The 53,187-nt window shown below is 38.3% G+C and carries 52 protein-coding genes, 1 tRNA gene and 2 pseudogenes (1 of these 55 cut by a window edge); 9 read left to right on the forward strand and 46 right to left on the reverse strand.

What is annotated here, in order from left to right; genetic code table 11:
* Together RL70_RS08220 and RL70_RS08225 are read right to left on the reverse strand one after the other, a co-directional pair.
* Positions 1-897, reverse strand: partial view of a serine hydrolase gene (locus RL70_RS08220; RefSeq protein ID WP_039042938.1) — the 5' portion only. Its footprint begins 138 nt before the window's first position; 897 of the gene's 1,035 nt are visible here — the first part of the coding sequence; the start codon lies at positions 895-897; its stop codon lies off the left edge, out of view.
* A 214-nt stretch (positions 898-1,111) separates the two neighbouring features.
* On the reverse strand, positions 1,112-2,032 hold the full coding sequence (locus RL70_RS08225) for an HNH endonuclease (protein WP_039042939.1): 921 nt from the start codon (positions 2,030-2,032) through the stop codon (positions 1,112-1,114).
* A 238-nt stretch (positions 2,033-2,270) separates the two neighbouring features.
* Here RL70_RS08225 and RL70_RS17280 point away from each other — a divergent pair, with 238 nt between their 5' ends.
* Positions 2,271-2,720, forward strand: a complete 450-nt coding sequence (locus RL70_RS17280; protein ID WP_052245860.1) for a hypothetical protein — start codon at positions 2,271-2,273, stop codon at positions 2,718-2,720.
* Between the two features lie 261 nt (positions 2,721-2,981).
* The gene (locus RL70_RS08235) at positions 2,982-3,932 is read left to right on the forward strand and encodes a polysaccharide deacetylase family protein (protein ID WP_082003369.1); all 951 of its coding nucleotides are present in this window, start codon (positions 2,982-2,984) and stop codon (positions 3,930-3,932) included.
* Between the two features lie 122 nt (positions 3,933-4,054).
* Here RL70_RS08235 and RL70_RS08240 read toward each other — a convergent pair whose 3' ends face one another.
* Entirely contained in the window at positions 4,055-4,705 is a 651-nt protein-coding gene (locus tag RL70_RS08240) for a hypothetical protein (protein WP_052245861.1), read from the reverse strand.
* Between the two features lie 65 nt (positions 4,706-4,770).
* Positions 4,771-5,703, reverse strand: coding sequence for an HD-GYP domain-containing protein (locus RL70_RS08245; RefSeq protein ID WP_052245862.1), 933 nt, complete (start codon positions 5,701-5,703; stop codon positions 4,771-4,773).
* Positions 5,704-6,018: 315 nt separating this feature from the next.
* On the opposite strand from RL70_RS08245, the gene RL70_RS08250 reads away from it, so the two are divergent.
* Positions 6,019-6,738, forward strand: a complete 720-nt coding sequence (locus RL70_RS08250; RefSeq protein ID WP_039042941.1) for a toast rack family protein — start codon at positions 6,019-6,021, stop codon at positions 6,736-6,738.
* 298 nt (positions 6,739-7,036) lie between these two features.
* On the opposite strand, the gene RL70_RS17285 is transcribed toward RL70_RS08250, so the two are convergent.
* From RL70_RS17285 to RL70_RS08300, 10 genes are all read right to left on the reverse strand, one after another.
* The gene (locus tag RL70_RS17285) at positions 7,037-7,543 is read right to left on the reverse strand and encodes an antirestriction protein ArdA (protein WP_052245863.1); all 507 of its coding nucleotides are present in this window, start codon (positions 7,541-7,543) and stop codon (positions 7,037-7,039) included.
* A gap of 649 nt (positions 7,544-8,192) precedes the next feature.
* Positions 8,193-10,043 (reverse strand): asparagine synthase (glutamine-hydrolyzing), encoded by a 1,851-nt coding sequence (asnB, locus tag RL70_RS08260; protein WP_039042942.1) that lies wholly within the window; start codon positions 10,041-10,043, stop codon positions 8,193-8,195.
* Positions 10,044-10,099: 56 nt separating this feature from the next.
* Positions 10,100-11,416: a type I glutamate--ammonia ligase gene (glnA, locus tag RL70_RS08265; RefSeq protein WP_039042943.1), complete on the reverse strand. Its 1,317-nt coding sequence runs from the start codon at positions 11,414-11,416 to the stop codon at positions 10,100-10,102.
* A gap of 21 nt (positions 11,417-11,437) precedes the next feature.
* On the reverse strand, positions 11,438-12,313 hold the full coding sequence (dapF, locus tag RL70_RS08270; RefSeq protein WP_039042990.1) for a diaminopimelate epimerase: 876 nt from the start codon (positions 12,311-12,313) through the stop codon (positions 11,438-11,440).
* 1 nt (position 12,314) lies between these two features.
* On the reverse strand, positions 12,315-13,586 hold the full coding sequence (locus tag RL70_RS08275; protein ID WP_369795215.1) for an LL-diaminopimelate aminotransferase: 1,272 nt from the start codon (positions 13,584-13,586) through the stop codon (positions 12,315-12,317).
* Positions 13,587-13,998: 412 nt separating this feature from the next.
* Complete coding sequence (locus RL70_RS08280) at positions 13,999-14,787, reverse strand: AraC family transcriptional regulator (RefSeq protein WP_039042945.1); 789 nt, start codon at positions 14,785-14,787, stop codon at positions 13,999-14,001.
* Positions 14,788-15,500: 713 nt separating this feature from the next.
* Positions 15,501-15,950, reverse strand: coding sequence for an SRPBCC family protein (locus tag RL70_RS08285; RefSeq protein ID WP_039042991.1), 450 nt, complete (start codon positions 15,948-15,950; stop codon positions 15,501-15,503).
* Positions 15,951-16,491: 541 nt separating this feature from the next.
* Complete coding sequence (locus tag RL70_RS08290; RefSeq protein WP_039042946.1) at positions 16,492-17,277, reverse strand: ABC transporter permease subunit; 786 nt, start codon at positions 17,275-17,277, stop codon at positions 16,492-16,494.
* Positions 17,270-18,166, reverse strand: coding sequence for an ABC transporter ATP-binding protein (locus RL70_RS08295; protein ID WP_039042947.1), 897 nt, complete (start codon positions 18,164-18,166; stop codon positions 17,270-17,272). Before RL70_RS08295 ends, RL70_RS08290 begins: the two co-directional genes overlap by 8 nt.
* The gene (locus tag RL70_RS08300; protein WP_039042948.1) at positions 18,157-19,086 is read right to left on the reverse strand and encodes an ABC transporter ATP-binding protein; all 930 of its coding nucleotides are present in this window, start codon (positions 19,084-19,086) and stop codon (positions 18,157-18,159) included. The genes RL70_RS08295 and RL70_RS08300 overlap by 10 nt, the downstream gene beginning before the upstream one ends.
* A gap of 371 nt (positions 19,087-19,457) precedes the next feature.
* On the opposite strand from RL70_RS08300, the gene RL70_RS08305 reads away from it, so the two are divergent.
* A complete protein-coding gene (locus RL70_RS08305) occupies positions 19,458-20,084 on the forward strand; it encodes a TetR/AcrR family transcriptional regulator (RefSeq protein WP_039042949.1) in 627 nt (208 codons plus the stop codon).
* An 88-nt stretch (positions 20,085-20,172) separates the two neighbouring features.
* Here the strand turns inward: RL70_RS08305 and RL70_RS08310 are convergent, their stop codons facing one another.
* From RL70_RS08310 to RL70_RS08350, 9 genes and pseudogenes are all read right to left on the reverse strand, one after another.
* A complete protein-coding gene (locus RL70_RS08310) occupies positions 20,173-21,318 on the reverse strand; it encodes a YhgE/Pip domain-containing protein (RefSeq protein WP_039042950.1) in 1,146 nt (381 codons plus the stop codon).
* A 338-nt stretch (positions 21,319-21,656) separates the two neighbouring features.
* Complete coding sequence (locus RL70_RS08315; protein ID WP_039042951.1) at positions 21,657-21,962, reverse strand: hypothetical protein; 306 nt, start codon at positions 21,960-21,962, stop codon at positions 21,657-21,659.
* 143 nt (positions 21,963-22,105) lie between these two features.
* Positions 22,106-22,441 carry an ASCH domain-containing protein gene (locus RL70_RS08320; RefSeq protein WP_231567256.1) on the reverse strand — a complete coding sequence of 112 codons (336 nt, stop codon included), beginning with the start codon at positions 22,439-22,441 and terminating at the stop codon, positions 22,106-22,108.
* Between the two features lie 112 nt (positions 22,442-22,553).
* On the reverse strand, positions 22,554-23,360 hold the full coding sequence (locus RL70_RS08325) for a cupin domain-containing protein (protein ID WP_039042953.1): 807 nt from the start codon (positions 23,358-23,360) through the stop codon (positions 22,554-22,556).
* Positions 23,361-23,510: 150 nt separating this feature from the next.
* A pseudogene (locus RL70_RS08330) lies at positions 23,511-24,057 on the reverse strand (N-acetyltransferase family protein).
* 107 nt (positions 24,058-24,164) lie between these two features.
* The gene (locus tag RL70_RS08335; RefSeq protein ID WP_197054100.1) at positions 24,165-24,896 is read right to left on the reverse strand and encodes a class I SAM-dependent methyltransferase; all 732 of its coding nucleotides are present in this window, start codon (positions 24,894-24,896) and stop codon (positions 24,165-24,167) included.
* A gap of 64 nt (positions 24,897-24,960) precedes the next feature.
* Positions 24,961-25,677 carry a hypothetical protein gene (locus RL70_RS08340; protein WP_039042955.1) on the reverse strand — a complete coding sequence of 239 codons (717 nt, stop codon included), beginning with the start codon at positions 25,675-25,677 and terminating at the stop codon, positions 24,961-24,963.
* Between the two features lie 131 nt (positions 25,678-25,808).
* On the reverse strand, positions 25,809-26,096 hold the full coding sequence (locus RL70_RS08345; protein WP_039042956.1) for a hypothetical protein: 288 nt from the start codon (positions 26,094-26,096) through the stop codon (positions 25,809-25,811).
* A 238-nt stretch (positions 26,097-26,334) separates the two neighbouring features.
* Positions 26,335-27,138 carry an RDD family protein gene (locus tag RL70_RS08350; protein WP_039042957.1) on the reverse strand — a complete coding sequence of 268 codons (804 nt, stop codon included), beginning with the start codon at positions 27,136-27,138 and terminating at the stop codon, positions 26,335-26,337.
* Positions 27,139-27,253: 115 nt separating this feature from the next.
* Here RL70_RS08350 and RL70_RS08355 point away from each other — a divergent pair, with 115 nt between their 5' ends.
* The gene (locus RL70_RS08355; RefSeq protein ID WP_039042958.1) at positions 27,254-28,234 is read left to right on the forward strand and encodes a stage II sporulation protein M; all 981 of its coding nucleotides are present in this window, start codon (positions 27,254-27,256) and stop codon (positions 28,232-28,234) included.
* Here RL70_RS08355 and RL70_RS08360 read toward each other — a convergent pair.
* The 6 genes from RL70_RS08360 to RL70_RS08385 form a co-directional block, all read right to left on the reverse strand.
* Positions 28,212-29,573, reverse strand: a complete 1,362-nt coding sequence (locus RL70_RS08360) for a DUF58 domain-containing protein (protein WP_039042959.1) — start codon at positions 29,571-29,573, stop codon at positions 28,212-28,214. The genes RL70_RS08355 and RL70_RS08360 overlap by 23 nt on opposite strands.
* Positions 29,524-30,453 carry a MoxR family ATPase gene (locus tag RL70_RS08365; RefSeq protein ID WP_039042960.1) on the reverse strand — a complete coding sequence of 310 codons (930 nt, stop codon included), beginning with the start codon at positions 30,451-30,453 and terminating at the stop codon, positions 29,524-29,526. The genes RL70_RS08360 and RL70_RS08365 overlap by 50 nt, the downstream gene beginning before the upstream one ends.
* On the reverse strand, positions 30,450-31,577 hold the full coding sequence (locus RL70_RS08370; RefSeq protein WP_052245864.1) for a DUF4350 domain-containing protein: 1,128 nt from the start codon (positions 31,575-31,577) through the stop codon (positions 30,450-30,452). The genes RL70_RS08365 and RL70_RS08370 overlap by 4 nt, the downstream gene beginning before the upstream one ends.
* A 32-nt stretch (positions 31,578-31,609) precedes the next feature.
* Positions 31,610-32,239: a DUF4129 domain-containing protein gene (locus RL70_RS08375; protein ID WP_039042961.1), complete on the reverse strand. Its 630-nt coding sequence runs from the start codon at positions 32,237-32,239 to the stop codon at positions 31,610-31,612.
* 21 nt (positions 32,240-32,260) lie between these two features.
* Entirely contained in the window at positions 32,261-33,169 is a 909-nt protein-coding gene (locus RL70_RS08380; RefSeq protein ID WP_039042962.1) for a hypothetical protein, read from the reverse strand.
* A gap of 382 nt (positions 33,170-33,551) precedes the next feature.
* Entirely contained in the window at positions 33,552-34,397 is an 846-nt protein-coding gene (locus RL70_RS08385) for a pyridoxamine kinase (RefSeq protein ID WP_039042963.1), read from the reverse strand.
* A 204-nt stretch (positions 34,398-34,601) separates the two neighbouring features.
* On the opposite strand from RL70_RS08385, the gene RL70_RS08390 reads away from it, so the two are divergent.
* A complete protein-coding gene (locus tag RL70_RS08390; protein ID WP_039042964.1) occupies positions 34,602-35,153 on the forward strand; it encodes an ECF transporter S component in 552 nt (183 codons plus the stop codon).
* A gap of 1,531 nt (positions 35,154-36,684) precedes the next feature.
* Here the strand turns inward: RL70_RS08390 and RL70_RS08395 are convergent.
* Positions 36,685-37,338: a hypothetical protein gene (locus RL70_RS08395; protein ID WP_039042965.1), complete on the reverse strand. Its 654-nt coding sequence runs from the start codon at positions 37,336-37,338 to the stop codon at positions 36,685-36,687.
* Between the two features lie 215 nt (positions 37,339-37,553).
* Between RL70_RS08395 and RL70_RS08400 the strand changes: the two genes are divergently transcribed.
* Entirely contained in the window at positions 37,554-38,252 is a 699-nt protein-coding gene (locus tag RL70_RS08400; protein ID WP_039042966.1) for a pseudouridine synthase, read from the forward strand.
* Positions 38,253-38,570: 318 nt separating this feature from the next.
* Here RL70_RS08400 and RL70_RS08405 read toward each other — a convergent pair whose 3' ends face one another.
* The 4 genes and pseudogenes from RL70_RS08405 to RL70_RS08415 all read right to left on the reverse strand — a co-directional run bounded on the left by RL70_RS08405 (position 38,571) and on the right by RL70_RS08415 (position 42,207).
* Positions 38,571-39,332 (reverse strand): hypothetical protein, encoded by a 762-nt coding sequence (locus RL70_RS08405; RefSeq protein WP_052245865.1) that lies wholly within the window; start codon positions 39,330-39,332, stop codon positions 38,571-38,573.
* Positions 39,333-39,823: 491 nt separating this feature from the next.
* A complete protein-coding gene (locus tag RL70_RS08410; RefSeq protein ID WP_039042967.1) occupies positions 39,824-41,350 on the reverse strand; it encodes an SIR2 family protein in 1,527 nt (508 codons plus the stop codon).
* 179 nt (positions 41,351-41,529) lie between these two features.
* Positions 41,530-41,891: pseudogene (locus RL70_RS18395) on the reverse strand (DNA/RNA helicase domain-containing protein).
* Positions 41,892-41,907: 16 nt separating this feature from the next.
* On the reverse strand, positions 41,908-42,207 hold the full coding sequence (locus tag RL70_RS08415) for a hypothetical protein (RefSeq protein WP_039042968.1): 300 nt from the start codon (positions 42,205-42,207) through the stop codon (positions 41,908-41,910).
* Positions 42,208-42,468: 261 nt separating this feature from the next.
* On the opposite strand from RL70_RS08415, the gene RL70_RS08420 reads away from it, so the two are divergent.
* The gene (locus tag RL70_RS08420) at positions 42,469-42,705 is read left to right on the forward strand and encodes a hypothetical protein (RefSeq protein ID WP_039042969.1); all 237 of its coding nucleotides are present in this window, start codon (positions 42,469-42,471) and stop codon (positions 42,703-42,705) included.
* A 314-nt stretch (positions 42,706-43,019) separates the two neighbouring features.
* On the opposite strand, the gene RL70_RS08425 is transcribed toward RL70_RS08420, so the two are convergent.
* The 12 genes from RL70_RS08425 to RL70_RS08480 form a co-directional block, all read right to left on the reverse strand.
* A tRNA-Arg gene (locus RL70_RS08425) sits at positions 43,020-43,093 on the reverse strand.
* 76 nt (positions 43,094-43,169) lie between these two features.
* Positions 43,170-43,673 carry a metallophosphoesterase gene (locus RL70_RS08430; protein ID WP_039042970.1) on the reverse strand — a complete coding sequence of 168 codons (504 nt, stop codon included), beginning with the start codon at positions 43,671-43,673 and terminating at the stop codon, positions 43,170-43,172.
* Positions 43,670-44,284, reverse strand: coding sequence for an XTP/dITP diphosphatase (locus RL70_RS08435; protein ID WP_039042971.1), 615 nt, complete (start codon positions 44,282-44,284; stop codon positions 43,670-43,672). Before RL70_RS08435 ends, RL70_RS08430 begins: the two co-directional genes overlap by 4 nt.
* On the reverse strand, positions 44,281-45,039 hold the full coding sequence (rph, locus tag RL70_RS08440; protein ID WP_039042972.1) for a ribonuclease PH: 759 nt from the start codon (positions 45,037-45,039) through the stop codon (positions 44,281-44,283). Before rph ends, RL70_RS08435 begins: the two co-directional genes overlap by 4 nt.
* A gap of 111 nt (positions 45,040-45,150) precedes the next feature.
* Entirely contained in the window at positions 45,151-45,957 is an 807-nt protein-coding gene (gene murI / locus RL70_RS08445) for a glutamate racemase (protein WP_039042973.1), read from the reverse strand.
* Between the two features lies 1 nt (position 45,958).
* The gene (locus tag RL70_RS08450; protein ID WP_125103293.1) at positions 45,959-46,366 is read right to left on the reverse strand and encodes a MarR family winged helix-turn-helix transcriptional regulator; all 408 of its coding nucleotides are present in this window, start codon (positions 46,364-46,366) and stop codon (positions 45,959-45,961) included.
* A gap of 217 nt (positions 46,367-46,583) precedes the next feature.
* Positions 46,584-46,973: an RDD family protein gene (locus RL70_RS08455; protein ID WP_039042975.1), complete on the reverse strand. Its 390-nt coding sequence runs from the start codon at positions 46,971-46,973 to the stop codon at positions 46,584-46,586.
* 160 nt (positions 46,974-47,133) lie between these two features.
* Positions 47,134-47,355, reverse strand: coding sequence for a helix-turn-helix transcriptional regulator (locus RL70_RS08460; protein WP_025783277.1), 222 nt, complete (start codon positions 47,353-47,355; stop codon positions 47,134-47,136).
* A gap of 65 nt (positions 47,356-47,420) precedes the next feature.
* Entirely contained in the window at positions 47,421-47,876 is a 456-nt protein-coding gene (locus RL70_RS08465; protein WP_039042976.1) for a thioesterase family protein, read from the reverse strand.
* Between the two features lie 411 nt (positions 47,877-48,287).
* A complete protein-coding gene (gene sdhB, locus RL70_RS08470; protein ID WP_039042977.1) occupies positions 48,288-49,088 on the reverse strand; it encodes a succinate dehydrogenase iron-sulfur subunit in 801 nt (266 codons plus the stop codon).
* 55 nt (positions 49,089-49,143) lie between these two features.
* Positions 49,144-50,892 carry a succinate dehydrogenase flavoprotein subunit gene (gene sdhA / locus RL70_RS08475; RefSeq protein ID WP_039042978.1) on the reverse strand — a complete coding sequence of 583 codons (1,749 nt, stop codon included), beginning with the start codon at positions 50,890-50,892 and terminating at the stop codon, positions 49,144-49,146.
* Between the two features lie 43 nt (positions 50,893-50,935).
* Positions 50,936-51,544, reverse strand: coding sequence for a succinate dehydrogenase cytochrome b558 subunit (locus RL70_RS08480; protein ID WP_039042979.1), 609 nt, complete (start codon positions 51,542-51,544; stop codon positions 50,936-50,938).
* Positions 51,545-51,774: 230 nt separating this feature from the next.
* Here RL70_RS08480 and RL70_RS08485 point away from each other — a divergent pair, with 230 nt between their 5' ends.
* Positions 51,775-52,191, forward strand: coding sequence for a YslB family protein (locus RL70_RS08485; RefSeq protein ID WP_039042980.1), 417 nt, complete (start codon positions 51,775-51,777; stop codon positions 52,189-52,191).
* Positions 52,192-53,187 lie beyond the last annotated feature (996 nt).

The raw sequence follows: 53,187 nt of genomic DNA on the forward strand, positions 1-53,187 counted from the left end.
CATTTGGATATATTTGACGACGTTAAGTAGTGTGTCTACTGCCATGTAGCCGCCATATCCGTAATAGATCAGCCTGTCTTCATTTACTACTTCACGTGGTTTCAGTAGATTCGCGGTCACTTCTTCTGACAGCAACTCGTTCGTTTTCAGTGCTTGCCAGAACTTAGCCATGTCTGAAACAGTTGTGTAAGCCCCGCCATCTGGTCCACCTTTAGCTGGTAGTGAGTAGATGTTAGTTTTCCAAGAGCCATCTTCATGTTCAATGTAACCAAGCGCTGTTCGTGCAGGCAATCGATCCATCTCGAAGTATCCTGAGTCTTGCATGTCTGCTTTTAGGAAGATCCGATCTTCTACAAATTCAGTAAAGCTGATCTTAGCTACGTGCTCGATGATGAGTCCTAGTAAAATGTAGCCTGAATTGTTGTACTGAAACGGGCTACCAGGTTCTGCTTGCATTGGTTCATGTTGAAAAAGCGGCAGGAAGTCCTTTGGTGAACGCACGTTATAAGCTGGACGACTTTCCCACAGTTCTTCGTAATCTTCCATGACGTCTTCATTGAAATAGTCAGGTATCCCCGATGTATGCGTCAGTAGCTGGTGAATCGTAATCTCGCTGTTGAAATGAGGAGATTCAAGATCGACGCAATCGATTAGTTTCGAGTCGAACGTTACCTTCCCTTCTTCAACAAGCATGCAAATTGCGGTTGCTGTGAAGATCTTGCAGCCGGAAGCAATTGAAAAACGTGTGTTAAGCTGATTCTCTACTTTGTCTGACCAGTTTGAGTATCCGTGGCTACCTGTGATGATGTTATCCCCTTTCCGACCATAAAAGGCACCGGAAAAAGAGAGTTCCTTTTGCTTTTCATCCAAATACGTTGAAATGTTTTCTGTATTCATAGTGATTCCTCCTGGATTCCTTATTTTTTGTTGTATTGCTCGTTAAAAGGAACCCAATTATGTTGTTCATACCATATAACGAATCATATGAATTCACTCCCTGCCGATTAACGTTACTGCCATTTTACAAGAGACGAATAATCGTTTCAATTATATTCTGAATATTAATCTCACTGTTTCATTACTCATATGCTTCAGCTATTTCGAACAAAGGTTATTCCTTAAATAGATGCTTCTTATGCCACTTCAAATAAGGTTTATTCTTCTCGGTTCTATTCACTCGCAACTTTGCATGAAGACCATACTTGTTGTAATCCTCTTCAGGGATGCTTGCTGATATATGAATCTTCCCTTGTCCATCAAATGAAATAAGACCATTGTTATACAAAGCATTATGGTTGCGACAAAGTAAGATTCCGTTGTTGGGATCAATACGCTCATTGTTGGTGCTGTCTTTCCATGGTTTTGCGTAGCTTGCCTGAAGCAGTTCGGGCAACTCGATGTCGCAAAGTGCGCATTTATCGTTCCAAAGTGGCATGAGTTCGTTTCGGAATCGCTGGTGGCCAAGTCGGACTTTCGTTTTTGCTTCTGCTTCGGTTTCAGCGAGGATTGGAGTGAGGAAATCGTGCTCCGTTTTTCGCACGGTTCCCATTACGAATTCCAATTGCTCTTCATCGATTTCGTAAATGTTCAAGTCGCTTATGAGCTCGACAAGTTTAATGGTGAGTTCATCGTTGCACGGATATAGATAGCCCTGATTCCCATTGGCGTTTTCCTGAAACGGTGAATACTTTACAGGCAGAAGTGGGAGAATCTCATCGAAAACATTTATGATTGTCAATGGCTTATCAAATTCATAGTAATCTGCCTCTACTAGATAGCCTTTATCGTTTTCATTGCCTGGTAGATGAATTGGGGTTGGCTTTCGTTCTTCCCTGTATCCGGTTTTCGCTATACTGATTGCGACAATATCCCCTTTTACGTAATGGAAAATACGATCACCCTCATTGACTTCTTTCATCCGTTCCCAGAAATGCTGGACATTTCCGGCACTGTCTTGTTGCAAGGACCAGAGAATTCCTAATTCTTTCTCTTCGTGATAAGTACGTCCTTGCATCACTATGTAACTTTGCATATGGTGTCACTCCTTTACGAACTGGTGCATGTTCAACTACTTTAATCATAGCTGTTAATGAAGGAAGTTGCATCTTTAGGCGTTGAGATTCCCATGCAACTTTACGTTTGAATTTGGTGTAGGAAATTTCCGAACTGTGGTATTCTGGTTCTAATACAAATCGGATACACTCGGGTGAATACTAATGGATTTTATAGGAAATAAGTGAGTTAACCAGCAAAAAGGGAGGAGGAAGAACATGGACAAGGAATTAATCAACACGTTGAAATACGTCTTGGATGACGCTCTCCAGCCTATACATCATCGTTTAGATAGGATGGATCAACGCTTTGATGGGTTGGATCACCGTCTTGATGGAATGGATCATCGTCTCGATGGGATGGATAACAAGTTTGATGGGATGAATAAGAAGTTTGATGGAATGGATAACAAGTTTGATGGGTTGGACCAACGTATTGGTGGTTTGGAAGTCGAGCTAAAAGAGTTTCGTTCAGAAACGAATACTGCTCTTCAACTTATTCAAAGTGGACAGCGGGGCACGCGTGAAGAAATGACGCAGCGTTTTAATGAGACCCGTGAAGGATTCCAAAGAATAGAAGCAGATTTTAAGTTCGTGAATCATAAGACCGCGGATCATGAATTAAAATTTAATCGTCTAGAAAATGAATCGAAAGAAAATCGTCAATAACGTTTTTCAAGGATCCATTTTAATTCAATGTGTTAAGGCCGAATCTGTCAATATGAACAGATTCGGTCTTTTCGTATTCTCTGTATACCATACAATCTAGAAAAACTCGTCAAAATGACTCAAAAGGCAAAACCATCATTGTAGACGATGAACATTTATTCAAAAAAGCCTTGGAATACGACTGTACTTTCTGTTTCAGTATTAATAATCAAACTACGGGCATACCAGAATAGATTGACTACAACTTCTATACTGGAGGTTATTATGAAACAATTTGTTCTATTGGTGTTTGTAATAATAGTTTGCTTAGCTATCATAATTGTTGGCAATGAAAAAAATCCCGCTTTAAAAGAAACCATGATGGCGACAGACGCTGGAACTGATGTTTCTACAAAAGCAATCCAATCCTATGCAAAGGAGTATGAAATAAAGCCTATCGATGCGAAGATTGACCGGGTGTGGAAGGCCATTCCAGGATACAACGGTTTGACTGTCGACATCGAGAAGTCCTATCAAAAAATGTTAGATAACAACAATTTCAATACTGAACATCTCGTCTTTAAAGAGGTTTCCCCAAAAGTTCATCTAGAGGATCTTCCCCCTTCACCTATTTACAAAGGCAATCCTGAAAAGCCGCTAGTCGCGTTATTAATCAATGTTGCATGGGGCGAGGAGCATATTCCAAATATGTTAAAAACGTTTAAAGAGTCTAATGTAAAGGCTACTTTTTTCTTTGATGGCAGTTGGGTGAAACAGAACCCCGACATTTTAACAATGATTAGTCTTGAGGGACATGAGATCGGTAATCACGCTTATAGTCATCCTGATCTCGCTAATCGTTCCCGTGAAGAAACATGGATTGAATTAGAGAAAACAAATGAGGTCATTGAAGCGACATTGGGCGTAAAACCGAAGTGGTTTGCACCGCCAAGCGGGAGTTTTAATCAGGTGACTATTGACGTTGCACATGAACTGAAGATGAACACCATCCTTTGGACGACGGACACGGTCGACTGGAAAAAACCAGATACGTCTGAGATGGTCTCTCGAGTTTTATCAGATATTGAAAATGGCTCCATGGTACTTATGCATCCCACAAAACCAACTTCCGAGGGGCTAGCTGCAATAATTGAAGGAATAAAAAAGAAAGGAATTCATTTAGGTACGGTTAGTGATTTAATGAGTGAAAAACGGGGGGATTCATACAAATAGTACCTATGAACACAATTTTCGTGATTGGTGAGAAACTGCTTATGAGTGCTGTAATTAACCGTGTAATAGTCTAACGCCTATTAATTATTAATGGAGTTTTTGAAAGTCCAATCATTAAATGATTAATGGGCGTCATTCATATATAGATTGTAAAGAATTCGAGCACCGTCCATACAGTCAGCGTAGAGCTTTCTGACTTCCGAATCGGTACATAATTTGATGTAACTTTCATCTTCCAAAATTCGAATTACCGGTTTCATTTCATAATAATATTGAGGGTCCGGATTGTCAGTATGCAGTAATCCTTTGTACGTTTCCAAAAGAATGACATAGGTGTGTTCGAGTAATCGATAGTCACATTTCAATTTTTCTTGTGTGTAAAATCGTTTAATCTCAAGTGCGAACGATTTGCTGTCTTGAAAGTAAATTGGCGTAGCAGGTGAATAATAATAGTTCTGATTGTTGTACTGACGTTTTTCGATATGCAGTCTGTGCCACTGGGACACTTCTTTATAGTTTGCACCCAGTACTTTGTACATGCTCGATACGGTGCTGAAAGGCTGATTAGAGACATAATTAAAAATTGCAGCATTCTCTTCAATATCATCTATTGTCGTAATTGAACACCAACATATGTAGTTATTGTCCACCGTTCCGAGGATGCATACTTGTTGATCAGCACTAATATAAACGTCAAATGAAATTTCTCTATCACTAATATCGTAGTTAGGCAGGACTGCATTTTGTAGTGATATCATATTATGTGTTTTCATACTCATTCTCCAGTTTGTATGGGATGACTCCGATTTAATTAATCGTTCTCTTATACTTTCGGAGGTTACTTCCATCTATTTTGCTTTTTCTCCAGCACAGCAAGGAATGCATCCACAGCTTTCGGATTGAACTGTGTTCCCCTACCCGCCACTAGTTCTTGAATAGCATCTTTGGTGGGTAATGCTTTTTTGTAAGCACGTTCCGTTGTCATTGCGTCAAACGAATCTACAACGCTAACAATCGATGCTTCCAGTGATATCTCGTCACCCTTCAGTCCAAAGGGATACCCTTTACCGTCATACCGTTCGTGATGTTGTTCTACAATGAAGGCTGATTTCCTTAGCATGTCCACTTTGTGATTACGCATCATTTTAGCACCCTCAATTGTATGAGCTTTCATAATATCCCATTCTTCAGCTGTCAATGACCCTGGCTTGTTAAGTATTTCTAAAGGCACCGTGAGTTTACCAATGTCATGAAAATAAGCTCCCCATCTTAGTGTCTGCAAAAGATTCTTCGGCATATCGAGTTCCGTCCATACTTCAATAGAGTAGTTCTTGATTCGATTGCAGTGCATATATGTATAGCCGTCCAGTTTTTCAATTGCATCCGCTTCTTCTTGTAAAACTTGTGTTTCAAAAAAGTCAGGTTCGAAAATTTCAACTGTGGTTTTAATAAGTATTTCCGCATCCGACAAAGCGTGAAATAAAATAATTTTTTCATACTGTGATGCGTCAATGGTTTCTCCCAGTTGAAAATCACGACGTATTCCTTCATATAATATTTCAACAGTTCCATTTAAAAGCGTATATTTTTCAACTACTCCAACATCTGTATCTAAGTTAAATTGAACCCATAAATTTTCTCCTTTGTGTAACGAATACAACGCATTGGATAATCCTTCCCATTGCCCGAGTAAGATCACATCCGCATACCCCAGATGAAGTTCGGGATACCCTTTTTCATCATAATTTCTGTACGATCGATTGTTCGACATGTTTTATCCCCCCAGGAAATAGTCCGTACGATGTTCAACTATCACTACACTGCAAGTATAACAAAGCTTTAAAAAGCTGCATAACTATCCATTAACAATGATAAAATCACTTCTAACTGAATCATGCAACTTTTTATACTTTCAGATACTTTCTATCAGTATAATATGAAATAATAGATTCTGATTCCGAGAGTCCTGATTCCCATAATGATATCTACAATTTGCCTTTCCCTGCTAGTAATTGTGAGTTTACAGAATTGACTGTAAAATCGAACAGAAGATAAAAATTGAATCTACTTAAAAGGAGTATGAACTATGAAGAAATCGTTATTGGCTGTGTTAATCGCAGGATTGGTAATTACCCTATGCATACTTGGATATAAGTGGTTCTTTGTCACTTCGACAGAAAAAGAAGTCACGATACCAAAAAATAATGCAAAGTCATTATCAGTGAACATCAATTTTGACGCAGGTAATTTAGAGATTCAAGGTGGTTCCACAAACTGGTTAGACGCTAGTTTTGATTACAAAAACAAAAAGTCTCTTCCTAAGGTAAAGTTTGATAAAAAAGGAGACAAGGGTGTTCTAACAATCAAAGCAGAATCCAAAGTTTTCACAGTCAATAGAAGCAATCAAAATAATCATTGGGACATTCAACTCAACAATGATATTCCTATTGACTTGGATGTTGACATGGGAGTTTCTAAGGCGACATTGAACTTAAATGAAATTCAACTGAACAAATTGACAATCGATGGCGGCGTCAGTGATTCAACAATAGACTTAGGGGGCGAATGGCAGAATAATCTTCAGGGGAATATTGATATAGGTGTTGGAAAGATGACACTACGTATGCCAAAACAGACCGGCATTAAACTGAGTATAGATAAGGGACTTGGAAAACTTGAAATGAAAGATTTTATCGCACAAGGTAATAACGTATATATAAACGAGGCGTATGAAAATAGTGAAACAAGTATCGAATTAGACATCGATATAGGTGTAGGAAATTTGAAGGTGGACCTTGTAGATTAAATGACCTACGCGTTTTTTAAAGTGTAGATAAATCCCCAATATAAGGTTTTAAATCTAATAAAAGTACATGAGTTATTGCCTGTATATCACAAGCAATCTTCACAACTCTATGTTGTCTTTATGTTTTTCTTACTGTTTCTTATTACATAAAAAAATGGTGATTTGAAAGGATAAACCTGACAAACCACCATCTATTTATTAGGGCATATTTTTACTGAACAATCTTGATTCTTGCTTTTGATTGTTTATTAGTCATGTTATAAGTCCACTATTCTGCGTGTGTGTTGGTGTAGAATCTTCAATATGTAATGTAATAACCAATATCGGATAAGTCTATGTATTCACCCGTACTTAACCAATTGGCTGCGAGTTTTTCCATATCAACGAAATCCACGACTTCTTTAGGAATTTCATAGGAGAGAAAACCTTCGTCATTAAGATAGTGTCCAAGTTCATTCAAACTATGACAATTGAAAGCCATATACTTGCCATCTTGATGTACTTGTATGACCTGTTCCAATTCCAGTCTTTTAGTTTTGGCTATCAGGGCGATGATTTGTCTTTCTGATTCTGCAACCCTTTCAAGATACTGCATTATACGGTTTAACTCATAGATGTCATCGTATTCACCAACCTCAATAGGAAAGGAACTTTCATAATCATGAATGAGTATTCCCTTATTAATCCCCAGCACTGCATTCAGATGAGCATCAATCGTTTCTTTTTCTGTTGGAAGCGAAATCCATTCCCCCACTAAATTACCTGCCTTATTCTCTGCAAGATTGACCGTGTACAGATTCAGCATTTTTTTCAAATCCTTTCTTTTTGGACTGGGTTGCTGTCCGTGCATGCCATAAAACTAGTAGAATGAATAAATATTGAAACATAGTGTAAACAAAATGTAATCAAATTGTAAACAACGTAATCAATATACCATTTCAATATTTATATACATAGATGTAATATTTGGTAATTTATTTAGCTTGATTTTTCAAAAAATTATTAAACCTCATATTTTAAACCCGAACGAAAAGCTAATTGGGTTACTACAAATCCGATATCCTGATAACATCCCTGAAGCTAGACCAAGGACTCCGATCCAGGATAAACTCACCATCATTCGTACTCTTTGACAAGGTGAGACTCAACAGGACGAATATTGATCGTTAGTATGTGAGTAGAATTATGTTCTAACGCATTGTTCAATAAGCAAAAAACACGTCAATCCCCTATTTTTGAAGGGTTTGAGGTGTTTTTTATAATGCTTGTGTAAAACCTTTAGAATGTGAAATTTCAGTCGAAAGTCTGTTCAACAGAACGCATTGGAACAGATCATCTTTTAAAAAAATTATGCTGAAAAACACCTACACTCTATTTAGAAGTCTCTAGTCTGCCGTCGTGTTATTATTCGGTAAAACTTGCATATATGTGTGTGAGTAATGCACCCCGGAAGACTAGTTATCAATGATATTTATGCTGTAATTTTCTAGCCACATATTTATTTGGGCTAGGTGGGCAATGAGTTGGGGGCCAGTCATAAGTTGCCCGAACCAAGGATCTTTAAACGAGGAGCCGTCTGAATCGAGGATGTCTTTGACTTTTTGTTTTGATACGAGTTCTAGTAGTGGGGATGTCTTATTGTCTAGGATGTTATTCAACTTAGTTTTAACGAGTTGCATATAGATTTGATGATGTGTTTTTGGATATGGACTTTTTTTCCGATAAAGAATTTCATTTGGCAGTACTCCGTCTAAAGCCTTTCGTAATATCCCTTTTTCTTGACCGTTCAACATTTTCATTTCCCATGGTATGTTCCAGGCATATTCAACGATGCGGTGATCAGCGAATGGAACCCTTACTTCTAAACTCGATCCCATACTCATGCGATCTTTTCGCTCTAGAAGCGTAGACATAAACCAAATCATATTTAAATATGACATTTCCCGGCGTCGCATTTCTATTTGGGTTTCTCCTCCTAGATGAGGCACTTCCCTTATCGTTTCGTTATAACGGTCCCTCACATACCCTTCTAAATCGAGCTTCTTTTGCCAATGTGGAAGCAACAGCTGCTGTCTTTCCGATTGGGAGCGTATCCACGGAAACCCCTTTCCATTTAGCGATTCTTCTTTATAGAACCATGGATATCCGCCAAAGATTTCATCTGCACACTCACCAGATAAAGCAACGGTATAATCTTGTTTTATCTGTTCGCAAAACCATAACAATGAGGAGTCTACATCCGCCATGCCAGGCAAATCTCTCATCATTACAGCGTCTTCCAACAAATTTGCGAGCTGATCATTTTTTATAATAGCCGAGTGATGAATAGACCCCAAATATTGTTGCATTTTTTGTATCCATGGCTCATCTTGATCAGGCTGAAAGGAGCTCGCTTTGAAATGTTGATTGTTTTGCTCATAGTCAATGGAGTACGTCCGAAGGGTATCGCGTCCCTCTTTTTTAAAGAATTCCGAAGCAAATGAACTAATCGCACTCGAATCTATTCCTCCAGATAGGAAGGTACAAACAGGTACATCTGCAACTAACTGGCGCTCAACGGCATCCTTAACAAGGATTTTTACTTGTTCGGCCGTCTCTTCTAACGAATGATGATGCTTTCTGCTCTCTACATTCCAATAACGCCAAATTTTCATTCCATTTCGATTAAAAGTCAGTGCATGGGCTGGTCGAAGTTCATGAATGCCCCGAAAAACACCATGACCGGGCGTTCGAGAAGGCCCTAACCCAAACACTTCCTGCAAACCATCCCGGTCCACCTCCGTTTTCACTTTAGGATGTGCCAGTATGGCTTTAATCTCCGAACCAAACAAGAGCGATCCATTTTCTTCACGGTAAAACAGAGGTTTGACACCTAGGCGATCTCTTACCATAAAAAGCTGCTCCCGGTGTTGATCCCAAACAGCAAAAGCAAAAATTCCATTTAGATGCTTTACGCAATCTTCTCTCCACTCGATATATGCCGTTAATAACACTTCCGTATCGGAATAAGACTGAAAAGAGTGCCCCCTCTTCAATAATTCCTTTCTTATTTCTTCTGTATTATAGAGCTCACCATTATATACGATCGTAAAAGTATGATTGTTTTTTTCTATTACCATCGGCTGTTTACCTCCAGCAGGGTCGACAACTACAAGCCGTCTGTGACCAAGTAACAGATGACGCGAACTCCATATATTCGAAGCATCCGGACCTCGTTTCGCCAATGTATTTGTCATCTTTTCCACAATGGAACCTTGCTGTGTCAAATCTTGATGCCAATCAATCCAACCCGTTATTCCACACATATGCGTTTACTCCTTCTCGTTAAATTTTTCCACCATTCTTCTATTCATTCGTACTACTACAAGTAGTGATCGCGTTCCCATGAGTGAACTTGTATCCTATACCTATCGCATTCGATTTGTTTTGCTTCAATGAACCGGTTCAACAAATGTCTACCTAGTGCGTGAGTCATCACTTCATCCGCTTTTAAATTGTTGAGTGCCTCATCTAAATTAGCCGGTAAATCAATGATTCCACACTTTTCGCGATGCTCTTTTGACATCACATAGATATTTTGGTTGATTGTTTCAGGAGGTGTTAACTCATTTTTTATACCATCCAATCCCGCAGCTAATAGGACAGCCATAGCCAAATATGGATTTGCGGCAGGATCCACACTACGAACTTCTACACGCGTACTCATTCCACGTGATGCAGGAATTCTAATTAGTGCACTTCTGTTTCTTGCTGACCAAGCCACATAACATGGAGCCTCATACCCAGGAACTAGCCTTTTGTAGGAATTAACCGTAGGATTTGTTATTGCAGTAAAAGCCTGTGCATGCTTCAGAATTCCTGCCACAAAATTTCTTGCAGTATCACTTATTTCTAGCGAACCGTCTGCATCATAAAAAGTATTTTGGTCTTTTTTGAATAAGCTCAAGTTACAATGCATTCCAGATCCGTTTATGCCAAATACCGGTTTAGGCATAAATGTTGCGTGCAACCCATGTTTACGGGCAACGGTTCTCACTACAAGTTTAAAGGTTTGAATATCATCACAGGCTTTTAAGGCACTTTGGTATTTAAAGTCAATTTCATGTTGGCCAGGTGCTACTTCATGGTGGGAAGCCTCAATCTCATACCCCATTTCTTCCAGTTCAGACACGATATCACGACGGCAGGCTTCTCCTAAGTCAATTGGTGAAACATCAAAATAACCGCCATGATCATTCAATTCCAGTGATGGGCCACACTTGTCATTCAGTTTAAATAGGAAGAATTCCGGTTCCGGTCCAACATTAAAATCCGTAAACCCAAGTTCTTTCATTTCGGTCAAAATTCTTTTTAGATTACTGCGAGGATCACCTGCAAATGGCGTTCCATCTGGATGATGAATATCACAGATGAGACGTGCAACTTTCCCTTTTTCCGCTGTCCAAGGTAAGACAATAAATGTATCTAAATCCGGGTATAAATACATATCAGATTCTTCGATACTTACAAACCCTTCAATTGATGAGCCATCAAACATCATTTTGTTATCGAGTGCTTTTGGCAACTGACTGATTGGGATCTCAACATTTTTAATCGTTCCGAATAAGTCCGTAAATTGTAGGCGAATGTACCTTACAGATTGCTCCTTTGCCAACTCTATAATAGATTGACTGTTCATAGTTATAACCCCCGTTTTTCTTTACTCTTCGTTTTCATTGATCATCGAACTGAACTTATTGGTGTAAGTCATCAATTCTCCGTGGCAAATATATGTTGCTTCTCCTCTTTTCCACACGCGGCCATGTTCATCCCATCTTACTGTCAAGTCTCCTCCGGGGAGGTGAACTGTTATCGGAAGATCCCTATCCAACATACCGTTTAATGTAGCAGCCACTACTGCAGCACAAGCGCCTGTTCCGCAAGCCATCGTCATGCCGGATCCCCGTTCCCACACTCGATACTCAATTTCTTGGCTGTTTTTCACAGTAACAAAGCCGACATTTGTTCGTTCTGGAAACAAATCTGAGCATTCAACTATGGGCCCTATTTTTTCTAACGGTACTTTTTTCACATCATCTGCAAATATGATGGCATGGGGATTACCCATGGATACACAAGTCAGGTGATAGACATCCTCTTCAAAAGAATGTGGATCGTTTACAGCTACCGTGCATGGATCACCTTGCATCGGTATTTTATTTTTAAGTAATTCGGGCTCCCCCATATCGACAGTTACATACTGCACCTGCTTTTTTTGATCCGCCTCCACCTCAACACTCATTACACCACCCAACGTTTCAATGGTAAAAGAAGATGTTGTCGCGTACTTTTGATCATATAGAAGCTTTGCTACACATCGTAAACCGTTGCCGCAATTCTTCCCTTCCGATCCATCCACGTTAAAAATTCTCATCCGAAAGTCTGCTATGTCCGAAGAGCCTATTAGAATGATGCCGTCAGACCCTATACCGAAATTTACATTAGAAACTACTTGTGCAAGTTGACTATAATCTTGGTACTCTTTTGCAACATCTAATTGATTGAAAATTACAAAGGAGTTCCCCAATCCATGCATTTTAGTAAACAACTTCTCCCCCCCTTTTTTTAAAGATGAACTTGGATGAACTCAGCCTTACTTTGATCTCATCGATTACACGCTCTTCCTCCCTCACGCCTTCTGCTTGAAACGTGACTGAAAATCGCACATAGTTGCCGGCATCATCCCACGGAACGCTGGATATTAAATGTTCACGTATTAAATAGTGGCTAAACTCTTCCGCTGACTGAAATTGCGGACCGTTTGCGATCGCTTTTGGTATCTTTGTATATAAGAAAAATGAACCTTTGGGTCTTTCAACATTGAAGCCGCACTCCTGTAATGCTTTAACCAACATTTCTTGTCGACGCGAATACTTCACTGCAATCTGTTCTGTAATTTCTGGATGAGAAAGGGCATATGCCGCCGCTTTTTGTATGGCAATAAATTGACCAGAGTCACTATTGTCCTTCACATTCATAAATGCTTTGATAAGCTTCCAATTCCCTGCTAGAAAACCAATGCGCCAGCCTGTCATATTGAATGATTTGGATAATGAATGAAGCTCGATTCCAACCTCCTTCGCCCCTGGGACAGAAAGAAAGCTTAACGGCTTTTCATCCTCAAAAACAAGAGCAGCATAAGCCGCATCGTGCACAACAATCAATTGGTTTTTCTTTGCAAATTGAACTACTTCCTTAAAAAATTCCTCATTTGCTACAGCTCCTGTCGGGTTGTTCGGATAATTCAAGTAGAGTAGCTTCGCTTTTTTTAGAATACTTTCATCCAATGAATCTAGTTTTGGCAGAAATGAATTTTCCTCCAATAGCGGCAGATGGACAACTTCTCCTCCGTAATATTTTGTATGAGTACCTAAAATAGGATAACTAGGCGAAGGCATAAGTGTAATATCGCTAGGGTTAATGAAGGCTGCAGGAAACAGCGCGAGGGCCGTCTTTACTCCAATCGTATGGGTGATCTCTGTTTCCGGATTGAGATCATCCACACCAAATACATGTTTCATATAATTTGCCGCAGCTTGCTTAAACTCAATAATCCCATTATCCGCATACATACGATTTTCAGGTTTCATTGCTTCTTTCGCCAATATTTTCACAACTGCTTCATTTGCCATTGCATCAGGTTCGCCAACACCAAGGTCGATCAATTCCATATGAGGATTTGCCTGCAATGCCTCTTTTTTGGCTCTCCTTATTTTTTCGAACTTATAGGTTTCTTCCTCCAATCCAAATTGAGGACCACCTATACGGTCTGCAAACAGTTGTTGTATATAATCAGTTGACATATCCATACCTCCTAAGCATTCAAGCCGTCTTATTCGTGATGTATTTATTGCATTCTAAGAGCATGCCGCTTTTCAATCATTTTTGTTGAAATATCTTAGCTACATAAACCATACCCAGACTAAAACAGTATTTTTAGTCGGATTAAATCGGTAGTCTACAGCTAAAATTGGAGTAAGATTATTTTCATCAATAACGCAGTCTGCAAGCATCGTGTTCAAACTAAGGATCTTACAGGCCATTTGTGTACTGTGTATATGTTTTGTATTTGGAATCTCTTCGACAGCTTAAATTCATTTTCTACTTGTATATTATCAATATTAAGGTGAATTTGATTTAGACCAACCGATTAAATATTTGAACTTTTTGGCAGTACTAAAAAGTTGCAATAAAAAAACCAGGCATGGGAGCCCGGTGTGATCAACGAATTTCAGAAGGATTTTTACCTGTGTACTTTTTAAATTGTCTGCTAAAAAAATGGACATCGATATAACCAAGGACACACGCAGTCTCTGTCACTGTCAACCCTGCATATTGGAGTAAATGTTCCGCCCGTTCAATTCGCGAACGAACAATGAAGGTTTTAACTGTATGGCCCATGATCTGTTTAAACATCCGAGAAAAATATCTTGGAGAAAGGTGGGCACGAGCTGCTAAACTTTCTATCGAATGTTGTTCCCCGGGATGCTGTTGTATATAGTTGGCCATTCCCCGGATAATTTCCAGCAAGCTATCACTCGCATTAGCCCTTTCTTCTACCTGTTCTTCAGCTTCCCGCAATAGGTGAATCATGAGTTGCTTTAAAATGAGCTTTGCCTCGATTTCCATTCCAAATGTCTTCACTAATAGCAAGCGAACGTATCGAGTTAAGAGCGATTCAAAGTTGATCGGATTTGCAAATACCCTATGGACGGTAGGCATCATTTGTGGTGTTTCAGTCACGTCAAAATGAATATAGGTTATTACGAGAGGATTTTGGGGTTTGTGCGTAGCTGATATAACTTCTCCATGTTTAAATAGAAAACAGTGTCCTTTTTGTACATCATACGGCTTACCGTTCAGTACCAATGTTCCTTCCCCGCTCCAAACATAAAATACACCATAATTAGGGAAGGTTTTATCTCTTTTTTTCCATTGCCAGCTTGGTTCACAATGAATCGTGGCAAATACAGGTTTCAAAATAAATTGATCTGGATTCAAATTTAACACGCAGCACCCCCTATTATTAAACAATTCTTTTTCAGCAATTACTTAATACTGCTCGTCTATCTGCTGTCTACAATTTATTCTATGTAAACATACTAGATATAGCTTGCTATAATTCTTATCTATATTAGATAAAATATAGTCCTAGATCACAAAATCGAATATAAAAATGTAGGGAGACCCGGTTAATCTACTATCTCAAGCGAAAAGAGGAAATGGAACAATCCCACGCTATATTATCTGTTAAGTATGAGCAATTATATAGATTTTGAGTTGGATTCGTTTGTTATAGAACCGACCTTTTAGACACCAAAAAACCTTCTAATCTAATAATTAGAAGGCATACGGTCAAAATTTAGTTTTAAGACTAAAAAGAGAATAATATGTTTTTTCCGAATGTTGATGGTTTTACTTACCCTCTTTAAACTTGTTATCCATGGGCTTTATCATCCTATTGATTACGCACCAGGAGGACATGGACGAAGCTTTATGTACCAGTGCTTTGCATGGTGTTTGTATACCTACTTATAAAATTCAAAATTATTCAATCATATTATAAAGACAAAATTAAACTTGAGTACTATACATCAAAAGAGGAGGCCTCTGCCCCTCGCTTTTTATTAACTCGACTTATCCTCGTATCAGCAATAGAATAAAGTAAGAACTTTATGTTTTAGGTTATTCTTCAATCGCCCCCGATAATTGGATAAGCTGATTTACATTTCTGCAATCCTTTTTAGTTCTTTGGCACGATATCTTATAAAATCAGTCATATACTTTTTCAAAAATAATTTGTCTGCAATAATACCAATTAGACCAAAAGGTGACCTATACTCAAATTTATCAATCATTAGAGTCCCACCATTTTCTTCTACGAATTGATGGGTATGTGTAAAAGATCGAAAAGCTCCTTTAACCATACTATCAACAAACACAGTAGGCTTTTCCATATGAGTTATTTTTGCTGTCAGCTTTTGTTTAATACCAAAGTGAGTAGCTTCCCAGGTTACAGTATCGTCCTTTTCTAAAAACCCCTGCGTAACCCCACCTACGGCCTTTTCCTTAGTTTTAGCAGTAGTTTCAGTATGTACGCCTACGTTTCTTGCAAGGTCAAAACATACATTGATAGGTGCATTGATAAATATATCGTGTTTGATTATAGGCATATTTACCTTACCTTTCATTTAACTCTTTTAAGCGATACAGGTGCTTGCCTAATTCGCGAAAGCACCCCTCATTGAATAACGACACTTAAAGTTATTTGTAAAATCGCTGCAATTATGACGAGCACAAAGTTTCTCTTAAGCACATTTAAATAACTGTTTTGCACCCGTTAATGAAACATGCTAAATATTAATGTTATTAGATAAAGTGGCACTCCGACAATTAACATCCCAGCAACAATATAACAAATACACATGAGAATAAACTTAAAGACATCGTAGATAGCTCCAGCTAGATCATCAATAAAATTCGTCATATATACCCCTCCATAATCTTGACCCGTTTGCGATATAGCCGAAATCACTTATAACGCAAACGCACCCGTTAGTTTAAGTGCATAATTTCACAACTGTCCATTCACTATAAATATTATTCCAAATTTTTTTTGAAAACTTTTATATATCCTATTCCTTTTTTGAAACAAACACCAAAGAACGAGGATACGAATTAATGATTCGTATCCTCGTTTTTGACTTATGAAGATTATAGCGGAAGGTCTTTTCGTTTAAATACTTGAAGACTCGCTATATAAAGAACTACGCCAATACCTAAAAGAACGAGCAACTTCCACCAATAGTTTTCGCCTTCTAGAATAGCAGTTGTATCAAATAATGCATTAATTGTAAAGTTGCTTAGAACATTAAGGCTTTCGTCAACTGAACTTAACAACTGGAATAAAAAGAAGGCAATCGGAATACCTGCACCAAATGCAAGCGAGTTTTTCGTTAAGTTGCAATAGCTTGAGAAAAAGAATGAGATACCGCTAATGGCAAACATTAATAAAAATAAACCAACATTTAGCATAACAAAATCAGCGATCACAATATCTGCTTCAGATTGGAACACTTGAATTGTTGCAATGCCCGCAGCTGTTTCCATGATGAACATGACAACTAAAGCTATAATAAGGTAAAAAGCTTGTGTAATAATAATTGTAGAACGTTTTGTTGGCGTTGATAATAAGTATGCCATTGACCCACGATCCACTTGTGAGGCAATTAAACTATTTGCTGTCATAATGACGAAAATAATCAGGAATATGACACCATGAATTGAATAAAATGTTGAAGAAAGCATACCTAGTAATGACGTTTTTCCAAGCATCCCTGCTAGTGCTGTACCCTCTACTAAATGACCAACATCGTTTAATGTACTAGCATCAAATACAGCGATCATAACTACTTGTAATATAGATAAAACAATCGTAAACATTAGCCAAAGCTTTACATTTGTGCGTAAAGTTTGTTTAAAAATTGTACCATTAATCATTAGATTGTCCTCCTGAATATAAGTTATAGAACTGATCTTGAAGTGTATGTTTTTGTTCTGTTAAATTGTCGAATTGATACGTTGATAAGATAGCTAAAAATTTATTTAATGGTTGATTATCAATATTAACAGATACAGTTGTATTACTAATAGCCACCGAATCAATCTGCTCTTGCATAAAACGACTACATTCCTGCTCATTACTAAACTCGATGATAAACTGTTGATTTTTATTTGACATAATTGTTGAAATGGACTTAATTGTAATGATCTTACCATCTTTAATCATCGCCACTTTATCACAAGTTTCCTCGATTTCTTCGAACATATGGCTCGACATAAAAATCGTTTTGCCTTTCGCTTTTTCCTCTTTGATGATTTCTATAAATTTCGCACGCATTAAAGGGTCCAGTCCTGTTGTAGGCTCATCTAAAATTAGAATTGGAGGGTCGGCCATCAATGCAACTACAATCGCGGTTTTTTGTTTCATTCCCTTTGACATACGTTTAATATTGACCGAAGGATCAAGTTGAAGTCTTTCAATTAATTGGTTGGCAAAGCTTAAATCTGTTAGTTGCAATAGCTCTGCTTGTTGATGGATGAACTGCCAGCCAGTTTTCACATCAGGAAAGGCAATTTCTCCTGGAATGTAGCCAACCCATTGCTTAGTTTCCGCAGCATCATGCCACGCATCACGGTTTTTAATTTTTACAGTTCCGCTATTCGGTTTTAAAAACCCCATTAGATGGCGAATCGTCGTTGTTTTGCCTGCTCCGTTTGTACCGATGAATCCAAAGGCTTCACCTAATTCAATTGAAAGATTGATATTAAAAATACCACGATTATCTCCGTAATCTTTCATTACATTTTGTAATTCAATCATTGCCATGGTAATTCCCCTCCTACACGTCGATCGTAAAATTCCATGAAATGCTTTTCTAAACTAAACGGCACTTCGTTGAAACTTGATATAGGAAAATCGGCTAGTATTTTGATGAGCTTTGATAAATCACTTGGATAACAGCCTATTTGTAGATCATTTGTTTGATCATTTTTAAGGAGTAGATTGAAAGCTTCATTCGATTCAATCTTCTGTACAAGTTGCTTATATTGCATTTCATTTTGGACTTTCAGAGTAAAGATCTTTTCTGTCATTTTTAAAAGTTCTTGTTTGTTGAATGAAGAAATCAAGTGTCCATCTTTAATAATTGAAATTTCATCACACGTTGAGTCGACCTCAGTAAATATATGACTTGAAAGTAAAATTGTTTTGCCACGCTTTTTCTCTTCCTTAACGAAATCGATAAAGCGTTGCTGCATAATTGGGTCTAAACCACTTGTTGGCTCATCTAGTACGAGTACATCTGGATCATGCATGAATGCCGAAACAATCGCTAATTTTCTTTTCATACCAAGTGACATACGTTTTATCTTCCCTGAAGCTTCAAGCTCAAAGAATTCAATTAGCTTTTTACAATTCGTATCATCTTTAACTTTTCGTAAATCCATCATCATTTGAATGAATTGCTCACCTGTTAAATTTTCCGGCAATGCTACTTCACCAGGTAAATAGCCGAGTTTTTCTTGGATGGTACTGGCATTTGTCCAACTATCTAGACCATTCACCGTTACGATACCTTGTTGTGGTTTTGAAAATCCCATAATGTGACGAATGGCTGTCGTTTTCCCAGCTCCATTTGGCCCTAAAAAGCCATATACACTGCCTTTTTCAACATTGAATGAAACGTCAAAAATCCCCCGACCATGTCCATAATCCTTTGTGACATGCTGTAATGAAATCACCGTCATTTTCTCACTCCTCGTATCTATAAGAAATTTAGCCATGTTAGCTATACGATCGTTTTAATACAACCCATTTCGAACATACTGTTGCGTATGTATAATTACTATTTCACTAGTCTAAAAAATCTATACAGTAGGCGAGCAGATGTTATTTTTCGTAATTGTCCGGATAGATAAAATTCTCTTGAACTTGTTCTTAAAAATATTTACTTCAATTACCCATAAATTTCAGTTATAATTATGAACAACGTGTTGTTTTATTACACTTCAAATTATAATCATGGATAAAATACTTATCAATAAGCAGAAATAATGGATGTGTCGTTTAACCAACACCTTTTTCGAATGTGTTGGGAAAAAATTAGGAGGGGAATAGAATGCGGGAACTAAATACGGATTTACGTGTAGTTCGTACAAAAGAAGCTATCCGGGAAGCATTGATCGATTTGATAGAAGAAAAAGGTTTTGAGGCTATTACGGTTAAAGATCTAACAACGAGAGCAAAGATCAACCGCGGAACCTTTTACGCTCATTATCAGGATAAGTATGATTTACTGACCAAATGTGAGGAAGAATTTATGCAAGAAATGGCTGACAGAATCATAAAAAATTATCCGAATATCCTTGCAGACATAGAAGCAAGCACGCCGACCACTCCACCTTTTACGATTATTGTTTCAATTTTTGAATATATAGATCAAAATAGAAAGTTTATGAAAGCCATGTTGGGGCCAAAAGGAGACTTATCGTTCCAAACAAAGTTGAAAAAGTTCGTATGGAACTCACTTTTTGAAAGTAACGAAAATCCACAAAATCCATTGATAAAGCAGGAGAACTTCTTAGTACCAGCTGAATACTTAATTTCCTATGTTGCATCGGCACATATAGGTGTTTTACAGCAATGGATTAACAGTGATAGAGATGAATCACCACAAGAGATGGCTCGCATTATATCCACGATGACTATGAATGGTCCTTTCTTTGCTGCTGGTTTAAAAAAGTAGCTAGGAGGATAGGAGGAACCTTCAGAACGCTCACCGACAACATTAAAAACAGGCCACTGCTTTTAATACAGTGGCCTGTTTATTTGTGCTATTTGATAACTTCTGTCTCTATTTCTTCCGGTTGACTAGGCTTTTCAATCAGCTGCTTTACCCATAGTAAAATAAATGAAATTACGGCGATCCAGGTTAATATAACGCCATTGCCATTAAGTACACCCTGGCCAAAGTATAAAATATCTTTTAAACCATTAATTAAAAACTTCATCGGTAACCAAGGCAAAATGTAATCTTGATAAAAGGCAGGTAACATTTCCGGTGCCAATTGAATTAAAGGTAAACCAAAGAACATCAGTAAAACATAGATAACTAAGCTAGGTAAACTTAGCCAAGTAACTGTTGCAAGTATTAAAAATAGGAATCCTAAACATGCAAGTGAACTAAATAAAGCGACTGTATTGAAATTCTCAAAAGAAAAACCTAGCATCCATGTTGTTGACCATGTTACAAAATAGCCAGCAAAAAATGCGTAAATGATTGCAACTATGGATTGTACTAAATGGAATTGTAGTTTTTCTTTCTTTGAACTAAAAGTAGTCTTTGTACTAGCAAAATACAATAAAACAGCGCCAATAATACTTGCAAACCAAAGAGGTTGGAAAAATGCAGTTGGGGCAGATCCTAGCTCCCCTACAGCGTTTACATGAATCGTTTCAGCTTGTATTGGCGTAACTAATGTTGTAACTTGACTTGCTTGAATTGGTACTTGAGCCTTCTCAATATTTTGAAGCAGTTGTGTACTCATGACCGAATTCATTTGCTTAACAGTGCTATCTAAAGCAGAGGTTAACATCGTCGAAACGGTTGCATTAGCTCCTTGATTAATATAGATTTGCATCTTTGGATTTTCAGGAGAAGGCGTTTGTAGTGAAGCAAATTGTGCGGAGAAATTTTCAGGCACCACTAATCCCCCGTACACTTCTTGTTCTTTCATCGCCTCGTCCATCGATTGAACGGAATCGTAAACTTTGAACTTAATCATATCCATGCCCGTTGCTGTTAATTGCTTTTGCAAACTCTGCAATAAGGTATCGCCCATTTCTCCAGCATCTTCAGACACAAGAGCAACAGGCAAATCTTTTGGGCTCATTTTAACAGTTGGAATCATTGTTGATAGAAAAACAATTCCTAACACCATAACCACAATAAATGGCAATACAAAAAACTTATTTTTCATCATTTCCCTCCTATTAATAAACACCTTGTTGTTTATTAATATTCAATATAAATGAAAAGATGATTAATCGCTACCAACAAAAAATGACGAACCGTTGGATAAGGAACATCTTTAAGGGATATGTTTATTAAGTTTATTAGTTTTTTAAGTTTCACGTACTTTGTGCATGCGAGGTAAAGGAGGTGAATAGTTTAGGTTAACCTGAAAACATTGGACATGAACTGGGTTAAGTATCATTTAATTAATTTGATAGAGCTTCTATTCAACTAAACTGCTCCCTAAGAAAAAAGAGTTGCCTAAGCAACCCAATGAACTCCCACAAACGCCCCCGATTGTGATTAAGATTGGCGCTCCGCTTTAAGCATTATAACAGCACCAACAATTACGACAGCAAAGATAAATAGCATTAAAATTATACCGAAGATATCTGGCTTGAAAAGCAATGTTCCAAGAACAAAGGGAGCTGCAATCATTGTGAACATAGACAAAACTTTAATATATCGCAGAATTCGTGGAGAAAACTCATCTTCCTGATATTTACTTCTTCGGAGTGCAAGAACTTCTTCTGGAGAGTTATAAGCCCAAATCAAAAATGCATAAAGTGCAATCGCAAAAATAATGGTTAGAAATACTTCAGCTACCATTTCGGCACCCCCGAGTTGAATTGGAATTTCTTATATCTGTTATACGGATAACGAAACCAATTTGTTTCAGAATCTGGCCCGTTTGCGATATAGACGAGATCGCTTATAACGCAAACGCACCCTTTAGCTGAAAAACTTCTACTTTAGTATTCAATCATAATTGCTAATACTCCCCATTCCTTTTCTTGCTGAGGGGTGTATATTTCATACGTTCCATCTATCAATTCTTTCATTGTCCAGCCTTCACAATCTAAATCCTTAGAAGGAATATCATTGTACATTTCTTCAAAAGTATCGTAACTTCTAAGTTCAGTTATCTGTACTTCTAGAATTTCATCTTGTTGGGTAACTTTTATAAATTCTATTGAATCTCCAACTTTAATTTTTCTTCTTTTTTCATCGTTTAAACGGACTTCTACCCTTTTATTTCTTTCTCTAATAGCGTGAAAATATTCACCATACAATCCCATCTGATGCACCAATTAACAGCACCCCGTAAACTAAAAATTATTTTTTCTTCTTTAGTAATATGGCCCTTTAACGGCATAATCCTTATTCCAGAATTGCCCCCGATTCTTGAAATGTAAATGTTTACATGTTTTTGCTTTGCTGTAGAAGTTTTGATTCTCCTGTACGTTCCCATTCTTCTATTGTTTCATATGCTTTTTCAGGAGGATATCCTTTTCCAACAAGAACTCCCATTAAAATAAATTCTTGGAGGATGTGTGTCATATTAATTCCTCTTTTAACGTCTTCCAAGCCTTCTTTCACCAAGAATTCGGTATACCTTATCCATTCATCTGGAGTTCTTCCACAAACTACTGTATTTTCATTTCCGTTATTATAGCCTTCTTCTGTAGCGATTGCATCTGCTTTAGTCCGATGCACAGTACCAAATGGATGATTAGGAGGTCCGTAGATTGAATAAAGCTTTAACGGTACATTTCCTGTATTGGTTAGATTATGCCACGTACCCGCAGGAAGCATAATCGCAGAATCAGCACTTACATTTCTTACAAAGTCCAATTTTTCCTTGTTCTTGCCCATTTGAACAAATCCTTGACCTTCCTCAACACGCAGAAATTGATCTACGTTAGGATGCATCTCCAAACCTATATTATCTCCGACACCGATACTCATCAAGGTAACTTGCAAATGACTTCCCGTCCATATAGCTGTACGATATGTGTTATTTTGCTTGGTAGCTTGGTTAATATTCACAACAAAGGGTTCTAGCCCATGATCTTTTAATATAGGATTAGTGTAATTCGGAGTGTCTAAATACGTTTGAACTTGCCTTTCATAACCTGCCCAACTCGGCATATTCCAACAGTTACACATTGGTGCATTAGCATAATAAACATTTGGGTAAGGATACATATAATAAAGATTATTCATTGTAATATTCCTCCAGTAAAATATGATTATAAACTCATCATATGCCCCATGAAATCAGATGTTCATGACTACTACTAACACATTCCACTATAAAATGGCCCTATTCTTGAAGAAGCTACTACACTCACAATTCGAACTGTATACAGGACCTCATAAATTAAATCGTCCCATTACAACGGTGTTGTAGAAATCACCATCGGAAAGTACTTTGTCGTTTTTTAGAATGCCTTCGGTTTCAAAGCCAAATTTTTTGTATAGACTTATCGCTTTTTCATTTGTATCAAGAACATTTTAAGGTGATTTTTTTTATTCCATATGAATCTGCCCAAGCAATAGTCTCTTTTAAAAGATTTTTGCCAATGCTGTAGCCCCAATATTCTTTTAGGACACACACCCCAAACTCTACCTTGTGAGAGAGTCGTTTTAATGGGTTCCCTTCACATCTCGAAAATCCGACAATCCTGTCATGAACCACTGCAACTAAAAAAAGGTTTTTCTTATTTTCTGTATCTGCTTGGATTAATTGTTCGAAGCTTTGTACATCAATGAATGCCTCACCTTTTTCCCTGTCGAGGTTTTCAGTTTCACCATCAATCTGCAATCTGATTTCAGACAAATCCTTTGCATCTTTATTTCTTGCGGATCTAATTATATAGGTCGTCCCATTAACAATAAATTCTTGCTGGTTTATTTTAATCGAATATTCCCCCAACTTTTAGTCTCTTCTGACCTATTCAGCAAGTTTTTGGCCATATTTCGACATAGTCGTGTTACTGAAATGCCCTCATTACTTGAAGAAACCCCTTAACTTTTAATTTGCATTAAACTCGTCCATAAAAAGTCTTCGCCAAATAAATCATCTGATAGTGAAGGCTTTTTCATCTTTCTAAAATTCAAAATATCGAAGTCTTTATTAAATATCTCTTTTAATCGTTCTTCAGAATAACCTATACCCCCTTTTAAACTTTTTTCTTTGTAGACATCCCAATCAGGTATATCTAAAGCGCCATCTGTATTGAAGCAAACAATCCCAAAATATCCGCCTTTTTTAAGTGCTTTTTTTATTATCTCTAAATACGTTAAACGACGATGTGGCGCTAAATGATGGAACATTCCGCAGTCGTAAATAAAATCGTATGAATTCGGCTCAAATTCAAAATTAAATAAGGATACGCAATGAAAATCAAGATTTAGCCCCTCCTCATCCGCTCTCTCTTTCGCCCATTCAATCGCTTTGTTTGAAAGATCTATTGCACTTACACTACTCCCTTGCTTAGCCATATATATAGAATTTCTCCCAGGTCCAGCTCCTAACTCCAAAACCTTTTTAGGCGAAAGACCCTCACTAAAATATTCAACTAAATTCTCATCAGGTCCTTTTACTTTAAAGAATGGAATATTTTTTGTTCTATCTTCATAAAAGTCCTCCCAAAATTGTTTAGGTTCTCGAAGTTCATCATCTAACATTTCCAATAAGTCTTCGTAATTTAAAATACTTTCCCCCACAAAACACTCCTCCAATTTGACTGTATTCATTCCTTAATTTGGCCAAGATTGATGAATGGGTGCAAATTCTTGTAACAGAACAGCCCCCGATTGCTTAATGACATTCCACGCCAGAAATAGGCTTAAACTCAATTGATTTTGCTTGATACATTTTATCTTTAAATACATAGGTTATTTGAATATCTCCTAAATATCCTCCCACCGGAGAAATTTGACCGCCTATTTTTGCGATAAGTTGGTTCTCTTTTATTTCAAAGTCGATCAAATTACCAAAATATATATCACTAAATAAATGTTTTTGTTCAATACCAAAAGGTTTGATTTCAATTTCACATTTTTTATCGTTGATACTAACACTTGCTTTGTTATGTGTTAACTCGGTTTTTACGTTTTTTAATAATATCGCCTTTGGATTATCAACAAGCACCTCAACTGGTACCAAAGCCGACGTTTTACCGAGTGATTTCCGTTCTATATGGAAAACGTGTGCTTCACGCTCTAAAATCCCAGTACCTGTGCCTATAGTCAAAATTATAACCAATTCATTCTTTCCATCCCGATTGATATCCTTATAGATAATCTCGGGAGACCAAGCTGGGTTTGTAGTGTTCCACCAGTAAGGTTTTGAAAGGGTGGCACCCTGAAAGTTAATTTTAAAATCTGTATATAACCCATTTATCTTTTTCGCATCAATGGTAACAGCCCCGTTATTTGACTTAGCAATTTCGTCATATTCATTAATCATTGCGTTAGCCTTAGTTAAAACAGCAAAAAGAGAAATAGAAATGATTAAGATCAGAACCTTTTTCATAAGAGAACACCTCATTTTATTTTAGTGTTCTCAGTGGCTAACTCTTTATTCAACTATTCGCTATTCCGGTTCTATTACAGAAAAAGGGTGCAAATTCTTCTTCAAGAATCGCCCCCGTTAGTGAAAAGTAATTATAATTTCACTGTCCAAATTTTATAGATAATTTGACCGTTTATTTCTGTTTTTTCTGTACAGACATCAATTTGCATATTGTTATAAACAGCCCATTGAGGAAAAAGAGATGCTAAATACTTAATTACCTTTTCATCAGGTGTTGTATATCCTACATTATTTTTATTACTTAAATAGGCAACAAAATCGGGATATAATGCTTCTGTCCATTCTTTAACTTCAAACTCCGAATCAAAAATACGGTTATCCTCTTTATGGCTTCCATTTATCCATTTAACATTCTCCATGAATACACCTTATTTCCAAGTTTCTCAAAATCTATTATGCCAATCTGGCCAGTTTGTGGCATAAAGGCTTTATTACAAATTTGCCGAGATTATATAGCAAGTGTAGCTTTTACATTTCTAAAAAGTATATTTATTAACATTGATTATCCTGAAGGTATGAAGCGGTAAAGGTAGTGTCACTCACTGGTACACTCTATGTCACATGTGGTACATTTCATTGGCTACAATTTAATTGAAATCAAAGTTCATACGCCCATTCTTCCCGCAAAATCAAGTAAAGAACAAGTAGCGTATTTTCCAATTCTAAAATACTTTTCCCCGAGACTTCTAATCCGAATTTCGGAAGTAAGAGATTTGCTACTTTTTCCGTAAGTTCAGAGCGTTCGTTTTCGGACAATTGAGTGAGTCGATTGCTATACGTCTCAATAAGTTTCCAATCTTTTTGTCCAATTGACCTTAAAGCCCAATCTTCAATAACAAGATCCTCTTTTGCAAGTTGCTTCATAGCAATTTCTTTTTCAATAGGAGTTTGTTTGTTTTGTTTTTTTGTTTGTCGTTCATGTACAACAATCGTTCCTGCAACTAAATCTCCAATTCTTTTATGTTTCGAATGAAAGAAAATGAGCACAATTCCCAAAAAATATCCAGCAGGTAAAGAATCAATAACTCTAAGAAAATTGCGGATAAAGCTTGATAGTAGTGTTAAGCTATGCCCATTTTCTTGGATTGCTCGAATGCCGAGCATTCTTTTACCAATAGTTTTTCCTCCTGAAAAGTACTCCATAATTACAAAATACCCTGTGTTGACGATAAAAAGACCGAGAATTGCAAGACCCAATATAAGCGAGTCCATTCCCGCAAAGGCAAAAAAATCTATATCTCTCGTGTAAAAAATGGCCAAAACAATGAGAACTGAAATATTAACAACCGTTAAAATAAGTTGATCAATAATAAATGCCGCGCTTCTGCTACCGAGTCCTGCGAGCTGAAACTGAAGAGATACGAATTCTGGTGTTTTGATACCAATTCGTTCGTCATTCATAGTATTTCACCACTTTCAATATGTAGTTTCATCCATAAATTTCTAAGTATCTGCTATACTGTATATTCGGAACACACGTAAAATTGCACTCATACCACAAGAAGAAGGTGTAAAAATGAACATCAATCAATTTGTGAAATCGCATCGTGAAGATTGGAGTAAACTGGAAAAATTAGCGTCTGAATTGCATAAAGGTAAATCTAATTTAACAGGTGAAAGAATTGATCAGTTTTATGAATTCTATCAAAAGTCTGCTCAAAATCTTTCCTACGCTCAAACGTACTTTCCAAATGAAAAAGTAACGGTTTACTTAAATGAACTTGTATCAAAATCACATAATGTGTTATATAAAGATCAAATATCGAGTATAAAACAAGTTGGTAACTTTTTAAGCACAACATTTATTCGTTTGTTTTTAGAACAATGGAAGTTTATTTTTGTCGCATTTCTTTTGTTTACACTTGGTGCTTTAGGTAGCTTCTTTGCTGTTCTCAACGACCCTCAATCGATGTATGCTATACTGCCTGGAGAAGTGGCTCAAGGAGTAAATCCCGATCAGCTTGGTAGCGATGAAATGGAAGTAAATTCTTCCGTAATGTCTTCCACTATTATGACAAACAATATTCAAGTAGGGATACTCGCTTTTGCCGGAGGTATCACATTCGGGTTATTAACTGTATATGTCCTCATTTATAATGGTATTTTGGTTGGAGCCTTGGCTGCTTTATTCTTTCACTACGATAAATCGTATGAGTTTTGGGCATTTATCGTACCACATGGAATGATTGAGCTTACAGCCATATTTATAGCAGGTGGAGCAGGTCTATTAATGGGTTATAAGCTCTTTGTCCCAGGCAAGTTCTCAAGAGGCTACCAATTGAAAACTCAGGCAAAGCGATCTGTTCAGTTACTAATTGGTACGATTCCATTATTCATCATTGCCGGATTAATTGAAGGCTTCATCACTCCAGCATCAATACCATTAGGAGCAAAATATGCAGTTGCATTCATTACTGTGATTGGTTTACTTGTGTACGTGTTGATTGGAAAAGTTTTTCTAGACAGAAGAGAATCTAAATTAAGTTCCGATTCATAATATCAATATAATGGGAAACAGCTGCTACTGCTAAGTTTTCTTCACGGGCCTCAATCATTTGAAGGCCTTTTTTTTCCCATTTCAATTTCCTTTTTTTCTTAAGAAGCAGTTGTTGTTGAGCAATACTTTTTACCATTGCGGTTTGTACATCCACTGGTTCTTCATTGATGCGATTATAAAGGGCAGTGTCCTCAATGCCAATCATCAAAAACATATGGCGTCTTCTAAGTCTTTGCAAATAGGCAAGCGCACTTTCCTCATGAAGAAATGAGCGAACATCACTAAAGAGTAATAGTAGACTTCTTTTCTTTTGCATGGTTTCTAAATAAGTGAGAACAGCAGCATAATTCGACTCGGCAGCACCCACTTCAAGAGAGTAAATTGCGTGGAGAATTGTTTGCAAATGAGCTATTCCTTTTGCGGGTGGTACAAATACTTGTACTTCTTTTGAAAAGGCTAGAACAGAAACGTAATCCCCTTTTTGTAAAGCTGCCGCCGCAACAGTTAGAGAGGCTTCCATTACTTTTTCAAGGCGATTTCCATTCTTTAATTCCGCACCCATCATTCTTCCGCAATCGATTAAAATGGTTACATATTTTCCATGTTCAGGTTCATATTCATTGGTCATCACTTCTTGTAGTTTCGCAGTTTGCCGCCAGTTAATCATCCGTGGGTCATCGCCGACTCCGTAGTTTCGAATCTGGGCAAATTCTCCTATGCCGCGTTGTTGTTTACGGATCTTTGAACCCTCATATAACAGAAACCGTTGAGCATTGCCCAAATAGCTTTTCGTTTCAGTTAAGTCTGGAATAACTTTAACGGAATCCACCAACGAAACTGTTTTTTGCTTTGCCCAAAGACCTAACTTGCTTGTATAACGGCAGTGGAGTTGCTCTATTTCATAGTTTCCTCGTACAGAAGCGTTTGTTTCATAACGTACTTGTACTGCAGTCTCTTTTGCTATTTCTCCTTTAATTGGAAAAGAGCTTTTAAAAGATTGTGGAATTCCATCTACAAGAAGAAAATTGAAGGCATGCTCCGAAGTATTTTCCACTTCAATATCGACTGTATAGGAAAGGTTTCTTTCCAGTTCTTTCACAATTGTTCGTTTGAAATGAATTTGGTTTTTCTTTGGCGAATACAACAAGTCCAACAAACTTCCAAATAGAATAAGAAGATTCACGACAATGAGAAAGCCCCAATCCATTTCCAAGAGACTTCCGAGCGTGATTAAAGCAACAGATAGTACGAGAAAAATAATGAGTAATCGTTTCGTTGGTACGATTCCGCTACCTTGGAATAGGAATCGCCCCCACAAGTTCTTCGATGATTTGGTCAACAGCCGTTCCCTCCAATTCTACATGTGGAGATAATTGAATTCTATGTCTTAAAGATGGTTTGGAAACAATTTTAACGTCGTCAGGTGTTACGTAATCACGACCTTCTAAGTAAGCCCATGCTTGCGCAGCTTTACCAATTGAAATACCTGCACGAGTACTTGCTCCAAAACGAATGGATTCTGTTTCTCTCGTTTTTCGTACAATCTGCATAACATAATCGATCACACCATCACCGAGTGTTACTTGTTCAATTTCACGCTGGATTGTTAAAAACACTTCCATGTCGAGAATTGAAGAAATTGATTTTCCGTCAAAACTTTTTTCGATTATTTGTTTTAATATGTCTTTTTCCTCATTGAACGAAGGAAAGTCAATCAGAAGTTTAAACAAGAACCGATCTTGTTGTGCTTCTGGTAATGGGTAAGTACCTTCAAATTCAATTGGGTTTTGTGTGGCTACTACGAAAAAAACATCGGGTAACGGAAACGTTTTCCCTTGGATGGTAACTTGTTTTTCTTCCATTGCTTCTAGAAGTGCCGCTTGTGTTTTTGCGGGTGTACGGTTAATTTCATCAGCTAAAAGGACATTCGTGAAAATCGGTCCTTTTAACGTTTCAAAAGAACCTTCTTTCATGTTGTAAATCATGCTTCCTGTAATGTCACTTGGTAATAAGTCTGGGGTGAATTGTATTCGTCTAAAATCACCACCGAGTAAACTTGCCAATGTTTTAACCATTTGCGTTTTTCCAGTTCCCGGCACCCCTTCTAGTAATACATGCCCACCTGACAAAACAGCAGATAATAGAAGTCTAAGTGTAGTACTTTGGCCCAAGACTCGTTCTTCATATTTTTCCAATAAGGTTAATAAATGCATTCTCATCTCATCTCTACCTCTTTCCGAATGGTCTCTATCTTTTTCGACCAATATAAATAGTCTTGTTTGCTTACTTTTTCTTTACTTAGCATTGGAGTTAACCCCATGAGCATCTCTCGTATTTCATCTTTGTGCAGATGAGGGCATTTTTGCTTGAAGTGATCCGTCAGGTTTTCCCATTCCATTGTATACGGAATCCGCCAACGCTCTTGTAACAACGTTTTTACATAATCAGCTTGAATCACCAATGAGTCATGATAACGACGCCCCTTGAGGTACCAAGCAGCTAATGCTCGAAGACCTTCATCACTGAAACGAACTGTTTCTTCTCTAGGAATAAAAATCGGTCCGAATCGTTTTCCAAGAGCCCATAACCATAGGAGGGTAAACAATGTTCCTTGTACCAGTAAAAGTAAAAACCATCGAGGATAGATTGTGAAAAAAGTCGATGCACTATCGCTACTATGTATATACTCGTCAAACAAAATCGTTTTAGAATCCACTTCATTTACAAGTGATAGAATAAGGGCTAGGTGGTCATCTGTTAAAAGTTCACTATTCATCATCCAGCTTGGCGAATTTGCAACAATTAAATTTCCCTTACCGAAAGAACGCTGCAGTGCAATAGTTCCCAAGTCGTCTGAAAGTAAAACTTCATCATCCGTTTGTTCAAGAAGTCGAAAGGATTCAAGGAGTTCGGCTGAATAGGCATGGTCTGCTTTATCGACTATAAGACCTTCGTTTGTATCGACAGGCTCGGTTTCCAGTTCGAACATTCCTTTTGGGTTTTGTTTAAATAAAAGAATGGTATTTCCAGAATTCATGAATTCTTTGTATGCACCAAGTTCTTCAGTAGTTGGAATGAAGTAAGGCTCCAACATAATAAGTAACTGGTTTTCAGATGTTGTAGATAAATCACTTGGAGATTCTGTCCATCTTTTGACGCTTTCATTACTCTTCTCTAAGTACGTATAGAATGCTTTTACTCCTGTGGGAGAAGGAGAGTCAGAATCGAAAATTGGATACTCTTTTAGTTGGTCTTGCACTAGAAGGTATCGAGAGAAGAGCAGGACAATTAAAAAAAGTGACAGTCCGATCCAAGTTTTTGGGGTCAATCTTTTTTTCTGCAAACTAATTTCCCCTCCTTTCTCATAAACAATTTTTATTCAACGGATTCGCCTAAAGCCTCCATTACCTTTATCCGAAATTCTTGATATTCATCGATTTGAACTTCTCGTTCTCCATACGTAACTTCATCAAAGAATCGAGCGATATGATAGAATTGATTGGCAGATTGCCGATTTACTTTTTTGAGCTCTTCATAATACTCCCAGTTGGTCTTCCAAATGCGTGCTTCCACCCATTGTTTTCCATGAAAATAAAGAAGGATTGCTAAAAACATATGGCGAGTTGCAGGCGTTAGCCTATTCAGCTCTTCTTGTTTATTAGCTTCAGATAAATGCATCTGAAAAGACCAATCGATCTCCTTCATAGATTGTAAAGGTTTTTTAGAGTGATGTATTTGTCTGCGCTTTCGTTTACGAACAAAATAAACCAAGGCAATGGCAATGAGAATAAGCATGACGGTAATAACAATCGCCAAAATGGGTCCAGCAAGCATGCTCGTCTTCTCCATAGACGGAAAAAGACGCTCCAAAAATTCAACAAACCAAGCTTTAATCTTCTCCCATAAAGCCGTGAAGAAATTCGTTTCTTGGTCTGTATAAACTGTATACTCTTTCTTACTTAAAATGTTTTCCAGTTCGTCTTTTACGTTCTGTACATTAGCCATAGAAGATCATCCTTATAGAGTTCATGATTGAACCACTGCATACTCATCAATCAGTTCTTTTAAATCCTCTGCATCATGTCTTACTTTTAAATCGAAGTACATCACTGCAAAACCAACAGCAAATATTAATGTTGTGACAATATTTACGAGCGATAGAATCATAGAAAGCAAAACACTATTGCCTAAGAACAACCCAAATGTAAGTTCAAAAGCACTGCTGACAATTGAGATGAGTAGAAAGAAGATTATGTACAGTCCTACTAACTTCCACCCCTGCGTGCGGGTCAGTCTCCAACTTCTTGTAAATCCTGGAGTCCCTTCTCCAAGTACTGCAGATCCAAAATAAAAGCTCCAACGGGTAAGTAAATATCCAATCGCGATAGCAAAAGCTAAGAATAGTAGTACTCCTACAATAATACCAACTATAGGAAGCGTTGCTATACCAAGTACGAAAACTAATGCGATAAACATGATAGGCAATAGTATTAATCCCGTAACCATGAGTGTAAATAAAAGCGTACTCCCAATAATTGCACCGTATCTAGCAAAGGCTTTCTTAACGACCGAGCCAATTGTATATGCTTCATTTTTTCGTATATGATCGACAACCAATAAAGTTGCTGCAGTAGCAACAGGAAATATGAACAAGCTAACCATGCCTAGTAGTATCACGCCTATGTCGGCACCTAGACTGGTTGTTTCCTCCATTTCTAAAGTCGCGGCAATATTTTCATACCAAGTCCCGCCTACAGAAACCTCTCTGAAAAAATTGACGCCAGACACGAGTTTTATCAATGCTTCAATTAGATAGACGGGTCCCATAAATAGCAGAGAAATAAAGAAAAAGATTTTAAAATTATTTTTACTTAAGCTAAAGGTCAAATCAAGTATTTCCCCAAATCTCTTTGGTCTGTTGAGTCGCTCATTCATACCATTCATCTCCTAATTAGTAATCATATAAGTCATTCTAACACTATTCAAATAATTGGTGTACACCTGAAAGAAAAAAGCGAAGTCCACTTCCCATCTAAAGGCTAGGAAGTCGGCTTCGCTTTGTATTTTTTCAGCTTCTTTTTAAAGTTATAATGATAGATAAACTTATAGGTATGTTAGTCAGCTTTTTCAAATGGCTACCAAACAATGTTAGGTGACTGTGTAAGAATTTTTCATATTTGTTTAAACATTAATGAATGTTTCGCGCACAGGCACCTACTTTTATAGGCATCATCCTGATTAGCGGGCAGGACATATACGTATTTAGATGCATGGCATTCTATTGTTTTTCACACATGCATCATTACAAGAAGAAAAGTTAAAGCAGCATCCGCAAATGAGATTCAAAGTTTACACCGGCAACTGTTGGAATATGCTCTTCTGAGGTCGACTGGATTGCGGCAGATAAAAACTTTTCTGCGAGCTGCATGCTCTCTACCAGATTTTGACCGCGCATCATACCGCCCATCAGGACTGAGGCAATTAAATCACCCGTTCCGGAATAACTCTTACCGTTATATTCTTGAAGACTGTGATACGAGCTGGAGTCATCCATATACATATTGCCGACAAATCTTGTTTCTGAAAGGGCCGGCGGATTCAAACCGGTAATGATAATCTTGGCGTTCGTTTCTGACTGCAGCTGCCGGCCAGCCTCCTCAATGGCGGCAACATAATCCTCACTCGTCTGGTACATTTGCAGTTTGTCATACGAAAGACCTGTTAGTAAACAGCATTCTGTCACGTTTGGTGTAATGACATCTGCACGCTTCACCAGCTCCTTCATATAGCCAATTAACTCCCTAGTAAACACATCATATAGCTGTCCCCTGTCGCCCATGACCGGGTCCACGAGAAGCATTGTCTCTTCCTTGTAGAACGTACGTAAAAAAGAAAAGATATTTTCAATTTGCTCTTTTCCTGTCACGAAACCTGTATGTATACCATCAAATTCAACGCCCATCTTGCTCCACTCGTCTGTAAAATGAGTCATCCTCGACGTTAAGTCTTCACAAAAATAGCTCGGGTATTCTGTCTGAGACGTCAAAATAGCAGTTGGCAGAGGGACTGCCTGCACCCCCATGACAGATAATACTGGAATGGCTGCTGTGAGCGAGCATTTTCCAAATGAAGACATATCTTGGATGATCGCAACTTTTTTCAATAGAACTCCCCCTCTCACTCTTCAGTACTTGCACTTCTTCCATCGTACCATAAGTAAGGGTAAGCAAGAATATATAGAATCTCCATTTCTTCCTCTCATAACTGACCTCTAACAATTTAATAAAACTGGCACTGTTTCAATGGTCAGCCATTCTGTAAACTAAAAAGTATCAACATTCTATAAAGCAAGGAGATGAATGTCCGTATGCAAACGGTACAACACCAAACATCGACTCAGTTACGTACAAAAACAATGGATCTAGTGTTGACAGCCATTCTGTCGACCATCGTATTAGTGTCCACTGTCTTCATTAACATCAAGCTTCCGATTGGACAAGGGGGCCTCATCCATTTAGGCACAGGCGCACTGTTCATCGCCGCGATTCTTTTCGGCCCGAAAAAGGGAGCGCTGGCCGGAGCGATCGGCATGGGTTTGTTCGATATCTTCGGCGGCTGGATCATCTGGGCGCCCACGACTATCATCGCGAGGGCTCTGCAAGGCTATATCGTGGGGAAAATTGCATGGTCGAATGGCCACCGGGGAGATAATAGTAAACTCAACATCCTGGCAGGCGTCGCCTCCACACCGGTCATGCTCGCAGTGTACTACATCGGGCAAGCCATCATGTATAACAACTGGGCGGCACCACTGGCATCTGTACCAGGGGACCTCATTCAAAGCGCAGTCGGTCTGCTAATTGCCATCCCTCTGTGTATCACTTTGAAGAAAACACCATTCTTTCGGAATAGATTTTAATGCAACAAGCATCGAAGTGAACCACATTATAATTACCGGGATGCCGTTCGTTCTTGTCATCTTCTTTCGTAATGGATTAAGCGTACATTAACTCTTGTCTCATTTTCAGCCATCCCGTCTAATTATTGTAGTTTTTTATCATATAAAAGTAATAAAAAAGGAGTAGATAAATGTACTTACTCCTTCCTGCTGACTTTCACTACTTCACTAACTTATCCTCTTTTCTTGCTCATGCAATCGCCGTTGAAGTAAGAGAGCCCAACTAGCGAAGATTACAAAAGCTGTTGCAGCACCAGCAATGACTATTTTCAAACCATTTCCTATGGGCACGTTGAATAACAAGTATTAGGTGTCTGTGCAAGAACTTTCATGTTTGTTTCGCACACTGGCACCTACTTTTAGCACAACTGATTAGAGCATGTTCTACTTAGATATCTGTCGAGGATTCGAATTCCTCTCGGGACGTATCAAGGTTCAGCTGGAACAAGTTCATAGCTTACAATATAGTGCTAGGTGCATGTGTAAAAAACCTTCATGTTTGTTTAAACATTCATGATTGTTCAGCGCACAGGCATCTACTTTTTTTCTTCGCTTTCATAGTTAGATCGTAATCCTCGTCACATGTATGCTTTAACTCAATATTTCTAATTAACATCGTAATTGCATCTGCCATCGGATCCAGCGTTGTCCCTTTTTTCGAATCAATAGCTAATCAAAATTAAATTCTCACGTTTTTAAATCACCTGTAGTAAAACAAAGTTGAATCGTAATGCAAACCCTTTCTTTATATTAATTGTATCTTGTTTGGCTTCTGACAAATTTTTGTGTAATCATTGAAGTTGTTGACTATCAATAATCAAATCTGCAGGACCATGCTTCTTTAAGCAAATAGAAAAAGAAGGACGCAACTATGTCTAGCGTGTCCTTCTTTTTTTGTTTGTATAGGTTTTAAATTTGTACCTTGCTAGTTATCCAACATCGATTAAGCTCATACACCATGCGAGACAATCAATTAAACTAACGTAAGAAATAGCAAGAGAAATTCTTAACGATTACTGTGAGATAATTGGCATAAAGGACCAGGAAGAGTTAATTGTAAATCATTAAAATTAGCGAAGGTAGGGACATCAGTGGTTGTTTCCTAAAAGATTGCTCAAAAAGATGTTGGAATCCTTATATCCTCCCGTATGAAAACAACATTAATCAATCGAGCAAAAACTAGAACGTGTAGAACCTAGCGAAAGCTAGAAAAATGTATTCATGATAGCGGCATTTACTTAAATATCTGTTCCTCTATTTTTTTAATCCTTTCTTTCAATCTAACATTCTCTCTTTTCACTTCAGATGAATAGAAAAAAGCTGCTCCAGAAAATAAAAAAGTTACAGAAACCCACATTATACTCATTTAAAATCCCTATATATAGTGTTAGTTGCCTGTGCAAGAAACTTTCATGTTTGTTTAAACATTCATGATTGCTGCGCACAGGCACCTACTTTTAATGAAAATGTGTCTCGTAACAATACCCCTCAGTTATTCTGCATCTTTTTTGTAATATACACCCAGCATTTGTCTCATCTGATGGCTACCTTGCATGCGGTCCAACTCTGGATGCTTAAAGGTGTCCACTAATATTTTTTGTTTAAAGTATCTTCGTTCGTCAGAATAAAGAGAATTTACATATACCTCTGCCTCTGAAAACTCTCCCGTTAAATATAGGACCGGTATTTTAATCTCGTCATGTGGTGCTAAATAATCAAGTGTATAAGTACGTTCAAATCTATCAAAAGGGACAAATTCATATGATTCCACATCTATCTCATCAATTTCTCCATATTTTATTTTGGCTTTCTTTATTACAACTTCATAGTTCAAAACAATTTTAGTAGCAGGTAAATCACTGCTATTTGCTAGTGATAATTCCCACAATTTGAATTTCTCCATCCTTATCATTGGGAATCCCTCTTCTTTAAAATTAATTTCTAGGATCTCTTCATTTACTAATTTACTAAATTCACTTCCAACATCATATTGAAGAGGTGTGACATATAATTTAGGGTTAATATCTTTGCGAGTTAGTTTATATACCAATACCACAAACCATATATTCACAATTGCAACAACCACTTGTAGTATATCTGTGAAATTAAGATCACTTTCCCAACTGAAAATCGACTTCATTAACATACAAACCTTCCCCTTTTACTCTTTAGTCTTATATAATACCATTTTTCAAATCGAACAATCATATATAGTATTAGGTGCCTGTGCAAGAAACTTTCATGTATGTTTAAACATTCATGATTGTTCCGCGCACAGGCAACTACTTTCAACTTGTGAATTCAGCAAACATACATACGTGGTATCATGAAGTAAGAAGCAGTTGATAAGGAGCGAAAAATGTGAGGTTGAATCAATATATTAGTTCTTCTGGATTCTGTTCCAGAAGACAAGCTGAGCGATTTATTACTGCTGAGAAAGTTTTAGTGAATGGCGAGATTGCACGTCATGTATGTTTTATTGGAGAGAACGATGTAGTCGAAGTAAACAATCACAGAATTAAACACACACCCGAAAAAATCTATTTGAAGCTTAACAAACCAAGCGGGATTACTTGTACAGCCTCATCTACTATTGAAAATAATATTATTGACTATATAGCCTACTCTGAACGTATTTTCCCGGTCGGACGTCTAGACAAAGAAACTGAAGGTCTTATTCTATTAACAAATGACGGAAGCGTTGTAAATAAGTTAATGAAAGAAGAAAACAATGAGGAAAAAGAGTATCTAGTAACCGTTGACAAAAGGATTACAGAGTCTTTTCTAGTCGGTCTATCAAACGGTGTGGATATTTACAATCCCAGAAGAAAAGGCATTTCCAGAACCAATGCTTGCTCTGTACTTCAGCATGATGATTATACGTTCCGGATAACACTCTCCCAAGGATTAAATCGACAAATCCGTAGAATGTGCAGACATTTTCAATATACTGTCAGACACTTAAAGAGAGTTCGTATTAAGCATATTCAGCTCGGATCACTAGAGATCGGCCAATGGAGCTGCTTGACTGAAGAAGAAATAGCAGATTTACATAGGTAGCCATTGCATTTCACCTCACTACAGCTTTCAATTTATACTCATTTCCCAAGTGTTGTGTTGTCTACTTTGACATGATAGACGGCTCATAGTCCGTTCAGATACATTTACTGTGACCTAAGTGTTCCTACTCACGTAAATACTTCAGTGAAGGAATAACCATAGGGATTGTGTAATACTACTTTCATCTGTTTCAATGCAGTGTAGTATTAGATGCCTGTGCAAAAAACTTTCATGTTTGTTTAAACATTCAAGATTGTTCCGTGCACTGGCATCTACTTTTCATAAATGGTGATACCTATTCTTAAATAACCTTAATCTCTATCGCTTGTATTTTAATTGTAAATCTCCAAATAATATTTTATTTATAAATGACAATTTCGTTCTTGCATCACCGAACTCTTCATCTGATAAATCAGTTAATATAACATAAACATCTATTCCTTCAAAAAAATTTAAAGCAAGCGTTTGAGTCATAAAACCATCAATTGGACTAAATTGATAAGAAAAAACTTCTTTATTTTCGCCTTTCACTTCAGTTTTCCAATTCTTCCTTTCATTTTCTAAAATTTCGGATGATCTAATGTTAAATTCTGTTCCATCTGGATCATCCAGATGATTAAATAATTTCGAAACAATTGTTAACTTCCCTTTAAACGATTTACTATTCTCATGAAAATACAGTCCTCTTGCTATAGATTCGAATGAGTGATTTAATTTGTAAGTATCTACATTAACCCATAGTACAGGCAATTCTTTATCTTTAATTTTAATAACTTCGCTTTTTTCAATATCTAATAATTTGCTATTCCGTTTTATACTTCTTTCAATTTTAGTAAGTGTTTGTACATAAGCTAAACCATTATTTCCAACTTTACCTGAAAGTGTTACCATTAAATATTCATCTAAATTTGATTTTTGCATATTATGTTCATCACATGACGGCACAGTAATTAATCGTTCTCTAAAGGTTTTTTTAAACACTGGTTTTACATCTTTATCCTCTGGGAACAAACATCTCGGTGGAACATGCTCCAATGAAGTTGCTTCTTTTTCACACCAATAGCATGTTTTTTCTAGCATTAACTCACCTTCTATTCTCTTATAATAATTTTCCTGCCTACTTATCTCTAATAATCAAAAGACATTTCCAATAATAACAATACTCTGAATACACAGTTTAATTATTAGATATATCACACAAAGCCAACTTCAAATTCAAATTCAATTAATATTATCATTAATTAGTATTAGGTGCCTGCGCAAGAAACTTTCATGTTTGTTTAACCATTCATGATTGATCCGCGCACAGGCACTTACTTTTTATTCGAAATTGTTTTGGAGTTGTGTCTTACACAGGCTACGATTTAAATCTCTAACTTAGTAATCCGTAAATCCAACTAGACAAATAGGCAGGGCAACGCTATTTATATAAACAACAAAAATGCTTCCTAGCTTTACAATACACCGGGAGGCTTCTATCTAGGTCAGACCACTCAACTATTAGTCTGGCCTCTGAATTGTTCGGTGCACCCATTTTTCCAGACAATAAGATGGATTTAATATTATGATTTCTAAATTGATGCCTTTTCCAATAATAAACTTTCTTCATTTGAGTATTTTTTATAATCATAGACACACAATAATCTTCTATATTCTGTAGTTTTTTTATCACCAAATTTTTTTAGATAATCTTCCGTTTCTTCTAACGTAAAATTCCCGTTCAAAACCCCATGTAAAATTAAATTTTCCTTTCTATATTGAGCGATCCCATCATTTTCGTCAATACTTTGTATACTTGTGTAATATTCGTCTATTTCAAGAGTTTTTTTCAACAAATTTTCGATTTTATTAAGCTGTATTTGTTTTATTTTATCGAAACTTTCAATATTTTCTTGAATGGATTTAAAACCAAAAATAGGGAAGTATTGACTATTTTGTACAGTTAATTTATCTATTAACTTCAACAACTGATGATTCGCTTCTTCAATTATATCAAAGTAATTTTCCATCATCTCAGAAATAGTGTGGAATTCATATTTTATAGTCTTGAGAGAACCTATAGCTAATACTTTTTGTCCATTTGATAAACTATCAATATCTTCCGTAATACTTACTTTAATATCTCCTCCCGCATAAATTTCTTTTACTATTGATTGGACTTTTCGAATATCCATAGCAGATACTGGTAAAACTAAATCTGATAGACTTTTATATATTTCAATAAAATTATCTGTTTTAATTTTATTTATACGAATAGTAGAAAAGCCTTTCATATCAATATCATGCTGAGTTATCTCAAGGTTATCAAAGCCTTCTTCATATTCAACTAATAAAAAATTTTTCCTTATTTCTTCAGCTTCAGTAGTGTTAGGGTTTACATAGGTAAATATAGTTTTAAGGATATCTTTTATATTTTCGTCACCAATGTTATATCCTAAAAATATAATAGGATGATGGATAAAAAGAGAAAGTAATTGGGCTCTAATTAATTCATATCTCTCATTAAACTCTTGATAATCTTCTGAAGTAATTATTATTTTATTAGGTTCTTCAAGACTGCCATGAATTTTATAAATTGATCCATAGGGATTGCTCAATAAAATTTCATTTCCTATTAATGTTTTAAAATCAAAAATATCTTCAATGAATGTATCGTAATTCGTAGTAATTACTGATCCGATATTTTTTCTAATTTTCTTTAACTCTGCTATTTCTTCTTGCTTTTCTTCTTTTAACTCATACCTCATTAATAGACTTGCTATATATAATTTAAACCTACTAACATTTATACCCCTATCCATTTTTTCATAAAAAACATCATTTATTTGTTTAAACTTACCATGTCGATCATTTTTTATAATTTCATTAAAGCCAGTTTCAAGATCAGTTGCAATTTTAGGATAATCAAATCCTTTTTCATCTTCATATTTTGATTTAATATCGTAGTAATATTCATTGGCACCTGTCAGTTCTAATGAAATATATTTCAATAATGCATCCCACGTATAAGAATTTTTTAAATATCTTAAACTCATTCCAGTACCTACGAAAAGCACGGGGTGATTTTTAAAACCAGTTATGAAATCCCGAATGTTCATGACTCAACCTCCAAAGAAACACATTTTCATATTTTAATCTACGGTGCGCCACACAACTCAAACACTATTCAGAATCAATTTAGTAATTCTAGTTTATCAATACTCTTCACCCTCATCTACCAAATTCAAATTCTCCTCACTCTTTCGCTGATGCCCTGTCACCATCTCCAACATCTCTTTCAAATACCCTTGCAGCTCAGGATCCGTGCAATACACAAAGCATCCCTTCTGCCCCTAGTCATGAGTGTCCGATACATATTCCGGATAATTGGATCCGCCAGTGCTTGTGCTTTTTCTGGATCTTCCCTTTCTATCTTTTTTATACCTTTTAGCGATTTGTCTGTTTTGCGCGTTTTGGAAAGTCGGTATCAAGCTGACCGTTCTTTATTCTTAGATCATCACCAATAATGACTCCTACATTATCGAATTCGAGCCCTTGTGCTGTACGAATACATCCAGCTTCACGCACCGAGGTGTCTTCAATGGCCCATGTGTCCTCGATGATCCAGCTGATGCCAAAGTCGAGTTCTGGCAGAGTAATGTCAAAGTGTTCGACGTCAAGTCGGTTCGGTTTCGGCCATTCCTAGTAATAGCCCACCATCATCTCCTGCAATTAAGAAATTTACCCGTTTGGATGTATTCTGGATATTGAATTCGATCGCTACCGCTGCATATCTCGGTATGTCCTCGTCTCCCATGACATTGGCCATCTTTTGAAGCGAGTTTTCCCAAGAATGGATTTCAGATTTACTCGTCTTTCCGATTTTCTTTTGATAGGAATTGTACAAACGATCCACAAGGAGCTCATTGACCACACCCCCGACAAATTGTTCTTTAGTTGACTCATAAATAATCACGTAATTACCAGCTTACTGAAGAATTCTAACTCTATCCACATCTTACCAGTATTCCTGTATTGCCACAATACTTGTTAAATCGACAAATAGGGCTTGTTCTCCTCGGTCCTGTTTACTCTCAGTAATCACTGCCTGTGAACCGAACAACTCGAACTTTGTCCAGAATAGTTCTGGAATTGTATCTTGCACAGGCAGGCATTATTCAGGAACCTAGATATGAAACAAACATGAATGTTAAAAAGATAGATAGGAGTAATTCAGATGGAAAACGAAAAATTAGTTGAATTGAATACAAAATTGGTGCAATTAAAGCAAGAATTAGCAGATAACAAGAATTTATCAATGGAGGATGAACGCTATATATCGTATAAAATTGAACAGTTCGAAGAAGTAGATATTCATCTTTATGATGGGACAGGTGCAAAAAGCGAAACAAAGCCTCCAAAACAAAAAGTTGCAGATTTTGAAAGGGCCATATACGATTTTAAAAATGAATAGTAACAAACGGCATCCTTCAAAGTGTTTCCATATGTTTTAACAATCAAGAAATTTGATTCGCAGGACTCCTCATTAATCTAGTAGATAATTATCTCATTAAAATAAGTATGTCATCATGTAATAGGATGACTAGATGACAGCATGAACTCGATTTTATTGGCATAAAAACATCAAGGCAGTGCACGACTTAACTCAGAAACGATTTATAATCTTTTTTATCTTGTACTATTCACAGGCAACGCTTTTAGAACGCAAAGAAAACACCGAATCTGTTATCCATCAACAGATCCGGTGTTTTCACTTTATTTCCATTACGTCCCAGGAGGGATTCGAACCCCCGACCGATGCCTTAGAAGGGCATTGCTCTATCCAGCTGAGCTACTGAGACAACTGCGTCAAATTCATAAATGATTTGAACGACAGGTTTTATTATATGCAAAAAACGAATAGAAGTCAACAGGTTTTTAATTTGTTGTGAAAATAACTTTTTCTACCGCTTCTCCAGTGTCTGGACTGCGGAAAGTCACCTTGAGCGAATCCTCTTGTTCGATGACTGCATACGTTGCCACTCGCCCACCTCTAGGAAGTAACGTACTCCCTGGATTCACGTAGAGCACACCATCTTGCAATTCTGCTCCATATAGGTGTGAGTGCCCAAACAGGACGATGTTGGCGTTTACTTGCTCTGCAGCGTATTTCAGCTGCATGAGCGATTGTTTCACGCCATGTTGGTGACCGTGGACCATCAAGACTTTTTGAGTGTCCACTTCAGCAACCACTGATTCAGGAAACGCGGCGTTCCAGTCGCAGTTGCCTTGAACGATTTCCATGCCTTGTAAGATGTCCGCATCTACCGCCAATTCACTATCCCCACAGTGGAAAAATGCATCTGCATCGGTTTCCCGGTTGCGGATCGCTTGGATTGTTTCCTGATCACTGTGTGAATCGCTCATTACGATTAGTTTCATGCGTTCATCCCCGCCTCGCCAATCAGATTCGGAAGTTCTTTTTCGAATTTGCGCATGGCCACGCCACGGTGTGAAATCGCTGCTTTTTCAGCTGGCGTCAACTCTGCCATCGCTTTTCCTTCTGAAGGTACGTAGAAAATCGGATCGTATCCAAAGCCATTCTCCCCATGACGTTCAAATAGAATTGAACCATCACAACTTCCAGAAAACGTTTTTGTTTCGATTCCAGGTCCTGCAATAGCTAACACGCAACGAAAGCGTGCGTCTCTAGAGCCTTCAGGAACGTCTTTAAGGCCGTTTAACGCTTTATCGATATTGGCCTCATCGTCTTTCGGTTCCCCTGCATAACGGGCCGAGTAGACCCCTGGTTCGCCGTTTAATGCATCAATCTCAAGACCACTGTCATCTGAAATGACCCATTTACCTAGAATCTTCGCAGTTTCCTCTGCTTTCAGAATTGCATTCTCTTCGAAAGTCGTTCCTGTTTCCTCGACATCGATCGGCTCGTCCAAATCTTTCAGAGAAATCACTTCGATACCATGAGGTTTGAACAACTGTTCAAAGTCTCTCACTTTCCCTTTATTGTTCGTTGCGACTAAAATTTGTTTCATTGTGCAGCCTCCTCTTTAGATTCGATCATGTCACAAATCGGTCCGAGTGCTAGTTTTTGTAGGTCAATCAATTGTTGGATTCCGTTTTCAGCAAGGTCTAGTAATCCATTCATCTCTTTGCGTGTAAATGTAGACTCTTCTCCTGTACCTTGTAACTCAACAAACTCACCATTGCTCGTCATGACAACGTTCATATCTACTGCTGCAGAGGAATCTTCGATGTAATCCAAATCGAGGATAAGTTCGTCTTGTTCTGATTTCCCGACACTCGTTGCAGCTAAGTATTGATTAATCGGGAATTTAGGTAGTTTCTTTTGCTCCACAATGCCTGCAGTCGCTAGCGCCATTGCAACAAACGCGCCTGTAATAGACGCTGTTCGTGTTCCGCCGTCAGCTTGTATGACGTCACAGTCAATCCAAATCGTACGCTCTCCAAGTGCTTCTAGGTCAATTACGGCACGTAGCGCTCTTCCGATCAAACGCTGGATTTCCATTGTACGTCCACCGATTTTCCCCTTCGTTGCTTCACGTTGTGTCCGTTGCCCCGTTGCTCTTGGCAGCATTGAATATTCTGCAGTAACCCAACCTTTTCCGCTACCACGCAAAAATGGGGGTACCCTGTCTTCAACAGATGCGTTACAAATCACCTTTGTATTCCCAACTGTGATCAGAACCGATCCCTCGGGATGAAGTAAATAATCTTTTTCAATCTGCACATTTCTTAGTGCGTTAACTGCTCGTCCATCATGTCTCATTCATATATTCCCTCTTTCTTTTCATCCATCCATCTTATCATATCTATTCAAACCCACGCAAAAACCCGGCAACCAGCACGCCGGGTTAGTGAATTTGATATCTACTACACGTTAAAGAACTAGCTTCTCCACAACTGGATCCGCTATATGTAACCAATCTTTTACGATTAACGCAAAATGAGCTGGGTTTCCCGTCGTGTAGAACGTAGAAATTCGTTCCGTCGACGCTTCCCGGTGAAGCTGTAGCTCATCCAAAATATGAATTGCCGTATCCGCTGTTGCAGACCCCGAAGTAATGAGCTCTGTTCCTGCAGGTAAGTGCTTTCGTATGAAATGCGACAACAAAGGAAAATGTGTACATCCTAAAATCACGGCATCGAACGTCTCGGAAGATAGTGGCGCAAGCGTCTTCTCGACGACTTGATCTGCCTCTTCCAACTTATATACGCCCCGTTCCACAATTGGAACAAATTCAGGACACGCAAGCCCATGAACGCATGCATCCGGTGACAATGCTAAAATCGCATGGTCATATGCCTGGCTTTTCACAGTCCCACTTGTCCCGAGAACGACAATCTGTTTTGACACGGATTTTTTAACCGCTGTACGTGCCCCTGGTTCGATTACACCGATAATTGGAAAGTCGAACATAGGTTGTACGTGTTCCAACGCAAATGCGGTCGCCGTGTTACAAGCGATGACTACCATTTTAACGCCGAACTCGTTGAGGGCACTGATTAATTCTTGAGTGAACTTGACGACTTCTTGTGGAGACCGGTTGCCATACGGGCAGCGGGCGTCATCTCCTATGTATAGAAATTGTTCGTTCGGCATCCGATTCAGGAGCTCGTCCATCACTGTAAGGCCGCCCACTCCTGAGTCGATAATGCCGATTGGTAAATCTGAGAATTCTTTCATGTTATTCTGTGCTCATTTCCACGTGTAGTTTTGATAGTAGTTCAGTAAACGTTGACAATTCTTCTGGGTTAAAATCTTTTACAACATCTTGTAAGTAGTCACGTCGCTTATCGATTACTTCTTCGATTACGCGCTCGCCTTCTGCTAATAAATGAATCCGTACGACACGACGATCTTTTTCGTCACGTACTCGTTTCACCAATTCATTCTTTTCCATTCGATCGACTAAATCAGTTGTCGTACTGAATGCTAAAAACATTTTGTTCGACAGATCCCCAATGGTCATATCTCCATGCTCAAACAACCATTGTAGTGCGATGAATTGAGGAGGTGTAATGGTATAATTACTTAGTATCTGACGCCCTTGTTGTTTAATAATCGCTGCAATGTAACGCAAATCTTTCTCCATTTGGTGAATTTCTTCAAGATTCGCTGTGACTTTTTCTGTCAATGATACCAGCTCCAAATCATGAGTTTGCTTATTATTTTCCTCTTTAATCTTCAAAAATGCAATACATAACTAACCACCGGAAGAGTCAATGCTTCACTTAGAAGGCTTGACTCCACGAGATTGTCACATTTTAAAGATTCGACAATGCCAGATACACTCATCCATTACCTACTTATTATACTTCTTTGACAACTGTTCTTGCATAGGAATCATGTGGTAATATTTCCCCACCACTTTTTTCAAACTCTTGGCGATTCCTAATGAACTGAAACGTACTGAAAGTATCACGATAGAACGTTCTTTTTATAATCTGATTGGTGCTCAAATCGGACCCATTTTCACTTTCCAATACCAATCCCATTTTCTTATAGCCGACAGTTTGTCCACTTCTAAGTAGTTGAGCACATTCGAGAGTACACGCGACAACGGATGGCGTCACGAGAGCATGAATTGCTTCATTCTTCACCTTTTTTCGGAGAAAGTATTCAGCCACGCCTACTACGGCAGTGGATATCGCCAAGTCAATGAAATATGCCTTCGTCCTTTTTTTAGTAATCGATTTCATCACCTATTCCTCCTTTTAAATGCGTTCGTTAAAATCTTGATATAGATTTAGTTTAGCACAACCTATTGGATCCTACCGCCTCACAAATTACAATGTAAATGAATGACAAAGAAAAAAAGGTTGCAAAAATCTCCGCAACCTTTTTAATAGCGTACAGATACTAATTCAAACTGAGCTCGCCGAGTCTAAGCAATTCTATCATCGCTTGTGCTCGACCAGAAACGCCAAGCTTTTGAATTGTATTTGAAATGTGATTGCGGACAGTTTTTTCACTAATCCCAAGCTTTCCCGCAATTTCTTTCGTTGTATGATCGGCTATGAGCAATGTGAAAATTTCACGTTCCCTACCAGTGAGAACAGATCGGTTGTTTAACTCCTCCATCAAGACGCGCCCCTCCTATTCGGTTTCCCTTTACAGTATTCCAAGTAGGGAGAGGCTGTGCCGGCTTAATTCCTAGTTCTTTCGTAGAACAAATCCTTTTCCTCTTCTGTCCAAGCGACACCCGAGCCCGTCTTCTTCGAGATTTGCACCATCGCACCCCGTCCAGTGAACACGACGTCACCCTTCGCATTCTTCGCCATATAATGAATATCGACGGAACTCTTCCCAATCGACTCCGCTTTCACATACACATCAATTGATTCATCAAAGAACACTTGCTTCATATAATCACACTGTAGGTCCGCCACAACCGGAATGCGTTCTCCCTGCGGATCCAGCCAATCATTCATCAATCCCAAACTTTTTAAATAGTCAATCCGCGCCTGCTCAAAATAAGCAAACGTCACTGTATTATTCAAATGCCCAAACATATCCGTCTCTGAAAACCGAACCCGCATCGGCGCCGAAAACCGAAACCCCTCTTCCCACTCCTCAAAATTCTTTATATAATTCTGCTTCATTCTATTCTCCCCCAGTCCATAAAGTGAATCACCATTCATTATCCTATTATATCAAACAACTCAGACAATAAGTAGTGATTCCCTCTAATGGTTAACTCTTTATGATTTATGTTGTCTACAATCCTTCTATCAATTCAGAGAGATAGAACTGTCACTTGAAGTAGTTTTTATGATGAAAGTATAAGTCGTCGCCTACTCCAATCCGTTGATTTAAACGGAAGTCGGCGACTCCTGCGGAATTAGCGAAGATCGAAGACCCTGGACTGAGCGTAGCGATGGAAGCGGCTGAGATCGAGCCCGCGGAAAGCGTCCGTCTGCAGTGTAAATCAACACCGTCCAAGAATTCATTCCAACAAAAAAAGCCCAGAAAATCAGCTCTCGCTGACTTTCCGGACACTCTTCAAGTAGACATCAGTCTACCATATGGTCACTTCCGAAGAAGTTCTTAAACATTTGTACAGTCGTCGCACGGTTCATCGCCGCAATAGAAGTTGTCAAAGGAATCCCCTTCGGACAAGCCACTACACAGTTCTGTGAGTTACCGCACTCACCAAGACCGCCATCTGTCATCAACGCTGACAAACGCTCATCCTTGTTCTGTGCACCCGTTGGATGTGTATTGAACAAACGGACTTGTGAGATCGCAAATGGTCCCATGAAGTTTGTTTGATCGTTAACATTCGGGCATGCCTCTAGACATACTCCACACGTCATACACTTCGAAAGCTCATATGCCCACTGACGCTTACGCTCAGGCATACGTGGTCCTTCTCCAAGATCATACGTACCATCAATCGGAATCCATGCTTTGATTTTCTTAAGAGAATCGAACATGCCTTCACGATCGACAACCAAGTCACGAACGACTGGGAATGTACGCATCGGCTCTAATTTAATCGGCTGTGTTAACTGATCGACCAACGCTGTACACGACTGGCGTGGACGGCCGTTGATGACCATTGAACATGCTCCACAAACTTCTTCTAGACAGTTCATGTCCCAGTTGATTGGCGTCGTCTTCTCACCATTTTTATTCACTGGGTTACGTCGGATTTCCATCAAAGCAGAAATGACGTTCATGTTGGCTTTATATGGGACTTCGAAAGATTCCATATACGGCGCAGATTCAGGTGTATCTTGCCGTTGGATTTCGAATAATACGGTTTTAGCGGGAGCTGCCTGTTCTTGAACAGCTGTTTGGTGTTCACTCATTTCCGTCAGTCTCCTTTCGATGCGAAATTATCGTCTTACTCGAGTCGCGTCTAGTTTATTTAGATGAAGAATAATCACGTTTACGAGGTGGAATCAGTGAAACATCCACTTCTTCGTACGTTAAGATCGGTGCAGATTCACCGTCAAACGTTGCAATTGTCGTCTTCAAGAAGTTCTCATCATCACGTTCTGGGAAATCAGGCTTGTAGTGAGCCCCACGGCTTTCGTTTCGGTTCAGTGCACCAAGAGTGATGACACGAGCCAAGTAAAGCATGTTTTTCAACTGACGAGTGAATGTCGCACCTTGGTTTGACCATTGCTGTGTATCTGTCATGTTGATGTTTTCCCAACGCTCAAGCAATTCTTGAATCTTTTTGTCTGTCGCTTCCAAACGATCGTTATAACGAACTACCGTTACGTTCTCAGTCATCAGTTCCCCAAGTTCGCGGTGAATCACATATGCGTTCTCAGTTCCCTTCATGTTGAGGATCGCTTCCCACTTCACTTGCTCTTCTTTCACAGCGTCGTCGAAGATCTTAGAAGGCATATCGTCTGCAGAGTGCTTCAGACCCTTCATATACTTAACGGCTTCTGGTCCAGCAAGCATTCCGCCATAGATGGCAGATAGCAGTGAGTTGGCACCTAGACGGTTACCACCGTGTTGTGAGTAATCACATTCACCCGCAGCAAATAGGCCTGGGATAGATGTGTGCTGTTCGTAATCGACCCAAAGTCCGCCCATTGAATAGTGGACAGCCGGGAAAATTTTCATAGGAACTTTACGTGGGTCATCCCCAGTAAATTTCTCGTAGATCTCAATGATTCCGCCAAGCTTGATATCAAGCTCTTTAGGATCCTTGTGAGACAAATCGAGGTATACCATGTTCTCTCCGTTGATACCAAGCCGCTGGTTTACACACACGTCAAAGATTTCACGCGTCGCAACGTCACGTGGCACGAGGTTTCCGTATGCCGGATATTTCTCCTCTAGGAAGTACCAAGGCTTACCGTCTTTATATGTCCAAATTCGGCCACCTTCACCACGTGCAGATTCACTCATGAGACGAAGTTTGTCGTCTCCAGGAATTGCAGTCGGGTGAATCTGGATGAATTCTCCGTTTGCATATTTTGCCCCTTGTTGATAAACGATGGAAGCTGCTGAACCTGTGTTAATGACAGAGTTCGTAGACTTACCAAAGATGATTCCAGGTCCGCCAGTTGCCATTATAACAGCGTCACCAGGGAATGCTTTGATTTCCATAGTTTTAAGGTTCTGTGCTTTGATACCACGGCAAACGCCTTCGTCATCCATGATGATGCCGAGGAATTCCCAGTGTTCGAATTTCTGAACTAGACCCGCAACTTCTTGCGCACGAACTTGCTCGTCCAATGCGTAAAGAAGCTGTTGTCCAGTAGTTGCACCTGCATACGCAGTACGGTGATGCATTGTTCCGCCAAAACGACGGAAGTCCAATAGCCCTTCCGGAGTACGGTTGAACATAACGCCCATACGGTCAAGCAAGTGGATGATTCCTGGTGCTGCTTCAGCCATCGCTTTTACAGGGGGCTGGTTCGCAAGGAAATCGCCTCCGTAAATCGTATCATCAAAGTGAATCATAGGGGAATCCCCTTCACCCTTTGTGTTTACAGCGCCATTAATACCGCCTTGAGCACAAACGGAGTGAGAACGTTTCACAGGAACGAGGGAAAACAAGTCTACTCCGACGCCTTCTTCTGATGCCTTGATGGTCGCCATTAGGCCGGCAAGACCGCCACCGACGACAATCACTCTACCTTTTGACATTATTGTTTCACTCCTCAAAGTTTACATAATAACGTAGTATTTCTTAAGCGAATGCAAATAGTGCGCGCATTCCAATCACAGAAAGAATTATAAAAATACCTAGTGTTACATAAGTAACAATCTTCTGTGAGCGTGGTGATTGTGCCAATCCCCAAGTTACTAGGAATGACCAAACGCCGTTCGCCAAGTGGAATGTAGCCGCAAGAATACCTAGCGCGTAGAACACGATCATGAATGGAGATTGGAAGATCTCTGCCATCATATCGTAGTTAACTTCCGCACCAAATAATTTCTGGATACGTGTTTCATAAATGTGCCATGCAATGAAGATGACAAGGAATACTCCCGTTACACGCTGCAACATGAACATCCAGTTACGGAAAGTTCCATAACGTTGCACGTTGTTCTTCGAAGTAAATGCAAGATACACTCCGTAAAACGCGTGGAACATGAGCGGTATGTAGATGACGAACCATTCAAGGAAATAAATGAACGGCAGGTTTTCAATAAAGTGCGCCGCTGTGTTAAATGATTCAGCACCTTTTGTTGCAAAATGGTTGATGATTAAGTGTTGCGTCACAAACAAACCAATTGGAATAATTCCAAGCAATGAATGCAGTCGGCGCCAGTAAAACTCTGATTCTCTCACCAAGTGATTTACCCTCCCTTATTTCGGAGCCGGATGTCTTTTTCTACCTGATAAAACGACAAGCGAATGTTTGACGGTCCGTCTCTTCATGTTACAATATAATAACATGTACATTGTACTCCTCCATATTGGGAAGGTCAAGGTGACGAACTTGTATGATTGACCTTTTAGTTGCAAATCTAATGACATACCATGAGAGGTAATTTGATAGATACGAAAGGGATGCTCGCGATTTGGCACACGAATCAACTGGAGAGCCGACACGATTCGGCTACGAACTACTGAGAGACCATGTAATTCCTGGCATTCTCGGGAAACATGAAGATGATATTCTTTATTGGGCGGGAAAAGAGATTGCCCGTAAGTTCCCTGTCTTTTCCGTCGATGAAATCCATGACTTCTTTAAAGAAGCTGGTTGGGGCGAATTGAGTTTAGTGAGTTCAGGTAAGGAAGAAGCTGACTATCAGTTGTCTGAACGGATTACTTCTCCAGCTACGAAGGATTCGTATCACTTGGAGTCCGGTTTCATAGCTGAGCAATACCAGATCGCGAACGGTTGCTTGACGGAATGTTACGGCTCACGAGATGAGAAAACCGGACAAATCATCTTGCAAGTACGTTGGGATGAAACCTTTAAGATAGAAAAATAATTACTTAGCTGGAGGATGAGCGATTTCTCATACTCCAGTTTTTTGTGTGGAATTTCATCTTTGACTATTGAAGGGATATTCTTGGTTTCAATTGGTTAAGTGCATGATTTGCGCGAGGTAGAGCTTGGGTGTAGTGGGAATCACGTCGCGTGATAAGGGCTTGCGGATAGTTATGATCACTTTTTTGTGCATTATGAGCATTTTCTCAGTTTTATGATCACATTGCTGGGTTTATGAGCAAATTTCGTGGTTTATGATCACGATTCCAGTTTTATGAGCACATTCTACGATTTATGATCACTTCCCCTGTTTTATGAGCACATCACCATCTGTAAGTGGTGGTTGGAGGTTGCACGTGGGATTAGTCGGAGTAAAGTGACACTATTTATCTCTAATTGATCACTAAATGCTTCGCATAGCGAAGCACACATAACATCAATTGATTTTAATTGGTTAAGTGCACATTTTGCGCGAGTTAGAGCTTGGATGTAGTGAGAATCATGCCGCGTGATAGTGGCCTTCGAATTGTTGTGATCACTTTTTGAGATTTATGAGCAAATTTCATGATTTATGATCATTTTCTTGGATTTATGAGCACATTTCGTGGGTTATGAGCACAATCTCAGTTTTATGATCACTTTCTACGATTTATGATCACTTCCCTCGTTTTATGAGCACATCACTAGCTGTAAGTGGTAGCTGGTGGTTGCACGTGGGATTAATCGGAGTAAAGTGACTCAAATCATCTCTGATTGATCACTAAATGCTTCGCACAGCGAAGCACACATAACATCAATTGATTTTAATTGGTTAAGTGCACATTTTGCGCGAGTTAGAGCTTGAATTACAGTTAATCGTGCCGCGTGATAAGTCCTTGCGGATAGTTATGATCACTTTTTTGTGCTTTATGAGCATTTTCTCAGGTTTATGATCACATTGCTGGGTTTATGAGCATATTTCGTGGTTTATGATCACAATTGAAGATAGTATAGAAAG

It is taken from the genome of Sporosarcina sp. ZBG7A (assembly GCF_000813425.1).
Classification (GTDB): domain Bacteria; phylum Bacillota; class Bacilli; order Bacillales_A; family Planococcaceae; genus Sporosarcina.

Bases quoted from the DNA above. Each gene is read 5' to 3' on its own strand.
- RL70_RS08250 (WP_039042941.1), top strand. From the start codon at position 6,019: ATGAAGAAATCGTTATTGGCTGTGTTAATCGCAGGATTGGTAATTACC.
- RL70_RS08365 (WP_039042960.1), bottom strand. From the start codon at position 30,453: ATGAGAATGCATTTATTAACCTTATTGGAAAAATATGAAGAACGAGTC.
- RL70_RS08300 (WP_039042948.1), bottom strand. From the start codon at position 19,086: ATGACGGTGATTTCATTACAGCATGTCACAAAGGATTATGGACATGGT.
- RL70_RS08450 (WP_125103293.1), bottom strand. From the start codon at position 46,366: ATGGAGAAAGATTTGCGTTACATTGCAGCGATTATTAAACAACAAGGG.
- RL70_RS08390 (WP_039042964.1), top strand. From the start codon at position 34,602: ATGCAAACGGTACAACACCAAACATCGACTCAGTTACGTACAAAAACA.
- RL70_RS08340 (WP_039042955.1), bottom strand. From the start codon at position 25,677: ATGAAAAAGGTTCTGATCTTAATCATTTCTATTTCTCTTTTTGCTGTT.
- RL70_RS08420 (WP_039042969.1), top strand. From the start codon at position 42,469: ATGGAAAACGAAAAATTAGTTGAATTGAATACAAAATTGGTGCAATTA.
- RL70_RS08430 (WP_039042970.1), bottom strand. From the start codon at position 43,673: ATGAAACTAATCGTAATGAGCGATTCACACAGTGATCAGGAAACAATC.
- RL70_RS08225 (WP_039042939.1), bottom strand. From the start codon at position 2,032: ATGCAAAGTTACATAGTGATGCAAGGACGTACTTATCACGAAGAGAAA.
- RL70_RS08335 (WP_197054100.1), bottom strand. From the start codon at position 24,896: ATGAATACAGTCAAATTGGAGGAGTGTTTTGTGGGGGAAAGTATTTTA.
- RL70_RS08350 (WP_039042957.1), bottom strand. From the start codon at position 27,138: ATGAATGACGAACGAATTGGTATCAAAACACCAGAATTCGTATCTCTT.
- RL70_RS08410 (WP_039042967.1), bottom strand. From the start codon at position 41,350: ATGAACATTCGGGATTTCATAACTGGTTTTAAAAATCACCCCGTGCTT.
- RL70_RS08395 (WP_039042965.1), bottom strand. From the start codon at position 37,338: ATGTTAATGAAGTCGATTTTCAGTTGGGAAAGTGATCTTAATTTCACA.
- RL70_RS08455 (WP_039042975.1), bottom strand. From the start codon at position 46,973: ATGAAATCGATTACTAAAAAAAGGACGAAGGCATATTTCATTGACTTG.
- RL70_RS08380 (WP_039042962.1), bottom strand. From the start codon at position 33,169: ATGAATGAGCGACTCAACAGACCAAAGAGATTTGGGGAAATACTTGAT.
- RL70_RS08355 (WP_039042958.1), top strand. From the start codon at position 27,254: ATGAACATCAATCAATTTGTGAAATCGCATCGTGAAGATTGGAGTAAA.
- RL70_RS08375 (WP_039042961.1), bottom strand. From the start codon at position 32,239: ATGGCTAATGTACAGAACGTAAAAGACGAACTGGAAAACATTTTAAGT.
- RL70_RS08285 (WP_039042991.1), bottom strand. From the start codon at position 15,950: ATGCCTATAATCAAACACGATATATTTATCAATGCACCTATCAATGTA.
- RL70_RS08460 (WP_025783277.1), bottom strand. From the start codon at position 47,355: ATGGAGGAGTTAAACAACCGATCTGTTCTCACTGGTAGGGAACGTGAA.
- asnB (WP_039042942.1), bottom strand. From the start codon at position 10,043: ATGTGTGGAATAACGGGTTGGATTGATTGGCATCAAGATTTGACACAG.
- RL70_RS08315 (WP_039042951.1), bottom strand. From the start codon at position 21,962: ATGGTAGCTGAAGTATTTCTAACCATTATTTTTGCGATTGCACTTTAT.
- RL70_RS17285 (WP_052245863.1), bottom strand. From the start codon at position 7,543: ATGCTGAATCTGTACACGGTCAATCTTGCAGAGAATAAGGCAGGTAAT.
- RL70_RS08345 (WP_039042956.1), bottom strand. From the start codon at position 26,096: ATGGAGAATGTTAAATGGATAAATGGAAGCCATAAAGAGGATAACCGT.
- RL70_RS08325 (WP_039042953.1), bottom strand. From the start codon at position 23,360: ATGAATAATCTTTATTATATGTATCCTTACCCAAATGTTTATTATGCT.
- RL70_RS08295 (WP_039042947.1), bottom strand. From the start codon at position 18,166: ATGGCAATGATTGAATTACAAAATGTAATGAAAGATTACGGAGATAAT.
- RL70_RS08245 (WP_052245862.1), bottom strand. From the start codon at position 5,703: ATGTCGAACAATCGATCGTACAGAAATTATGATGAAAAAGGGTATCCC.
- RL70_RS08310 (WP_039042950.1), bottom strand. From the start codon at position 21,318: ATGAAAAATAAGTTTTTTGTATTGCCATTTATTGTGGTTATGGTGTTA.
- dapF (WP_039042990.1), bottom strand. From the start codon at position 12,313: ATGCATGGATTGGGGAACTCCTTTGTAATTTTCAATCAATTAGATGTT.
- RL70_RS17280 (WP_052245860.1), top strand. From the start codon at position 2,271: ATGGACAAGGAATTAATCAACACGTTGAAATACGTCTTGGATGACGCT.
- RL70_RS08435 (WP_039042971.1), bottom strand. From the start codon at position 44,284: ATGAAACAAATTTTAGTCGCAACGAACAATAAAGGGAAAGTGAGAGAC.
- RL70_RS08405 (WP_052245865.1), bottom strand. From the start codon at position 39,332: ATGCTAGAAAAAACATGCTATTGGTGTGAAAAAGAAGCAACTTCATTG.
- sdhB (WP_039042977.1), bottom strand. From the start codon at position 49,088: ATGAGTGAACACCAAACAGCTGTTCAAGAACAGGCAGCTCCCGCTAAA.
- RL70_RS08290 (WP_039042946.1), bottom strand. From the start codon at position 17,277: ATGATTAATGGTACAATTTTTAAACAAACTTTACGCACAAATGTAAAG.
- rph (WP_039042972.1), bottom strand. From the start codon at position 45,039: ATGAGACATGATGGACGAGCAGTTAACGCACTAAGAAATGTGCAGATT.
- murI (WP_039042973.1), bottom strand. From the start codon at position 45,957: ATGAAAGAATTCTCAGATTTACCAATCGGCATTATCGACTCAGGAGTG.
- sdhA (WP_039042978.1), bottom strand. From the start codon at position 50,892: ATGTCAAAAGGTAGAGTGATTGTCGTCGGTGGCGGTCTTGCCGGCCTA.
- RL70_RS08305 (WP_039042949.1), top strand. From the start codon at position 19,458: ATGCGGGAACTAAATACGGATTTACGTGTAGTTCGTACAAAAGAAGCT.
- RL70_RS08240 (WP_052245861.1), bottom strand. From the start codon at position 4,705: ATGAAAACACATAATATGATATCACTACAAAATGCAGTCCTGCCTAAC.
- glnA (WP_039042943.1), bottom strand. From the start codon at position 11,416: ATGAACAGTCAATCTATTATAGAGTTGGCAAAGGAGCAATCTGTAAGG.
- RL70_RS08465 (WP_039042976.1), bottom strand. From the start codon at position 47,876: ATGAAGCAGAATTATATAAAGAATTTTGAGGAGTGGGAAGAGGGGTTT.
- RL70_RS08275 (WP_369795215.1), bottom strand. From the start codon at position 13,586: ATGGATATGTCAACTGATTATATACAACAACTGTTTGCAGACCGTATA.